55 protein-coding genes and 1 riboswitch are annotated in these 53980 nt (G+C 33.6%); of the genes, 48 read left to right on the forward strand and 7 right to left on the reverse strand.

Going from position 1 to position 53980, the window contains the following annotated elements:
• The first annotated feature begins 136 nt into the window (after positions 1–136).
• Positions 137–1054 carry a calcium/sodium antiporter gene (locus Q3907_RS02235; RefSeq protein ID WP_003865543.1) on the forward strand — a complete coding sequence of 306 codons (918 nt, stop codon included), beginning with the start codon at positions 137–139 and terminating at the stop codon, positions 1052–1054.
• A 7-nt stretch (positions 1055–1061) separates the two neighbouring features.
• On the opposite strand, the gene Q3907_RS02240 is transcribed toward Q3907_RS02235, so the two are convergent.
• Positions 1062–1670 (reverse strand): TetR/AcrR family transcriptional regulator, encoded by a 609-nt coding sequence (locus Q3907_RS02240; RefSeq protein WP_295643359.1) that lies wholly within the window; start codon positions 1668–1670, stop codon positions 1062–1064.
• A gap of 186 nt (positions 1671–1856) precedes the next feature.
• Here Q3907_RS02240 and Q3907_RS02245 point away from each other — a divergent pair, with 186 nt between their 5' ends.
• The 6 genes from Q3907_RS02245 (at position 1857) to Q3907_RS02270 (ending at position 11381) form a co-directional block, all read left to right on the forward strand.
• Positions 1857–3938, forward strand: coding sequence for an RND family transporter (locus Q3907_RS02245; protein WP_295643356.1), 2082 nt, complete (start codon positions 1857–1859; stop codon positions 3936–3938).
• Positions 3939–3940: 2 nt separating this feature from the next.
• Positions 3941–6334, forward strand: a complete 2394-nt coding sequence (locus Q3907_RS02250; RefSeq protein WP_301897036.1) for a hypothetical protein — start codon at positions 3941–3943, stop codon at positions 6332–6334.
• 93 nt (positions 6335–6427) lie between these two features.
• Positions 6428–6580, forward strand: coding sequence for a six-cysteine ranthipeptide SCIFF (gene scfA / locus Q3907_RS02255; protein ID WP_003865538.1), 153 nt, complete (start codon positions 6428–6430; stop codon positions 6578–6580).
• 80 nt (positions 6581–6660) lie between these two features.
• Complete coding sequence (gene scfB / locus Q3907_RS02260; RefSeq protein WP_295643350.1) at positions 6661–8055, forward strand: thioether cross-link-forming SCIFF peptide maturase; 1395 nt, start codon at positions 6661–6663, stop codon at positions 8053–8055.
• Positions 8036–9364, forward strand: coding sequence for an aminotransferase class V-fold PLP-dependent enzyme (locus tag Q3907_RS02265; RefSeq protein ID WP_301897037.1), 1329 nt, complete (start codon positions 8036–8038; stop codon positions 9362–9364). The genes scfB and Q3907_RS02265 overlap by 20 nt, the downstream gene beginning before the upstream one ends.
• Positions 9365–9449: 85 nt before the next feature.
• Positions 9450–11381 (forward strand): FAD-dependent oxidoreductase, encoded by a 1932-nt coding sequence (locus Q3907_RS02270; protein WP_301897038.1) that lies wholly within the window; start codon positions 9450–9452, stop codon positions 11379–11381.
• A 4-nt stretch (positions 11382–11385) separates the two neighbouring features.
• Here the strand turns inward: Q3907_RS02270 and Q3907_RS02275 are convergent, their stop codons facing one another.
• On the reverse strand, positions 11386–12123 hold the full coding sequence (locus tag Q3907_RS02275) for a nitroreductase family protein (protein ID WP_301897039.1): 738 nt from the start codon (positions 12121–12123) through the stop codon (positions 11386–11388).
• Positions 12124–12179: 56 nt separating this feature from the next.
• Here Q3907_RS02275 and Q3907_RS02280 point away from each other — a divergent pair, with 56 nt between their 5' ends.
• The 8 genes from Q3907_RS02280 to Q3907_RS02315 all read left to right on the forward strand — a co-directional run bounded on the left by Q3907_RS02280 (position 12180) and on the right by Q3907_RS02315 (position 19023).
• Positions 12180–13850, forward strand: a complete 1671-nt coding sequence (locus Q3907_RS02280; protein ID WP_301897041.1) for a DUF975 family protein — start codon at positions 12180–12182, stop codon at positions 13848–13850.
• Positions 13847–14557 carry a TraX family protein gene (locus tag Q3907_RS02285; protein ID WP_301897043.1) on the forward strand — a complete coding sequence of 237 codons (711 nt, stop codon included), beginning with the start codon at positions 13847–13849 and terminating at the stop codon, positions 14555–14557. The genes Q3907_RS02280 and Q3907_RS02285 overlap by 4 nt, the downstream gene beginning before the upstream one ends.
• Before the next feature lie 13 nt (positions 14558–14570).
• Positions 14571–15149 (forward strand): RQC-minor-1 family DNA-binding protein, encoded by a 579-nt coding sequence (locus Q3907_RS02290; protein WP_301897044.1) that lies wholly within the window; start codon positions 14571–14573, stop codon positions 15147–15149.
• Positions 15150–15158: 9 nt separating this feature from the next.
• Positions 15159–15695, forward strand: a complete 537-nt coding sequence (locus Q3907_RS02295) for a shikimate kinase (RefSeq protein ID WP_295643330.1) — start codon at positions 15159–15161, stop codon at positions 15693–15695.
• Positions 15696–15726: 31 nt separating this feature from the next.
• Positions 15727–15813, forward strand: a riboswitch (TPP riboswitch).
• Between the two features lie 43 nt (positions 15814–15856).
• Entirely contained in the window at positions 15857–16618 is a 762-nt protein-coding gene (locus Q3907_RS02300) for an ABC transporter permease (protein ID WP_295643327.1), read from the forward strand.
• On the forward strand, positions 16615–17613 hold the full coding sequence (locus tag Q3907_RS02305; RefSeq protein WP_295643324.1) for an ABC transporter substrate-binding protein: 999 nt from the start codon (positions 16615–16617) through the stop codon (positions 17611–17613). The genes Q3907_RS02300 and Q3907_RS02305 overlap by 4 nt, the downstream gene beginning before the upstream one ends.
• Positions 17613–18347: an ABC transporter ATP-binding protein gene (locus tag Q3907_RS02310; protein WP_295643321.1), complete on the forward strand. Its 735-nt coding sequence runs from the start codon at positions 17613–17615 to the stop codon at positions 18345–18347. Before Q3907_RS02305 ends, Q3907_RS02310 begins: the two co-directional genes overlap by 1 nt.
• Entirely contained in the window at positions 18340–19023 is a 684-nt protein-coding gene (locus Q3907_RS02315) for a TatD family hydrolase (RefSeq protein WP_301897045.1), read from the forward strand. The genes Q3907_RS02310 and Q3907_RS02315 overlap by 8 nt, the downstream gene beginning before the upstream one ends.
• Positions 19024–19037: 14 nt before the next feature.
• Here Q3907_RS02315 and Q3907_RS02320 read toward each other — a convergent pair whose 3' ends face one another.
• Positions 19038–20168: a GTP-binding protein gene (locus Q3907_RS02320; RefSeq protein ID WP_301897046.1), complete on the reverse strand. Its 1131-nt coding sequence runs from the start codon at positions 20166–20168 to the stop codon at positions 19038–19040.
• Between the two features lie 57 nt (positions 20169–20225).
• Here Q3907_RS02320 and Q3907_RS02325 point away from each other — a divergent pair, with 57 nt between their 5' ends.
• From Q3907_RS02325 to Q3907_RS02350, 6 genes are all read left to right on the forward strand, one after another.
• A complete protein-coding gene (locus Q3907_RS02325) occupies positions 20226–21242 on the forward strand; it encodes a nucleoid-associated protein (protein ID WP_301897047.1) in 1017 nt (338 codons plus the stop codon).
• A gap of 78 nt (positions 21243–21320) precedes the next feature.
• The gene (locus Q3907_RS02330; protein WP_301897048.1) at positions 21321–21647 is read left to right on the forward strand and encodes a hypothetical protein; all 327 of its coding nucleotides are present in this window, start codon (positions 21321–21323) and stop codon (positions 21645–21647) included.
• A gap of 35 nt (positions 21648–21682) precedes the next feature.
• Positions 21683–22369, forward strand: a complete 687-nt coding sequence (locus Q3907_RS02335) for an AzlC family ABC transporter permease (protein ID WP_301897050.1) — start codon at positions 21683–21685, stop codon at positions 22367–22369.
• Positions 22366–22671 carry an AzlD domain-containing protein gene (locus Q3907_RS02340; RefSeq protein ID WP_295562660.1) on the forward strand — a complete coding sequence of 102 codons (306 nt, stop codon included), beginning with the start codon at positions 22366–22368 and terminating at the stop codon, positions 22669–22671. The genes Q3907_RS02335 and Q3907_RS02340 overlap by 4 nt, the downstream gene beginning before the upstream one ends.
• A gap of 211 nt (positions 22672–22882) precedes the next feature.
• The gene (locus Q3907_RS02345) at positions 22883–23470 is read left to right on the forward strand and encodes an HD domain-containing protein (RefSeq protein WP_295562658.1); all 588 of its coding nucleotides are present in this window, start codon (positions 22883–22885) and stop codon (positions 23468–23470) included.
• A 76-nt stretch (positions 23471–23546) separates the two neighbouring features.
• Positions 23547–24293, forward strand: coding sequence for a DUF4097 family beta strand repeat-containing protein (locus Q3907_RS02350; protein WP_301897051.1), 747 nt, complete (start codon positions 23547–23549; stop codon positions 24291–24293).
• Positions 24294–24311: 18 nt separating this feature from the next.
• Here the strand turns inward: Q3907_RS02350 and Q3907_RS02355 are convergent, their stop codons facing one another.
• From Q3907_RS02355 to Q3907_RS02365, 3 genes are read right to left on the reverse strand one after another with little or no spacing between them, the layout of a single operon-like run.
• Positions 24312–25295: an aspartate-semialdehyde dehydrogenase gene (locus Q3907_RS02355; RefSeq protein ID WP_295643297.1), complete on the reverse strand. Its 984-nt coding sequence runs from the start codon at positions 25293–25295 to the stop codon at positions 24312–24314.
• A complete protein-coding gene (locus Q3907_RS02360) occupies positions 25292–26611 on the reverse strand; it encodes an aspartate kinase (protein WP_301897054.1) in 1320 nt (439 codons plus the stop codon). Before Q3907_RS02360 ends, Q3907_RS02355 begins: the two co-directional genes overlap by 4 nt.
• 5 nt (positions 26612–26616) lie before the next feature.
• Entirely contained in the window at positions 26617–27729 is a 1113-nt protein-coding gene (locus Q3907_RS02365) for a homoserine dehydrogenase (RefSeq protein ID WP_301897056.1), read from the reverse strand.
• A gap of 90 nt (positions 27730–27819) precedes the next feature.
• Here Q3907_RS02365 and thrC point away from each other — a divergent pair, with 90 nt between their 5' ends.
• The 20 genes from thrC to Q3907_RS02465 all read left to right on the forward strand — a co-directional run bounded on the left by thrC (position 27820) and on the right by Q3907_RS02465 (position 45618).
• Complete coding sequence (thrC, locus tag Q3907_RS02370) at positions 27820–29292, forward strand: threonine synthase (RefSeq protein WP_301897057.1); 1473 nt, start codon at positions 27820–27822, stop codon at positions 29290–29292.
• Positions 29285–30157: a homoserine kinase gene (gene thrB, locus Q3907_RS02375; RefSeq protein WP_301897058.1), complete on the forward strand. Its 873-nt coding sequence runs from the start codon at positions 29285–29287 to the stop codon at positions 30155–30157. Before thrC ends, thrB begins: the two co-directional genes overlap by 8 nt.
• Complete coding sequence (locus Q3907_RS02380) at positions 30150–30584, forward strand: ACT domain-containing protein (protein ID WP_003863833.1); 435 nt, start codon at positions 30150–30152, stop codon at positions 30582–30584. Before thrB ends, Q3907_RS02380 begins: the two co-directional genes overlap by 8 nt.
• Positions 30584–31273, forward strand: coding sequence for a TIGR01906 family membrane protein (locus Q3907_RS02385; RefSeq protein ID WP_301897060.1), 690 nt, complete (start codon positions 30584–30586; stop codon positions 31271–31273). Before Q3907_RS02380 ends, Q3907_RS02385 begins: the two co-directional genes overlap by 1 nt.
• Positions 31270–31818: a nucleoside triphosphate pyrophosphatase gene (locus tag Q3907_RS02390; protein ID WP_295643279.1), complete on the forward strand. Its 549-nt coding sequence runs from the start codon at positions 31270–31272 to the stop codon at positions 31816–31818. Before Q3907_RS02385 ends, Q3907_RS02390 begins: the two co-directional genes overlap by 4 nt.
• Before the next feature lie 51 nt (positions 31819–31869).
• Complete coding sequence (locus Q3907_RS02395; RefSeq protein ID WP_003863836.1) at positions 31870–32154, forward strand: HU family DNA-binding protein; 285 nt, start codon at positions 31870–31872, stop codon at positions 32152–32154.
• Between the two features lie 79 nt (positions 32155–32233).
• On the forward strand, positions 32234–33832 hold the full coding sequence (locus tag Q3907_RS02400; RefSeq protein ID WP_295643276.1) for a putative manganese-dependent inorganic diphosphatase: 1599 nt from the start codon (positions 32234–32236) through the stop codon (positions 33830–33832).
• A 14-nt stretch (positions 33833–33846) separates the two neighbouring features.
• Complete coding sequence (gene pepT / locus Q3907_RS02405; protein ID WP_301897063.1) at positions 33847–35043, forward strand: peptidase T; 1197 nt, start codon at positions 33847–33849, stop codon at positions 35041–35043.
• A gap of 9 nt (positions 35044–35052) precedes the next feature.
• Entirely contained in the window at positions 35053–36216 is a 1164-nt protein-coding gene (locus tag Q3907_RS02410) for an NADP-dependent malic enzyme (protein WP_301897064.1), read from the forward strand.
• On the forward strand, positions 36209–37054 hold the full coding sequence (locus Q3907_RS02415; RefSeq protein ID WP_295562938.1) for a patatin family protein: 846 nt from the start codon (positions 36209–36211) through the stop codon (positions 37052–37054). Before Q3907_RS02410 ends, Q3907_RS02415 begins: the two co-directional genes overlap by 8 nt.
• 214 nt (positions 37055–37268) lie before the next feature.
• A complete protein-coding gene (locus tag Q3907_RS02420) occupies positions 37269–38033 on the forward strand; it encodes a Cof-type HAD-IIB family hydrolase (protein ID WP_295643266.1) in 765 nt (254 codons plus the stop codon).
• Between the two features lie 16 nt (positions 38034–38049).
• Positions 38050–38901, forward strand: coding sequence for an aldose 1-epimerase family protein (locus Q3907_RS02425; RefSeq protein ID WP_301897065.1), 852 nt, complete (start codon positions 38050–38052; stop codon positions 38899–38901).
• Between the two features lie 139 nt (positions 38902–39040).
• A complete protein-coding gene (locus Q3907_RS02430) occupies positions 39041–40219 on the forward strand; it encodes an SIS domain-containing protein (protein ID WP_295643260.1) in 1179 nt (392 codons plus the stop codon).
• Positions 40220–40242: 23 nt separating this feature from the next.
• Positions 40243–40674, forward strand: coding sequence for a PTS galactosamine/N-acetylgalactosamine transporter subunit IIA (gene agaF / locus Q3907_RS02435; RefSeq protein ID WP_003863844.1), 432 nt, complete (start codon positions 40243–40245; stop codon positions 40672–40674).
• Positions 40675–40771: 97 nt separating this feature from the next.
• Entirely contained in the window at positions 40772–41938 is a 1167-nt protein-coding gene (locus Q3907_RS02440; protein WP_301897066.1) for a M20 family metallopeptidase, read from the forward strand.
• Between the two features lie 239 nt (positions 41939–42177).
• Positions 42178–42654 carry a PTS galactosamine transporter subunit IIB gene (gene agaB / locus Q3907_RS02445; RefSeq protein WP_295647365.1) on the forward strand — a complete coding sequence of 159 codons (477 nt, stop codon included), beginning with the start codon at positions 42178–42180 and terminating at the stop codon, positions 42652–42654.
• Positions 42655–42677: 23 nt separating this feature from the next.
• Positions 42678–43469, forward strand: a complete 792-nt coding sequence (locus Q3907_RS02450; protein WP_117570702.1) for a PTS sugar transporter subunit IIC — start codon at positions 42678–42680, stop codon at positions 43467–43469.
• Positions 43459–44337 (forward strand): PTS system mannose/fructose/sorbose family transporter subunit IID, encoded by an 879-nt coding sequence (locus tag Q3907_RS02455; RefSeq protein WP_301897067.1) that lies wholly within the window; start codon positions 43459–43461, stop codon positions 44335–44337. Before Q3907_RS02450 ends, Q3907_RS02455 begins: the two co-directional genes overlap by 11 nt.
• A 140-nt stretch (positions 44338–44477) precedes the next feature.
• Positions 44478–45059, forward strand: coding sequence for a hypothetical protein (locus Q3907_RS02460; protein WP_301897068.1), 582 nt, complete (start codon positions 44478–44480; stop codon positions 45057–45059).
• A gap of 10 nt (positions 45060–45069) precedes the next feature.
• Entirely contained in the window at positions 45070–45618 is a 549-nt protein-coding gene (locus Q3907_RS02465; RefSeq protein WP_301897069.1) for a hypothetical protein, read from the forward strand.
• 66 nt (positions 45619–45684) lie between these two features.
• On the opposite strand, the gene Q3907_RS02470 is transcribed toward Q3907_RS02465, so the two are convergent.
• Entirely contained in the window at positions 45685–47010 is a 1326-nt protein-coding gene (locus Q3907_RS02470) for a class II D-tagatose-bisphosphate aldolase, non-catalytic subunit (RefSeq protein WP_301897070.1), read from the reverse strand.
• A gap of 189 nt (positions 47011–47199) precedes the next feature.
• Between Q3907_RS02470 and nagB the strand changes: the two genes are divergently transcribed.
• The 7 genes from nagB to Q3907_RS02505 all read left to right on the forward strand — a co-directional run bounded on the left by nagB (position 47200) and on the right by Q3907_RS02505 (position 53779).
• Positions 47200–47919, forward strand: a complete 720-nt coding sequence (gene nagB / locus Q3907_RS02475) for a glucosamine-6-phosphate deaminase (protein ID WP_118011704.1) — start codon at positions 47200–47202, stop codon at positions 47917–47919.
• Positions 47920–47988: 69 nt separating this feature from the next.
• The gene (gene srtB / locus Q3907_RS02480; protein ID WP_301897074.1) at positions 47989–48738 is read left to right on the forward strand and encodes a class B sortase; all 750 of its coding nucleotides are present in this window, start codon (positions 47989–47991) and stop codon (positions 48736–48738) included.
• A 29-nt stretch (positions 48739–48767) separates the two neighbouring features.
• Positions 48768–49850: an undecaprenyldiphospho-muramoylpentapeptide beta-N-acetylglucosaminyltransferase gene (gene murG / locus Q3907_RS02485; protein ID WP_301897075.1), complete on the forward strand. Its 1083-nt coding sequence runs from the start codon at positions 48768–48770 to the stop codon at positions 49848–49850.
• A gap of 1 nt (position 49851) precedes the next feature.
• On the forward strand, positions 49852–50751 hold the full coding sequence (gene murB / locus Q3907_RS02490; RefSeq protein WP_301897076.1) for a UDP-N-acetylmuramate dehydrogenase: 900 nt from the start codon (positions 49852–49854) through the stop codon (positions 50749–50751).
• A complete protein-coding gene (locus Q3907_RS02495) occupies positions 50745–51728 on the forward strand; it encodes an OCRE domain-containing protein (protein WP_367881490.1) in 984 nt (327 codons plus the stop codon). Before murB ends, Q3907_RS02495 begins: the two co-directional genes overlap by 7 nt.
• A 55-nt stretch (positions 51729–51783) precedes the next feature.
• The gene (locus Q3907_RS02500; RefSeq protein ID WP_003863857.1) at positions 51784–52143 is read left to right on the forward strand and encodes an Asp23/Gls24 family envelope stress response protein; all 360 of its coding nucleotides are present in this window, start codon (positions 51784–51786) and stop codon (positions 52141–52143) included.
• Between the two features lie 10 nt (positions 52144–52153).
• Positions 52154–53779, forward strand: a complete 1626-nt coding sequence (locus Q3907_RS02505; protein ID WP_295759795.1) for a DAK2 domain-containing protein — start codon at positions 52154–52156, stop codon at positions 53777–53779.
• Positions 53780–53980: the final 201 nt, after the last annotated feature.

Genomic DNA, 53980 nt, shown 5'->3' on the forward strand with positions numbered 1-53980 from the left:
TGAAAAGAGATGGCTTCGAAAAAGAAGATACGTTCTTTTGTTCAATGTTTGTGACGATTGATAGGAGGAGATGAAAAATCTCTTCTTTTCTTTTTCGTCTGTGATATAATAAGGTGACTTTGAAAGGATTGAGAAAATGGTATTTCTTTTATTAGTATTAGGTATGGTCCTTTTAATGAAGGGTGCAGACTTGTTTGTGGATGGCAGTGCAAGTGTGGCTCGTAAATTAAAAGTACCTTCAGTTATTATTGGTTTGACAATTGTTGCACTTGGAACGAGTTTGCCAGAAGCAAGTGTAAGTATTACGGCTGGTTTAATGGGCAGTAATGAAATTGCAATTTCAAATATTGTAGGTTCTAATATTTTCAATACTTTGGTTGTGGTTGGAACAAGTGCAGTGATTACTCCATTTTTAATGGATCAGGATATTTTAAATCGTGATTTAAAAATCAATATTTTGGTGAGCATTTTACTTTCGATTTTTGTATTAAATGGAATGCTGAATCGCTTTGAAGGTATTATCTTCTTAGTCGGTTTAGTATTGTTTATTTTAAATTTGATTCGTAGTGCTAAAAAGAATCGTGTTGAGGATGAGAAAGTTGAAACTTTATCGGGAATCAAATGCTTGATTTATATCGTGATTGGTGTTGCGTGTATTATTTGGGGTGGAGACATCACTGTAGATAGTGCAAAGCAGATTGCAGCTATGCTAGGTATGAGTGATACTTTGATTGGTTTAACTGTTGTTTCAATTGGAACTTCTTTACCTGAGCTAGTAACAAGTGTTGTTGCGGCAAGAAAAGGTGAGAGTGGTTTATCTTTAGGAAATGCGATTGGAAGTAACATAATGAATATCTTATTTATTTTAGGTGCTTCAAGTACAATTCATCCAATTGCGGCTACTTCACAAAATATTATTGATACTTTTGTCTTGATTGGTGTATCTCTTTTGATTTATGGTATTGCCAAAAAGGGAGATACAATGACAAGAAAAAAGGGGATCTTTATGATCCTCGTATATGTCATTTATATGATTTATATTATTGTACGCTAGGCGAGTCCTAGCTTTTTTTCTTTCCTTGAGAAAGGATAGCCCGAATGGAATTGAAAAGAATGGGTTTATATTCTTCAATAGGAAGGGGTTGACTATGAAGAATACTGTTGTAGCAAGTACTTCCTGTTAGCTCTACAATTAAGTAGAGTATAACTTCTGAATTTTCAAATTCGTATCCATTTGCGGTTGCGATTTCGTTAAACTCTTTAATAAGGTTGAAACTATCATTATCAATAGCTGTGTTTAACTGGGCATGGAATACTCCCCAAGATAAGTTTCTTTCAACGAACTTTAAAATTAATGGATTGTTTTCTAATCGGATCAATACTTGATTGATCAAAAAAATCACAGAGTCTTCAAAATTACGAATATCGTTCTTTTCTAATTGCTTGTGGGCTTCTTCAAAAAGTCGATGTGCTTCTTTTTGAATTAGAATATCGCGTATTTGGTATTTATCTTTGAAATAAAGATAGAATGTTCCTTTTGCGACGCCTGCACTCTTTACAATATCGTTTACAGAGACATTCGTAATGTCTTCTTTTGTGAATAGATTAAAGGCAGCCTGTAAGAGGTTGTTTTCTTTTATTTTCTTGTTTTCAAGTATCTTACTTTTCATGCGTATCACCATCCTTATTATAAACAATAATTTAGAAAATACAAATAAAAATGACCGATTGAACATATTAAAACAATTGTATATTGGGAATTATAAAAAATTTAAACAAAAATATTGACTAGTGGTCAGTTTGGTACTATACTCTTCACGTAGTAAAGGAAAGGATAGAAAAAAAGGTGATTCGATATGGATAAGATGTCAAAATGGATAGTTAAATATCGTAATATGATTTTGGCTGTGGCCATTGTTCTTTTGATTCCAAGTGCAATTGGTTATTTCAACACAAATATTAATTACGATTTATTATCTTATTTACCTTCGACTTCAGAATCTATGAAAACACAAAAGATTCTTGGAGATGATTTTAACTTATCGAGTGTAGACTTCTTGGTTGTCAACAACAAGTCTGATCAAGAGGCCGCTAAAATTAAGGAAGAGATCAATAAAATTGATGGAGTTGAAAAATGTATTTGGAGAGATGATGTATTAGATATCTCCGTTCCAAAACAGGCAATTCCAGAAAGCATTCAAGATATGCTTTATTCTGGCGACAGTACAATGATGATTGTTACATTTAAAGAGCCAACATCGTCAATGCGTACTATGAATGCGATCAGTAAAATTAAAAAATATACAAAAGATGATTGTTACTTAGGTGGTATGTCAGCCATCAGTGAAGATACTAAAGATCAAACAGAACATGATACACCAATTTATGCAGGTATTGCCGTTGTATTATGTATGATCGTTTTGTTCTTAGGATTAGAGAGTACAATTGCTCCAATTGTATTTATGTTAGGAATGATTTTCCCCATCGTTTATAACTTTGGTACAAACGTATTCTTAGGAGAAATTAGTTATATCACAAAGGCTTTGGCCGTTGTATTACAGTTAGCTGTAACATTGGATTATTCCATCTTCTTATTACATAGATATCAAGAAGAAAAACAAAAACTTCCAAATGAAGAAGCTATGGCTAAGGCTATCAGAGCTACATTTACTTCAATTACTTCAAGTTCAATTACAACAATCGCAGGTTTTGTTGCCTTGTGTGTAATGCAGTTAACACTAGGTAGAGATATCGGTATTGTTATGGCTAAAGGTGTTGTTCTTGGTGTATTATCAACCATCTTTATTTTGCCAAGCTTGTTGATGTTCTTTGATAAGACAATCGAAAAATATAAACATAAAACAATTTTGAATGAATTGCACAAAGTACCTCGTTTTGTGATTCATCATTATAAAAAAATTCTTGTTGCCTTTGTGTTGATTTTCATTCCATTTGGATATGGTCAGGCACATACAAATATCTATTATGATTTGATTTCTGGTATGCCAGGTGATTTTGCGAGTATCATTGGTACAAATCAGTTAAAAGATAAATTTGATATGACAACAACGCATTTCGTTTTAGTGGATGATACATTAACAACGAATGAAATTCAGAATATGTGTTCTGAAATCAAAGATTTAAAAGGTATTCATAATGTATTAGCGTATGAAGAATTTGTGGGCCCAGGACTTGCATCCAACTTTACTCCTACAGTAGTAAAGGATATTTTCCAAAATGGTGGAAAGAAATTAATTGTTGTGAACAGTGATTATAAAGCTGCAACCAATGAATTAAATACACAGTTAGATAAAATGGATACCATCATTCATAAATATGATAAGAAGGGTATGATTGGTGGAGAAGGAAGTATGACACGTGATTTGATCACAACAACAAATACAGACTTTGCGATGGTTAATGTATTATCTGTCATCATGATCTTTATCATTGTTGCCTTAACATTTAAATCATTTGCACTTCCAGTCATTTTAGTACTAACAATTGAATTTGCGATTACGATCAATATGGGTATTCCATTCTTTACAGGAACTACACTTCCATTTATCGCAAGTATGGTTATCGGAACCATTCAATTGGGAGCTACCGTTGACTACGCTATTCTAATGACAACGCGTTTTAAAGAAGAGTTATCGCATGGTAAGAAGGTTAAGGAAGCGGCTTTAATTGCGATGGAAAAATCAAGTGTGTCAATTATGACAAGTGGATTCTCATTCTTTGCCGCATGCATCGGTGTAAGCTTTGTAGCTAAAATGGATTTAATTAAATCCTTAGTCATTTTATTAGCGCGTGGTGCATTAATTTCAGTCGTAAGTATTTTATTAGTATTACCTTCATTGTTGATTTTCTGCCATAAGTTCATTGAAAAAACGACAAAGAATTGGCCAGAATCAAATATGGAAGCGAAAGGAGAATAAATATGAATTTAAGTCATACAGTAAAAGTAGTTGGTAGTGTAGTGTTGAGTGCAGTTATGGCAGGAAGTATGATGCCTGTGACTGTATTTGCACAAAGTAATGATGAAAATCCTACAGAAAAAACAGAAACTGTTTATTCTGTATTAAACTCAGATGGTTCCATCAGTGATACAATCGTATCTAGCTGGTTACATGATGAGGATGGAATTAATAATATTAAAGAAACATTAAATCTAAAAGACGTTAAGAATATTAAATCAAATGAAAAACCTTCAAAAGACGGAAATACATATACATGGAATGCGAAAGGAAATGATGTGTATTATGAAGGAACAGCCACCAAACAACTTCCAGTGTCTGTTAAGCTTCGTTATGAATTAGATGGTCAGGAAATGTCCGCAAAAGATATGGAAGGTAAGTCTGGTCATTTAAAATTAACAATTTCTTTCACAAATAACTATTCAGAAGTTAAAAATATCAATGGCAAATCCATTGTGATTCACCCTAGTTATTTAGCTGGTGGTATGTTGAATATGAGTACTGGTAACTTTACAAATGTGAAGTGTGAATCTGGTAAGATCGTAAATGATGGAACAAATGAAATGTTGGCATTTGCGAATATTCCAGGCTTGAATGAAACATTAAGATCTGCTGGTTTAGACAAAGTAAATAATCAATTAGGAATTAGTGATGATGTAACCGTAGAAGCCGATGTCAATAATTTTGATTTAGGTTCTATCATGGTTGGTATGACAAATGAAATTGATTTGGCAAGTGAATTAGGTGAAATTGGTTCTGTATCTGAATTAACAGATGGAATTGATCAATTAATGGAAGCCGATGATCAATTGATTGATGGATCAAAACAATTGTATGATGGAACAACTCAATTAAAAGAAGGTATTGCTCCATTATCAAGTGCTTATCCTCAAATTGAAACATTAACAAATGCATTTGATCAATTACATGATGGAACAACAAAGTTAAGTACTGGTTTAAATCAATATACGGCTGGTGTAGATCAATTAGCTATAGTTTCACAGAATTTATATTCTATTCAAACTGGATTAAATGATGTTGATAGCAACTTGAATAATAAAAAAACGACAACAAAGTTAGGTGCATTAGTAGCTGGTGTTACAAAGGTTAATGAAGCTATAAATTTAATGAATGATCAGTTGAATGGAAAAGAATCTAAATTAACAAAAGAAAACATCCAAATATTGAAAGATGCGATTAGTGAATCAAATAAAGAAATTGGTAATTTAGAGAAAGCTTTAAATGAGACAAATAATGATTTAGTAAAATTAGGCGGAAAATCAAAAGATTGTACAGGTGGAGAAATCAAAGCTGCTAAAGATGCGTTAAATGAATTAGGTTCTTTAAAGACTAATTTAACAAATGTAATGACTGGTATAGGTGCAGATATTAAAGGGGCTTCAGTTGAAATTCAAACACAGAAACAAACTGAAATTGCATCTGTTCAAAATTCAATTAATGCTTTGCAACAAGCTTTGAATAGTCTATCTGATACAGAAGAAAATGCATCTGCAAGAAGTGAATTGCAAACTCAAATTGACAATCTAACAAGTTATAAAAATTCTTTGTCTACATCTACTACATTAAATCAATACGCTACTGATTTAGGTATACAGGCACAAAAATTACAAAACATTATGGATAGATCAAGTACTGTATTAGGAAAGGTTGAAACATCTTATAGTAATTCTGTATCTGCAGTAAGTGATTTAGAGACGCAATTAAAGAATACTAAAGATTCATTAGACAAATTGGCTAAACAAATGGATAAAGTAGAGAGCGTTGGTTTAACATCAGCAGATTTTGATCAATTAAATACATTGAAGTCAACAGTTGCAGCTCTTGCTGATGAAGAGAAAGGTACTCCATCACTAGTAGCAGGTGTTAATACATTACAAGGACTATTAGGAAAATTATCTGGTGGAGTTAGTGATTTAAATTCTGGTATTAATCAATTGGCTCCAGGTATTGCACAAGGTACAAGTAATTTATCAAAAAACAGTGATTCTTTAAGAAATGGTGCAAAGGCATTAAATGATGGAACCGCACAATTAAGCGCATCTAAATCAAAGATGAGCGAATTAACAAGTGGATTAACTAAATTAAGTGATGCTGCTGATCAATTGAATGATGGTGCTAAACAATTATACGAAGGTAATGAACAATTCAAGTCTGAAGGATTGGATCAATTAAAAGAAAAGGTTGATTTAGGTGTTGGAGAACTTGAAACATTACAAAGTGTAATGAATGAAATCAAAGCTATGAATAAAGAATATGCTTCTTACTCTGGTGCTCCAGAAGGTGCTACAGTAACTAGTCGTTATGTATTCCGTACTAAGGAAGAAAGTTCTAAATAGTTTATAAAGGTATTCTTCGGAATGCCTTTTTAATTTGATATTCTTTGGTTGGCGTGTTAAAATGAAAGGGAATTTATATGGGGGTATATAATCATGAAACATATTAATACAGTAGATACTCGTAACTTGTGTGAAAGCGCAAAAAATGGTGGATGTGGAGAATGCCAAACTTCTTGCCAATCAGCTTGTAAAACTAGCTGTGGAATTGCGAACCAAGCTTGCGAAAATAATAAAGAAAGTAAGTAATTAAGAAATGCCGAAGTGATTCGGCATTTTTAATGCCGCCTTTAAGGCAGCATTTTTTAAATTTTGAGGAGGAAATATAGATGATTCATCAGTATAAGATGTTTAATCAGAATATTGTATTGGATATTTGTTCAGGAAGCATTCATGTGGTAGATGAAATTGCTTATGATATGATTGCTGAATTTTTAGATAAAGATAAAAATACCTTGGTTTTAGAAATGAAGGAGAAATATCCTAGTGTTGAAACATCTGAATTAGAAGAATGTTACGACCAGATTTTAGAATTAAAAGAACAAGGTCGTTTATTTAGTGAAGATACATATGAGCCAATGGCAGGCCAGTTAAAGGCTAAGACAAGTGGTGTTATTAAAGCTTTATGTCTTCATATTGCCCATACTTGTAACTTGAATTGCTCGTATTGTTTTGCCAGCCAAGGAAAATACCATGGGGACCGTGCATTAATGAGTTTTGAAACAGGTAAACGCGCTCTTGATTTCTTGGTGGAAAATTCAGGAACACGCAGAAACTTAGAAGTGGATTTCTTTGGTGGAGAGCCACTAATGAACTTTGATGTGGTTAAACAATTGGTGGAGTATGCTCGTAGTATTGAAAAAGAAGCTGGAAAGAATTTCCGCTTTACATTAACGACAAATGGTATGTTGATTGATGATGACGTAATTGAATTTGCGAACAAAGAAATGAGCAACGTTGTTTTAAGTTTAGATGGACGTAAAGAAGTGCATGACCGTTATCGTGTGGATTATTCTGGTAAGGGAAGTTTTGATACAATCGTTCCTAAATTCCAAAAGTTAGTAAAGGCTCGCGAAGGTAAAAATTACTATATGCGTGGTACTTTTACTCATGCCAATCCAGACTTCTTAAAAGATGTGCAACAAATGTTAGACTTAGGTTTTAGAGAATTAAGTATGGAACCAGTTGTAGCTAAATCGGATGATCCTGCTGCATTAACAGAAGCAGATCGTGAAGTTGTGAAAAAACAATATGAAGATTTAGCGAAGTTGATGTTGGAATATGATGAGAAGAAAGATCCATTTACTTTCTATCACTATATGATTGATTTAAAAGGTGGACCATGTATTTATAAACGTATTTCAGGATGTGGTTCAGGAACTGAATATATGGCCGTAACACCATGGGGAGATTTATATCCTTGTCACCAATTTGTAGGAGAAGAAGCCTTTAAATTAGGAGACATTTATACGGGTGTCACAAACAAAAAGATTCAGGATGAATTTGCATCATGTAACGTATATGCACGTAAAGAATGTGCAGATTGCTGGGCAAGACTTTATTGTTCTGGAGGATGTGCAGCCAATGCATATCATGCGACAGGATCTGTCAAAGGTGTATATAAAGAGGGTTGTGAATTATTCTGTAAACGATTAGAATGCGCACTTGCTGTAGCCATTATTCGTGATATGAAAGAAAATAGTCATGAAGACGCCGATTGTTAGTTTTCTAAAATCGTATCAAGAAAAATCACCTGTAAGAATGCATATGCCAGGCCATAAAGGTGCTGGCATTCTTGGTTTTGAAAGAATGGATCTTACAGAAATTTATGGAGCCGATGAGTTGTTTGCGGCAGATGGAATTATTAAGGAAAGCGAACAAAATGCTTCCTCTTTATTTGGCTGTCCAACCTATTATTCAACGCAAGGCTCTACTTTATGCATTCAAACTATGTGCACGATATTATGCCAAGATGCTAAAAGTAAAGGCAAGAAACCTAAGATTCTTGCGGGAAGAAATGCGCATCGAAGCTTTATCCATGCTGCTGCACTTTTAGATTTTGACATTGAATGGTTATATGGAAATAGTGACTACTTATCTTGTAAGATCAATGCGAAAGATTTAGAAAAGAAAATTGTTGAAAATAATCCAACGGCTGTATATCTGACAAATCCCGATTATTTAGGAAATCTTTTGGATATTAAATCTTTAGCTTTGATATGTAAAAAGCATGATGTATTACTTGCCATTGACAATGCTCATGGTGCATATCTACGCTTTCTAAAAGATTCTTTACACCCTATTGATTTGGGAGCTGATCTATGTTGTGATTCGGCTCATAAAACACTACCTGTACTTACCGGGGGAGCTTATCTTCACTTAAGTGATTCTTTGAATCAAGTATGGAAAAATGACGTTAAACATTTTATGGAATATTTTTCTTCTACAAGTCCATCCTATTTAATTATGGCCTCTTTAGATGCGGCAAATGATGTGTTGGATACTACGTTTAAAAAATCCTTGTCTGAATGTATTCAAAGAGTTGATGGATTAAAGAATGCTTTGATTCAACATGGATATACGATTTTATCTGGTGAACCCATGAAGATTACGATTTCAACGAAAGAGTTTGGCTATACTGGAAATGAAATCGCAAATCTTTTAATGGAATGTGATATCTATCCTGAATTCTATGATTCAGACTATATTGTATTAATGCCATCTCCATATAATACGAAGGATGACTTAAAACGATTAGAGACATGTTTATGTGGAATTGAAAGAAAACCTATTTTAATAAATAAACCACCAAAATTAGAACAATCTAAGAAAGCTATGAATGTGCGTCAAGCTTTATTTGCGCCAAGTAAAATGATAGAAGTTTCTAAATCATTAGGACAAGTATGTTCAAGTGTTACTGTATCTTGTCCTCCAGCGATTCTTCCAGTGATTCCAGGAGAAGTGATTAGTGAGTCTTCTATTGAAGTCATGAAATATTATGGTATTGAAACTGTACGAGTTGTCAAAGAATGACAGCTCTTTTCTTTTGTGTGTGAAACCGCTAACAATTGAAGTATAATGAAATAAGAAGTAAACATACGAAAAGGAGGAGAATCATATGTTTGACAAGTTGTTTGAACCCATGCAAATACGTGGTATGGAATTAAGAAATCGTGTTGTCATGTCTGCGATGGGAACGCATGAAAGTGCGGAAAGTGAAGATGGAAAGAGTGTTACAGATAAGTTGATTGCGTATCATGTGGCTCGTGCAAAAGGTGGAAATGGATTAAATACAGTTGAAGTTACAAGTGTAGATGCCCCGAGTGCACCTTTTGGATTTTTGTCGATTTCCGACGATAAGTACATTTGTGGATTTAAAAAATTAAATGATGCCGTTCATAAAGCTGGAGGAAAAACTTGCATTCAATTATGGCAAGGAGGATTAGCAGTAGCTTCAGATCAAACGGCTCAGATCTTAGTGCCAAATGATTTACCATTAAGTCCACAATATACCGTGCCAGCTATTACAAATGAAAGATTGCTCGATATAATAGATAAGTTTGGACAAGCTGCAAAACGTGCAGTAGAAGCTGGATTTGATTGCTTAGAATTCCATTGTGCGCATAACTATTTACCACACTCAATGCTTTCAGGTGGAATCAATCATCGAAGTGATGAGTGGGGTGGATCTTTTGAAAATCGTAAAAAATTCCCATTGGAATGTATTAAATCGATTCGTGCCAATATGCCAGAAGATATGCCACTATTCATGCGTGTAGATTGTCATGATGACATGTTAGAAGGTGGATTGACAGTGGAAGAAGTGATTGAATTTTGTAAAGATGCCAAAGAATTAGGTGTGGATGTATTAAATATTAGTCGTGGAAACATCTTGACGGCAGCTACATTATATGAGGTGGCTCCAGTTGATATTGAAAACGGATTTAACGTAGAAGATGCTGCGCGCATTCGTAAAGAAACAGGTATGTTGACAATGCCATGTGGACGCATCAATACGCCTGAATTTGCTGAAAAGATTTTAGAAGATGACAAGGCAGATTTAGTTGTCATGGCACGTGCACAGCTTGCCGATGCCAACTTCTGTAATAAGGCTAGAGCTGGTAAAGTCAATCAAATTCGCTATTGTATTGGATGTAACCAAGGTTGTTATGACTCATTCTGTGCATCCTTATATAATCCAGCCATTAAACACATTACTTGTATGCGAAATCCTGGCTTATTAGAAGAGGAAACATTAGGCTTAAAACCTGGATTTGTTTCTAAAAAAGTTGTCATCTTAGGTGGTGGAATTGCGGGTATGGAAGCGGCTCTAGATTTAAAAGAAACAGGCAATACACCAATTTTATTTGAAAAGAGTGAAAGTCTTGGTGGACAATTCTTATTGGCCGGGGCTATTTCAGCTAAAAAAGACTTTAAGAATGCGGTAGATAAAATGATTTTGAATGTTCAAGAATCTGGAATTGAAGTGCACTTAAATACCGTTTGTACTAAAGAAAGGATTGAAGAAATTAAGCCGGATGCACTCATTGTAGCGATTGGATCAAGTCCATTTGTACTTCCAATTGAAGGTAGTGAAAGAGCAATTGTTGCACATGATGTATTAAGTGAAAAAGTAGAAGTACCAGGTGAAAACGTCGTCATTATTGGTGGTGGTCTTGTTGGCTTTGAAACCGCTGAATTCTTGGCTGCAAGACAAAAGAAAGTCACTGTTTTAGAAATGAAAGAAAAAGCTTTACAGGATCTAGGACCATTGCGTCAAATTACAGCGCAGTTTGCGATGGCACAAATGCCAATCACAATTGAAACAAGTGCCACTGTAGAACGAATTGATGATCATGCAGTTGTTGCCAGTGGCAAAGAATATCCATATGATAGTGTCATTATGGCTGTAGGATCAAAGGCAAACGATACAAGTATGTATACAGATTTAGGTATTCCTACATACATCGTTGGTGATTGTAAAAAAGCAGGTGTTGCTTTAGATGCATTTAAAGATGCTTATCATGCAGTATTAGAAATTAATAAGTGAAGTCTTAATCGGCTTCACTTTTAAATTGGTCAATATATTTTTGTATGGATTTAGTCATTTCTTTAGAAAAATCCGAATTGTATTTCCTGCTACAAAAAGCTGTTGCCCATTCATTTAATGTTTTGTTTACAGCTTTGTGTTCAAACATATTTTCTAGTTCTTGTTTGTCTTTTCTATGATATTGATTGACACAAACAATATCCTCTAATTTACAACGCTCGGGTTTTTGTCTTTTAAAATGATCCTCTGCAGGATATCCAAGTACTAACATGCATACAGGGACTACATATTCACTTAGATTTAATAATTCTTTATGTAGATCATGCTGCTCTAAAATATCACCTATGTAACAAGATCCAATCCCTAAACTTTCGGCAGCTACAACCGCATTTTGTGCGGCAATGGTCGCATCCGTTGTTGCGAGTAATAAATCGCCTACGCCTGGTTTTCTAGGATTGCAATTTTCATAATTAAACAAATCATACCATTTCTGAAAATCAGCACAGAAAATTAAAACCATTTTAGCTTGATTGATAAAAGATTGATTATCACAAGTCTTAGATAGTGTTTCTTGCAGTTTCTTATCTTGTACATCAATAATTGTATACATTTGTTGGTTTCCTGCACTAGGGGCTTGCATAGCCGCTTGAAGTATCAATGTTTTGTCTTCTTGTGATATTTCTTTATCTTCAAAAATTCGACAAGACTTGCGATCAAATAAACTTTGAATAATTGGATTCATAAACATTCCTTCTTTCTTTTGAAAATATTCTACACTAGATATGGTATCATTTATGTATGAAACTCAAAGAAATCAAGAAAAATGCACATAAAAATGTAAAAGCACATTATGCGACCTATTTAGTGTTATGTCTTGCGGCAGTACTTATGGGAAGTGAATTTAGTTCGACTTTATCCCTTTTAAAACAAGATAATGCCAAGAGTGTTTCAGGTTTATTGATGCACTCATCTTTTGTGAAGTCGATGACATTTTTACTTCCTGAAGACGTCTTTGGTACGACCAATGGTGTATTTGCACATGTGGTGAATGGAATTACTTCAGGATCCTTTGTGAAGACACTGTTTTTAGGTTTATCTACCATTGTTCATTCTAAAGATATTGCGAGTATTTGTTTTGTCGTAATAGGTTTATGCATATCTGTGTTCTATAGAATATATATTGTGAATGTATTGCCAGTTGTTAATCGCAGACTCTTTTTGGAAGGAAGAGTCTACGCAAAACTTCCATTAGACCGTTTGGTGTATTTAATGCGTATTCGCAAACAGATGCATGTTGCGTTTGTGAAGTTAGTGAAATCTATTATTTTGACAGTTATGAATTTTACAGTTGTTGGAGGAATATATTTTTACTACACATATTATTTAGTGGATTATATCTTAGCCGAAAATCCGACGATATCTTTAAAAGATGCACTTTCTTTATCTCGTAATATGATGAAGGGGCATAAATTTGAATGTTTTAAATGGCAATTATCTATGGCTGGATGGTACATTTTGGATATATGTACATTTGGAATCAGTGCAATATTTTATTCGAATATGTATCGTATGTCAGTAATGTGTGAATTTTATACATTAAGAAGAAAAGAATTTCAGAGTGCTATCTTAAATGATACGTATTTATTTGAAAAACCAAGTCGTGCTTTGATGCGTAATACGTATTCCGATGTGATTGCGGCATTAAATGCGAAAAATCCAATGGAGAATGCGTATACGGGTATTAAAAAGTTCTTGTGTGATAATTTTGGGATTATTTTTCATTTGAGCACTAAAGAAAAACAATATGAAAGATATACCTATAATAAAATGGAAGCTGAAACTATGATTACCGAAGTGTATTTATTATGTTATCCAGTAAGGTTATCTCCAATCGAAGAGGAGTATAAGAAGTCAAATCTTCGTGTATTACATCCAAATCGAAATTATACAATCACATCCATTCTTATGTGTTTCTTCTTTATGTGTTTTGTCGGATGGATCTGGGAAGTCAGTCTTTCAATGATTAGCTATGGAAGATTTGTGAATCGTGGTGTTTTACATGGTCCATGGATTCCTATTTATGGTTTTGGCTGTGTTTTGATTCTGCTTTTATTAAAACGATTTAGAATGCGCCCCAAAGTTGAATTTAGTATGGCCGTACTTCTTTGCGGATGTATTGAATACTTTACTGGACTCGTTTTAGAGCTTACGCATAATGGTCAAAAATGGTGGGATTATACGGGTTACTTCTTGAATCTTCATGGAAGAATTTGTGCGGAAGGTTTATTGGTGTTTGGCGTTGGTGGTATGGCTTTTGTCTATGTGATTGCACCACTAATTGATAACTGGGTTAAAGAACATTTAAATAAAAGATTATCTGCTGCCTGTTTAGTTTTACTTCTTTTATTTGGTGCAGATGTTGTTTATTCGCACTTTGAACCTAATGTAGGAGAAGGTGTTACAGGATGATAAAAAAGTTAAATGGAAATCAAATCAAGATGATTGCGATCATTGCGATGTTTATGGATCATTTCGCAACTACATTTTATCCGAATTATGAAAAATTCTGGTGGCTTTTATTGATACATTTAATTGGACGAGTGGCAGCACCTATTATGTGGTTTATGGTGGTTGAAGGTTATACGCATACGCATAGTTTAAAGAAATATTTAGAAAGATTATTGATTTTTTCAATTATCGCTCACTTTGCGTATAACTTCTGTTTTGGCATATCTTTGATTCCATTTAAAGAATCCTTCTTAAATCAAACAAGTATTATTTGGCCACTATTCTTATCGGTGATTGGTTTATGGGTAGAAGATCAAGATTGGAAAGATGTAAAGAAAATAGGTTGTATTCTAATTCTTTGTTTGTTGGCATTTCCAAGTGATTGGTCATGCTTTCCAGTTCTTTGTACAAACCATATTTACAAAAATCAAGGTAATTTAAAAAAACAAGTATTAGGTATGGCCTTATATATTTCCATGTATGTAATAGTCTATTGTTTATGTATTGATGTAGTTTATGGTTTGTTGCAGTTTGGAATTGTTTTAGTATATCCAATTATGTCTTTATATGATGGAACAAGAGGAAAGAGTACATTTATGAAATGGTTCTTCTATTGGTTCTATGTGGGACATTTAATTTTGTGTGGATTGATTCGTGTAATGATGTAGAGGAAAAACATGTATGAGTAAAAAAGTACGTAGAGTGCCAGTTATTCTGGATGCAGGAGAAATTAAAGATTTACCACAAGAGGATATACAAATGATTTTAAGAGGGGCAGATGAATTGATTTCGACTGGTGGAAGAAGTATGCTGGCGAAAATATTAAAGGGTTCAAAGGATAAAAAGATATTTGAACATAAACTAAATGAATGTCCTGCTTATGGATATTATCAAGATATGAAGTTGGATGATATCACAAAATGCATTGATTGGATGATCAAGAAAGATTATCTCAGAATTGAGTACGATTATCGTCTACCTTTATTGGTGTTTTCAGATAAAGGATGGCAAATCGAAAAAGAAACCTTTGCCCAAGAACTTTATCAGAAAATCTGTTTAGATGTAGAAGAAAAAAAGGCTCGTGTTCTATTTGAGATGAAAGAAGTAAATAGACAGGTTGTCATGCGTGTGCTTGATAAAATAGAGAAAGATGGAACAGAGGAATTTCTACCTTACTTAGAAGCATGGAAGATGTTGGAAGTAAAGAAGGTTGCAGCAAGAATTGCAGAAGTAGAAAATAAGATAAGTAGGCGTATATAGAGGTGCAAAATGAAAATATTAATTTTTGGGATGGGTAACATTGGAAAGAGTACTGTTGGTGAGTTGTTGGCAAAGAAAATAGGTTACGATTTTATCGATATGGATACGAAAATCAAAGAAAAGTATGGAACAATGCTTGGTTTTCAAGATGAATATAATGATCAATATGAACGGGATGAATTGCGTGCAGAAATGATTTCTTCTTGGATTCAAGAAAATGAAAATGTAGTGATTGCCTTAAGTCCTATTGCGTATTTAGATGCATATGAAGATTTCTTTGAAGATTCAGATATTATTTGTTTCGACTTAACGGATCGAACAGAAAATATTTTTAAACGCTTGGTATTCACGGATGATAATGATAATCTTTTGCACATCCCACAATCGTATCTAAATAAGCATAAGGCATATTATATGCGAGAAATACAGGCGGATTTTGATTATTTCCATACTTTATATGCATCAAAAATGGATTCGATTTCAATGGATGGTAAAAGTTTAGATGAAATTGTAGAGGATATATGCCAGAAATATAAATTAGTCTAAGATTGTGATATAATCGATGGGCAAGTAAAAACACACATGACAGGGGTGCAATTGCTGAGAAAAACCCTTATTACCTGATCTGGTTAATTCTAGCGTAGGGAGTCATATCGATTGATAGTGGCACTCTAGGGTGCCTTTTTTATTTTGGAAAGGAGGCAATAATGAAGAAAAATCGTAGAATTGTCATGCCGTTGCTTGTGTTTATTCTAGTGATTGGTAGCTGGGAATTATATGTTCGTGCATTTGATATTTCACTTTATATTTTGCCTAGCCCATCAAAAATCATCAGTACTCTTATTGAGAATATGGATATTTTGATGCAACATTCACTTGTTACATTGGAAGAATCTGTTTTAGGACTGTTGATAAGTACTTTCTTTGCGATAGTGATTTCCATTGGTATGGATCTATCCAAAACATTTAAGACAAGTATTTATCCATATTTAATTGTGACACAAACCGTTCCCATTATGGTTTTAGGACCTTTATTTTCAATTTGGTTTGGATTTGATTTGTTGCCTAAAATCTTGATTGTTATATTTATGTGCTTTTTTCCTATTGCGATATCCTTTACGGATGCTTTGTCGCAAGTGAGTGAAAAAGAAATCAATTTATTAAAAAGTTTTGGTGCCAATCTATTTCAAATCTATAAAATTGTTAAGATTCCTTCTGGTGCCATTGGCTTATTTTCAGGATTAAAAGTAGCGGCTACTTATTGTGTTGGCGGAGCTATTGTAGGTGAATGGCTTTCAAGTAGAGCAGGACTTGGCTATTATATGCTTCGTGTGAAAAATGGGTATATGTTAGATAAAGTTTTTGCGTGTGTATTGATGATTATATTTTGGAGCATCTTATTGAATTTAGGGGTGTCTTTATTGGAAAAAATATTGTTTCCACATTTACGAAAAGGAGAAAGAAAATGAAAATTTTAAAAGCAATGTGTGCAGCTGCAGTTGCGTTAAGCTTAGTTGGCTGTGCTCAAACATCAAATTCAGATGACAAATTGACTAAGGTTACATTGATGTTGGATTATACGCCAAACACAAACCACACTGGTTTTTATGTGGCAAAAAACAAGGGGTATTATAAAGAAGCTGGTTTAGATGTAGATATTATTGAACCAGGTGATAATGCGACAACTTCTATGGTTGCAGCCGGAAAAGCTGATTTTGGCGTTTCTTACCAGGAAGATGTTACATATGCCTTAACTAGTGAAGATCCACTTCCAATTAAAACGATTGCGACAATTATTCAACATAATACTTCTGGATTTGTTTCTTTGAAGAGCGCAAACATCAATTCTGTAAAGGATTTTGAAGGAAAGACATATGCAGGATGGGGAGCACCAAGTGAAGAAGCCGTTATTAAAGCGGTTATGAATGAAGCGGGTGCTGATTTTAGTAAATTAAACATTGTAGGATCAGACGGATCTGGTATTGCAGGACTTAGTGATGAAGTAGGAAAGAATAAAGTGAATCTTGGATGGGAATTCTATGGTTGGGCTATTATTAAAGCGTTACAAGATGGATATGATTTAAACTATATGCCTCTAGCTGATTTAGATAGCCGTTTGGATTACTATACTCCAGTAATTATCACAAACAATAAAATGATCAAGAAGAATTCAGATACAATCAAGAAGTTTATGGAAGCTACTAAAAAAGGATATGAATATGCGATTGATCATCCAAGTAAAGCAGCTGAAATTTTACATGATGATGCTTTGACAGATACAGATTTGAAATTCCTTAAGGAAAGCCAAAAATACTTAAGTAGCCAATATGCAAAAGATGCAGATACATGGGGTGTTATGAAAGATTCTGTATGGGATAATTATACAGATTTTATGTATGAAACAGGATTGATTGATCACAAGATCGATGCGAAAGACCAATATACAAATGAGTTTGTAAAATAATGAAGCTACATGTTGAAAAACTAAATCTTGAATTTTCTGGAAAAGAAATATTGCATGATATTTCTTTTTCTATTCAAGAAGGAGAATTTGTTTCTATTCTAGGTCCGAGTGGTTGTGGAAAATCTACTATTCTAAATGTATTAGCTGGATTGATTGAAGATTATTCAGGACAGCTTTTTGTAGATGATGAACGTATTAAAGGTGTCAGCTCTCATTTTGCGTATATGCCGCAAAATGATTTGTTGCTTGAATGGAGAACCATTTTAGATAATGTATGTTTATATGGTGAAATCAATCATGATAAATCTATGAAACAAAGAGCTTTGAAAGAATTTGAGACATTTGGCCTTTCTGGATATGAAAATGCATATCCTTCTAGTCTTTCAGGAGGTATGCGTCAAAGAGCTGCCTTTTTAAGAACTTCCTTGTGTAAGGCAGATATTCTTTTGTTGGATGAACCATTTGGAGCTTTAGATGTCATTACTCGTAATGATATGCAAGATTGGTTGTTACAATTAAGAAAAAACTACAATCGCACGACTTTATTAGTTACACATGATATTGATGAAGCTTTATATTTATCCGATCGTATTTTGATTTTATCGAATAAACCGAGTCATATCTTGCAGGAAATTGATTTATCCAAAGAGAAGAAATCAAGAGATTGGTTATTTTCTCAAAGTGTTTTAAAAAAACAAATCTATGAATTGTTGAAGGGTGAAAATCATGCATGATGCACATTATCATTATTCAAAAGAAATAAATGCGCTACAGAATGAATTTGATATTTCTGGTATTTGTAACGTCGCAAATGAAAAAGAGTTTGAATTGGTTCAACAAAAACATTTATTCTATTCTTGTGGAGTACATCCTTGGAATGCAAGTTTAGATACCTTTGAATTTATGCTTCCTTTGTTAAAAAAGGCACCCATTATAGGGGAAATTGGCATGGATAGTGTATGGTGTGATGTAGATTTAAAAATTCAAAAAGAAGTATTTGAAAAACAACTTCAGCTTGCACAAGCATTAAATAAACCCGTTATTCTTCATACAAAGGGTCAGGAAAAAACGATACTTGAATTGATTCGTAAATACCCAAATACATATGTTGTACATTGGTATGGATGTATGGATTATGTCAAAGAATATGATGAAGTGGTATCTTATTTTACGATTGGTCCTTCCATTGGAAAAGAAGAGGAAGTAACTCATTTGGTAAAACAAATATCTATGGATAAATTACTTATGGAATCCGATGGTATTGAAGCTGTGAAATGGGCTATTGATAATGATGATTATATAGTTGCTTTAAAAAATGAAATTACTCAGGTTGCTTCGTTAAAAGATAAATCGTATTCTGAAGTCGAAAGGATTTTGGATTATAACTTTTCAAAGTTAACAAAAAAATAGGAGAATTGCTTCTCCTATGCTAGGCAGTCATTGAATTGTCTTTTTATTTGTTCTTCATCCATATTCTTTCCGATAAAGACTAATTGGTTGATTCTATCTCCATATTCTTCATCCCAGTTTTGAGCAAGTTGTGGATTGGCCTTTAATAAATCTATTTGATCTTGTTTTGGTGCTGACGCAATCCATAATGAGTCTTCTTGAAGGGATGTCAATTTACCAGCTTGTTCAAATAAGTAGGCCGAGTCAGGTTGATTATCAAACCATACATAGCCTTTAGTACGAATGACATTGGGATAGTTGTTTAATAGATTTGTGAATTTCTTTAAATCCAATGGCTTTCTTGTTTGCCATACAAAAGTAGAAATACCATATTCTAAAGCTTCGCCAACATGTTCATGATCATGATGATGTTCATGTTCTTCGATTTCATGAAGCCAGCCAATATTGTTTTGGGCTTTTTCATAATCAAAGTTATGTGTATTTAAAAGTTCTTCCAAATTGACCTGACCAAAGCTTGCCTCAATAATTCCTGCATCTTTGCATAGTTTATGAATGACAGCCTTGATTTCATTTTTCTCATCTTCATTTACGGTTTCTGCTTTGTTTAAAATTACAGTGTTACAGAATTCAAGTTGTTGCATCAATAAAGAGTCTAATGAATCTTCATCTTCACAAGGTTCTAATAAGTGTTTTCCACAATTGAATTCATTCGATAATCTTGCTGCATCGGCTACACAGATGATGTTGTCTAAATGGAATAGTTCTGGTAATCCTCTAGAATATAGTGTTTCATTGGCGGCTGTGATGGTTTGTGCGATAGGAATAGGTTCACAAATACCACTGGCTTCAATAATAATATAATCAAATTTGTTGGATGAAGCTAGTGCAGAAAGTTGCTGCAAAAGATCTAGTTTTAGTGTGCAACAAATACATCCGTTGGTAAGACCTACAACGTCTGTATCTTCTTTTTGAATTTGTGCATTCTTATCAATGAGTTTTTGATCAACGTTGATTTCACCAATATCATTAACGATAATCGCAACTTTATATCCTTCTTGATTTTTTAGAATGTGATTTAATAAAGTAGTTTTACCTGCTCCTAAATAGCCGGTTAATAATAAAATAGGTATCGATTTTCTTTTCATTTTCAAAACCTCCTTTACTTATTGTATAATATTTGCGATAAAAAGGAGTAAATTTTTATGAAAATTTTATATACATCCTTCCATATATTGGATTTAGATAATGATACGGTACAAAGAAAAGAGATGCCAGAAGAGTTTCAGACTTTTGTGAAAGAATATATTGAATACGCTAGTTCAAATGAAAAAAATAGAATGTATACCATTCATGATGAGCAGACACAAGTGGTTTCGTGTATTCGACAAATGGCTTTGAATCAAAATAAGTGTGAAGTACTTACAGATAGTATTGCGGATAAGCTTTTGACAAGTGAGCGTCTAGCACAGGCAAAAATCTATCATATGGGTTCGAGTGTGAAAAAGGGAAGTTTGATTCAGGCTTTAGTACAAAATAGTGACGATGAACTTTTATTTGTGGTTGCTAAAGTGGAACATTCCAAATGGTATGATGGTAATGATTTATCAAAAAAATATGGATTTTCAGGGGATAAGAAGTCTTTATGGAAATCAGCTGTATTTTCAATGTATGAAATCAATTCGCATATTGTGTTCAAAGATATTAAAGTATATTCCGATACTATGGCCAAATATTGGACAGTTTCATTCCTAGAATTGGATGAGGCTAGGGATGATGCAAAGAATACATATTCAGCTTTTAAGGCTGTGGATAATGAATTGAAAAATGCAATAGAACCAGTATCAAAAAAAGACTATGTGAAGTTATCAAGTGAATTGCAGAATGTGATGAATACGCCACAACAACTAAATTATAATCAATGCATTGATCAATTGATTGATTCGTATTCTTTTAGTGAAGAAGACATTGAAAAGGATGTTATTAAAGATTGTTTATTGGCACTTCCAGAACGAAAAAATTTTGATACGGAATTTAAGGTGGTTCCCGAAAGTTTAAACAATAAGCGTACAAAGAAATTTCAGTTATCGCAAGGAATCGAATTAACGATTCGTTCAGATGCTTTAGAGTATCCAGATAAGATTGTATCGACTGTAGTGGATGGAAAGCGCGTTATTCAAATTGTATGTGAAGATGATGATACGTATGAAGCGTTTGCTTAAAATAGTCTTAAAGAATTCAATTTGTATAAATGCGTAAATAGTGGTTTAATAAAGACATTATTCAAGGGGGTGTCATAAATGAAAAATAAGAAATCATTAACAATTCTATTATATGTGTTTGCCGTAATATCATTAGTGTATACATGTTATGCAGCAATTCAGGCATATAATACATTTACTTCATATTACAGTACAAATTTAAATGTATTGAATTTAGTAATGTATGTAATCACAACATGTTATCAATCATTATGCTTTAGTGTGCTTTTTTATGCGTTAGGAGTATTTAGCGAAGGTCTTAAAAATTCAGAAGAAGCTAAAGTTATTGAAGAAAAACAGATGGCTGAAGAAAAAACAGAAGTTACTGAAGAAAAAGAAGAAAATAAGAAGGACGAAGAGAAATAGTTTTTGATACTGTTTCTTTTTTTTAGGGAATGATTATGAAGAAAGATTTTATTGAGGGTGCCAAAGCAGCAACACCTATTATTTTAGGCTATATACCCGTTGGTATAGCGTATGGTATGATGGCAAAAGCTACTGGACTTACATTTTTTAAGGCATTGAGCTTTTCTTTGTTTGTGTATACAGGGGCTGGTCAAATGGCAGCAGTTACAATGTTAGCTCAGAATGCTGCTTATGTAACAATTGTGTTTACTGTTTTTATATTGAATTCACGTCATATAATTATGAGTACATGTATCATGAAAAAGATGGAAAAAACAAGCTTGCCGATTCGTTTACTTTTATCATTTGGCATTACAGATGAAGTGTTTGCGTTGTCAATGACAGATAAAAAAATCAATAAACTAACTCCATCCTTCTTTGCAGGATTAGCCTTATTTAGTTATCTATTTTGGAATGTAGGATCGGCTTTAGGTATATTGTTTTCAAGTGTATTACCAAGTATTGTATCTAAAAGTTTAGGTGTGTCTTTATATGCGATGTTTATAGGCTTATTAGTACCAAATATGAAGAAGTCTATTCGCTTATTATATGTAGTGATTTTGACAATGCTAGTAAATTGGATGTTGAATCAATTCTTATCGAGTTCATTATCTATTTTAATATCTACGCTTGGTTGTGCACTGATAGGAATGTGTTTTATTTCCAAAGAGGATTTACAATGAAATTTGTGAGATTGATATTTTTTCTTTGTTTATCAACATATATACCAAGGATGTTACCAGCCTTGTTCATGGATAAGATTCAAGTATCTGGAAAGGTTAGTATATTCTTACAATTGATACCTTATACGGCGATGGCCTCATTGATATTTCCAGCTATATTATATGTAGATGAGAATATATGGATCGGCATTATAGCAAGTCTTGTAGCAGTAATCGCATCACTAAAAAAGTTACCTATAATTGGTGTGGTTTTATCGAGTGTAATCGCTTGTGTAATATTATATATGTTTGTGTTTTCATAGCGATGTAAAAATTTTACAATCATATTGTAAATGATTGTAAATAGTGATATAATTTCTTTGGCTTCGAAAGGAAGTTTTAAGAAGGTTTGCGTCAATAGAAATCGATTTTGCTCCTTCCTCAAGTTCACTGATGATTTCAAAGTTGACGTAATAGATTAGGCCTGAGTGAATCCGGGCCTTTTTTCATGCTACAATAGTTTTGGTGATAAATATGGAACGAATAAAAAAACAGATGCAGTTTATATTAGAGATTGATAAAGAGAAACAGATTCAAAGAAAAACTTTACAAAGTAATGGTAAAGACTTCGAAGATGATGCGCAACACGCTTGGCATATGGCCATTATGACATTACTTTTGAGTGAATATGCAAATGAAGAAATCGATGTATTAAAGACAATTTCAATGTTGTTGATCCATGATCTTGTAGAAATTGATGCGGGTGATACATATGCATATGATGTGCAGGGCTTAAAAACACAAAGTAAAAGAGAAAAGCTTGCCGCAAATCGGATTTTTAATTTATTGCCAGAAGATCAAGCAAAGAAAATGCTTGATTTATGGAATGAATTTGAGGAAAGAAAAACAGCAGAAGCTAAGTTTGCCAAAGTAATGGATAATTTTCAGCCGGTTATGTTGAATGCAGCCACCGATGGAAGAATGTGGGTTGAAAATGGTGTGCATTTAGAACAGATCTTAAAAAGAAACGAAAAGACTCATGAGGGTAGTGAAATGTTGTGGAAGTATATGTATGAGCATTTTATTTTGCCAAATGTAAAGAAAGGAAGAATCAAAAAATGATTCTTCTAATTTTTTGAGCACGCTACTATACAAAACACAGTAGTGGTGATAAACTAGTAGTGAAAGAGGTGGTTTGATGAAAAAAATTGGTATTATAATAATTATTTGTATCCTTGTATGTATTGCGGGAGGTAGTTTTCTTGCGATTCATTTGATTACGAATACGAATATTGACATTGACAAAGTATCTGAAGAAATATCTATTGCGAAAGAACCTTTGAACCATGAACAAATTGAAGATTTTACTTCGGTTAATTTAGATTTGGTAAGTATGGATGTTAAAATTGAAAAATCAAGTGAAAACGCGATTTCTTATCGTTTGCAGGATGCGAAGAAACAAAAGCTAGAATATTCTGTTGATAATGGCGTTTTAACTGTAAAAGAAACAATTTCAGACAAACATTTTGTTGGTCATGATGATAATGAAGTGGTTATTTATACGACAAATGATTCTTTGGTTGTAAATGGTAATCTTGTTGCTGGGGATGTTGAAATTGAAAACGTGACATTAAAAGATTCTAGAGTAACAAGTGTATCGGGTGATATTTCAATTGAGAATGGAATTTTAAATAATTGTAGTTTCATCACTACAAGTGGAGATGTTGAATTTGATGGGCAATTGACAGGGGATAATTCATTAGAAACCACTTCTGGAGATGTAAGTGTAGAAAATATCAGTAATGTTTCAGTAACAGCTAGTACAACGAGTGGAGATATTGAGATTGGTGAAGAAGAATTTACGGGTTCTGCAACTCGAGTATTAGGATTAAATAATGCGACTCTAACTTTAAATACGACTAGTGGAGATATTGAAATTAACTAAAAAAAGAGGCAAGCGAAATTAATCGTTTGCCTTTAATAGTTCTTCTAGAATTTGAACTGCATTCGTTGCTGCACCTTTACGAATTTGGTCGCCACAACAGAATAAGGATAATGTATGGTTTGTTTCATCAGTGATATCTTTACGAATTCTACCCACATAGACTAAGTCTTGATTTGTTGTATCTTTTGGCATTGGATAGATTTGATTTTTTGGATCATCCTTAAGTAATACGCCCTTGGCATGCGTTAATAATTCTCTTGCCTCATTGACGTCGACTTCATTTTCACATTCGATTGTGATACTTTCAGAATGAGAACGCCAAATTGGAACACGAACACAAGTACAGTTTACTTTTAATGCATCATCATGCCACATTTTTCTTGCTTCATTTTGCATCTTCCATTCTTCTTTAGAAATACCTAAATCATCAAAATCACCAATTTGAGGAATAAGATTGAATGCGATTTGATAAGGGAAGGCTTTTGATGGAATATTTTCATCTTCAATTTGATTCTTTAAATCTTCAATTCCTTGAACACCAGCTCCCGAAACAGCTTGAAATGTAGTCACAATCATGCGCTTGATGTGGTATTTCTTGTGTAAAGCATGTAAGGCTACAAGGGCAATGATAGTGGCACAATTTGGATTGGCAATTAAACCATGATGTTTTTTAATGTCTTCTTTGTTTACTTCTGGAATAACTAAAGGTACATCATTTTCTAAACGGAATGCACTTGAATTATCGACAACAATGCATCCTGCTTCTTTTGCCCATGGCATCCACATTTTTGTGATGTCATTTCCAGTTGCTCCTAAAACATAGTCAACACCTTGAAAACTTTCTTTTGTGAGTTCTTCAACAATGTGTCCATCGATCTCTTTTCCTTTTGATCTTGCACTAGCTAATAATTTAAGATTGGCTTTAATATTTCTTTCTTTTAAGCATTCTAACATTTGTTGTCCTACAGCACCTGTAGCACCGGCAATTGCGATTGTTGTCATTCTTCGTTTCCTCCTACAAAAGTATCATATATAACTTGGACTGTTTTTGTGAAGTCTTTTTTCTTAACTCCGACAGTAATATTGATTTCATCACTACCTTGGGCAATCATGACGATGTTGATGTTATTTTTACCTAAGGCACCAAATAATTTTCCACTTGTACCTGGCTTATCTGACATGTTTTTACCCACAGTAGAAATTAAAGCTAAATCATCTTGGACAGTTAGTTTATCTGGTTTTAATTCTTCTTTAAAATGAGCTAAAATTTCATATAGACTTTCTTCAATTTCTTTCTTTTCTACGACAATGTTAAATGAGTCGATTCCACTTGGAATATGTTCAATACTAATATGGTATTTTTCTAAAATAGATAGAGCTTTACGAATGAAGCCAACTTCATTGGACATGTGTTTTTTATAGATGTAGATCGACATGAAATCTTTTTTACCAGCAATACCCGTAATTGGATAGCCACTCTTTATTTTAGAATGCTCCTGGATGATGGTTCCTGCATCTTGAGGGCGATTGGTATTTAAAATGTGGATTGGAATGTTGGCTTCTTTTACAGGGAAAATAGCTTCTTCATGTAAAACACTCGCACCCATGTAAGATAGTTCTCTTAATTCAGAGTATGTGATATGCGTAATTCCTTTTGGATTTTTAACAATGGTTGGATCTGCCATCAAGAATCCTGAAACATCAGTCCAGTTTTCATAGATATCTGCATGAAGACATTTCGCAAGTATGGCCCCAGTGATATCTCCTCCACCGCGAGGGAAAACTTGAATGTGTCCATTGGCACTTGTTCCATAGAACCCTGGGAAAACGAAGTGGTCATATTGGGCATATTTAGCTTGTAGTTTTGCACTTGTTGCTTCCCAATCAATGGATTTATCTAATTTAAAACGAATTATATCTTTGGCATCCACAAAGGCATAACCTAGATATTCAGCCATTAATTTAGCACAGAAATATTCGCCGCGACTTACGATAACAGCTTGAGACATTTGATTTAAATTGGTGTAAAAAGCATCAAGCTCTTTTTCGATAGGCTGCTTTAAACCAAGTTCATTTTTGATTTCGATGAAACGATTTTTGATGAGTTTAAATACACTTGATGCATCCACATGGTATTTTCTGTGTGCATCTAATAAGTATAATAGGTCGGTGATTTTGTTGTCGGTTGAAAAGCGTTTTCCAGGAGCCGATACAACAATGTATCGGCGTGTTGGATCTTGTTGAATGATGTTTTTGATTTTTTTGAATTGTTCTGCATTTGCGACGCTAGAACCACCAAATTTAGTGATTTTTAACATGTGAGTTACCTCCATAATGCGATAAAGCTATTTTTATCTAATTCCTTTACTTTCTTAATAATTGACATATCTTGATTTTCAATCCAGTAATAATTGGCTTCCTTCTTTTGGATTGGATAATAATTTTCTAAAGCGATATCACTTCGAATCAACCAAGTTTCTTTTAATAGAGATGTATCGAATTCTTTTGGGGCTGCATAAACAATTTTTCTTTCTTTATCTTCAAGTGTATCTAAAGCATTTTGTACCATAGCCTGCGCTGTAGGTAATTGTCCAGCTCCCTGGCCATAATAGCCTAGTGTATCAAAGCTATGTGAAAGAATTTTTTGGGCATTGTAATTGCTTGGGACGTTGGCTAAAAAATCACTTTCATCCATGCAGCAAGGAGCGATAATGGAAATAATCTTATCCCCAATTTGTCTTGAAATGGATAGATGGCGTAATACTTTGTTGTTCATTTTGATGAATTTGATGTCTAGCATCTTGATTGTACGAATTCCTGCATAATAAGGAATGTCAACAATTGGTGTATTGAAGGCTAAACTGTTTGAAATCTTTGTCTTATAGTAAACATCAACGCCATCAATATCGTTAGATGGATCTTTTTCGGCATATCCCTTTTCTTGAGCTTCTTTTAAAACGTCTTCAAAATCCAAGTTGTTTTTTTGCATAGAATCTAAGATGTAGTTGCTCGTGCCATTAAAAATACCTTCATAGCCTTGTAGTGGTTCAAGTCTTTTTAATTTTAATAAGGCATCAATGAAGGGGATGCCACCGGCAACACAAGCTTCAACTTGAATGGATCCACCATACTCTCTTTCAAGCTCTAAATACGTATCTAAGTATGTAGCAACAACCGCTTTGTTTGAACTAATGACATGTTTGCCTTTTTTTAAAGCTTTTTGAATCAATGTGTTGGCTGGTTCTAATCCGTTTAAACATTCAAAAACGATATCAATATCATCTTGAATTACCATGTCTTCATTGTTTGAAAAATAAGGTAAGTTTTCCTTTTCTTTACGTACATATACGTATTTGATATTGATATCTTCGAGTGAATTCGCAAGGATTTCAATCCCTTTTCCGACAACTCCATAACCTAAGATAACTGCGTTCATATCGTTCCTCCTGTATCTTTTTAGAAAACACTTGTTTTTAAAGTGTGAACATTGTATCATATGACATATAGATTTTCAAGGAGGATTCTCATGAACGATTATATTTCTACAAGAGACGCACACCAAAGCGTTTCAAGCAAGCAAGCTATACTAAATGGAATGAGCCCAGATGGAGGCTTATATGTACTTCCAACTTTAGACCAAATTCATTTGGATCTATCTTTAATTTGTACAATGTCCTATAAAGAAAATGCGGTTTATATTCTTTCACATCTTCTTACTGATTATACAAAGGAAGAATTAGAGGCATGTGTTGAAAATGCATATGCGAATTCTTTTTCTAAACAAGAAATTACACCAGTTAAAAAAGTAGATGACGTTTATGTTTTAGAACTTTTCCACGGTCCTACATGTGCTTTTAAAGATGTTGCCCTAACCCTTTTACCTCAATTGATGTCCTGTGCATTAAAAAGCACAAACCGAAAAGCTTTGATTTTAACTGCTACAAGTGGAGATACAGGTAAGGCTGCTTTATCTGGATTTTGTGATGTAGAGAATATTGGTATCAATGTTTTCTATCCATATAAAAAGGTAAGTGCGATTCAATATCGTCAGATGGTTACGCAAAAAGGTAAAAATGTGAATGTGTTTGGCATTCAAGGAAATTTTGATGATGCGCAAAGCCAAGTAAAACGCTTGTTTTTGGATTCAGAATTGAATGAATATTGCGCAAAACAAAACATTTTATTGACAAGTGCTAATTCCATTAATGTGGGTCGTTTGGTTCCTCAAATTGTGTATTATTTTGATAGTTATAAACAATTGGTTCTACAAGGTGATATTCAATTGGGGGATAAAGTATCTTTCAGTGTTCCAACGGGAAACTTTGGAGATGTTTTAGCTGGATATTATGCGTATTTAATGGGACTTCCAGTTGAAAAGTTCTATGTTGCCAGCAACGCCAATCGTGTATTAACGGATTTTTTAACGACAGGTGTTTATGATCGTAATCGTGAATTTATCCAGACAATTTCACCAAGTATGGATATTTTGATTAGTTCAAATTTAGAAAGATTATTATATTATGCTTCAAATAAAAATACACAAAAAGTATCGAAATGGATGCAGGAATTAAATGAAAAAGGTCGTTACCAGATTGATGATAATACATTTAATACTATTAAAAATTTATTTGCGTGTGGAAGCGTAGATGATAACAATACAAGTTTAGAGATTAAATCAGTTTATGATAAAACCAAATATGTATTGGATCCACATTCAGCTATTGCGTATAAGGTTGCAAAGGAATGTAAAAATCGTCCTATTGTATCTTTGGCAACGGCTTCTCCATATAAATTTAGTCAAGATGTTTTAAAGGCATTGGGATATAAGGAAGAAAATGAATGGAAGGCAATGCAAGATTTGTCAAAATATTGTCAGGATGAAATCCCTGCTCAATTAAAGGAACTTCAAGATTTAGAAATTTTACATAATAAAGTGATTGATGTAGCATCTATGAAAGATGTCGTATGTCAAAGTACTAAAGAGGTATTCCATGATTAGTGTACATGTCCCGGCAACAAGTGCAAATTGTTGTGTGGGATTTGATTGTTTAGGAATGGCTGTGGATTGGTGGGCACATTTTACTTTTGAAGAAAGTGATGAATTGATTGTAGAAGGTTGTCCAGATGATTTTAAGGGAAGTAATAATTTAGTTGTTCAAGCTTTTTATACGACATGTGATTATTTACATCTAGAGTATCCTACTTTTAAACTCACAATTGATACAGATATTCCATTTGCGAGGGGGTTGGGTTCAAGTTCAACTTGTGTTGTTGCTGGAATCTTAGCTTGTGATGCTTGGTTTAAAAAGAACATGGACAAGATGGAAATTTTAAAGATTGCAACAAGTATTGAGGGGCATCCTGATAATGTAGCTCCGGCTATTTTTGGTCAGGCAACAGCTTGTTTTATGGAAAAAGAAGATGTGAGAATGAGTCTAGTATATTGTGCTGACTATTATTGTATGGCCATTGTTCCTGGGTATGAAGTAAAAACGTCTCAGGCAAGAAAGGTTTTGCCAACTGGTATGGCATTTAAAGATTGTGTGAATCAAGTTTCGCATGCACTTGTATTTGTACAGGCTTTACAGCAAGGAAATGAAAAACTTTTGGCAAGCTCTTGTAAGGATTCATTGCACGAACCATATCGCAGGCAATTTATAAAGGAATATGATACGATAAAGGAGTATTGTACGCAAAAACAACTTCCAATGTGGATTTCAGGAAGTGGTTCAACAATGATGGTTGTTTCTTTAGAAAAGAATCGTTTGATTGAATTATCTAAGTTTTTAGATAAAAATTTGAATGAATTAGATCATAGATGTTTAACGATAGCCAAAAAGGGGGCGTTTATTAAGTATGAGTAAATATTATGTTGTGAGTGGTGATATTTTACCGGATGTATTAGAACAAGTCATGCAGGCGCGTATTTTATTGCAGTCAGGTAAGGCAAAAAGAATTAGTGAAGCCGTTAAAATGGTTGGTATCTCACGTGGTACATATTATAAATATAAGGATGCAGTATTTTCATTTAATGCTGAGCAATCCAATCGAAAAGCGATTATTTCAATGATTTTAAGAAATGAAAAGGGAACACTTTCAAAGGTGTTGTCTTTAGTATCTGTAAAACAAGTCAATGTTTTGGCAATTAACCAAACAATTCCAATTAATGGTATTGCCAATGTGGCATTAACATTAGATATTAGTGATTTGGAAATTAGCATTCAATCTTTGGTGAGTTTGATTGAAGCTATGCCTATGGTGGAAAAGGCAGATTTGGTAGCTGTAGAATAATGAGACGTGTTTTAAGTTTTATATTTGGTTGGTGCTTTATTATTGTATGTGTTGTTTTTAGTATCAAGAGTACAGCATTAAACCCTAATTTTTACATTCAAAAATATGAAGAAATGGAATTGGCTAGTGATATTGGTGTTTCTAAGAAAGATTTAAATCAAAGTATACGTTTATTACTGGATTATTTGGATGATAAGCGTGATGATATAAAGGGACACATCACATGGTATGGTGTATCACAGGAAACGTTTAATGAAAAAGAAACAAGTCATATGGTGGATGTGAAGGCTTTATATCAGAATGCTCTAAAAGTAGCTAAAATGGCATTTATTATTTTAGTATTGATTGTTTTATATTTTTTCTTAAATGATAAAACATTGATGTTTGCGTATTTAAGTAAAGGATTTTTGATGGCCATGTTTACATTCATATTGATGCTTGTGTTTTTTGGATTCTGGATCTTGACAGATTTTACGAGTTTTTGGACATGGTTTCATACAATATTCTTTTCAAATCAATTGTGGCTATTAGATCCAAATACGGATTTTATGATCTGTATGCTTCCAGAAACAATTTTTTATAAGCTAGTACTTGCTTGTGTAGTCAAAGCAATTAGTTTCATGGCTTTAGCCAGTGTTTTGGCAATATATTATATGGTGAAAAAGGCACCAATAGGTTTTGAAAGATGATTGTATTGGCATCAAAGTCTCCTAGAAGAAAAGAGATATTAAAAGCATTGGGATATGATTTTATAGTTTGTCCAGCTTTAAAGGATGAAGTGTTTGATTTAAACTTAGGTTTAGATGAGGCATTAAAAAAAGTAGCTGAATCAAAGGCAAAAGAAGTAAGAGAATCTTACTTAGATTCAATTATTATATCGGCAGATACAATAGTATGTTTGGATGATAAGATATTGGGGAAACCTAAATCAAAGAAGGATGCGATACATACGTTGAAATCTTTATCGAATCGTAAACATCAAGTGAAAACAGGGGTTTGTATAATTTCTAAAAATCAGACATTTTTGCATGTCGAAACAACAAATGTTTATTTTAAGAAGTTGGCGGATGAAGACATTTTATCCTATGTAAATAGTGGAAAATGTATGGATAAAGCAGGCTCTTATGGGATTCAGGAATGTGATTTTGTAGATCATATTGAGGGGGATTATACCAATGTGGTAGGTTTACCTAAATATGTCGTTGAAACGATGTTGAAAGACGTTGCACTCTAGTAAGAGAAATGATAAAATAGCGTGGTAATAATTTAGAGGAGGAACATATAAATGTCTAATGTTATTAATAAAAAAGATTTAGCTGAAAAGTTGGCTGAAGAATTTGGTTGTTCAAAAAAAGACGCAACAGCTTATGTTCAATTCGTATTCGATACAGTAGCTGATACTTTAAAAGATAATGGTACTGTAGATGTATTCGGATTTGGTAAATTCTCAATTAGCGAAAGAGCAGCTCGTACAGGTATCAATCCAGCTACTAAAGAAAAGATTGAAATTGCTGCAAGCAAGTCTGTTAAATTTAAAGCTAGCAAAGCTTTGAAAGATGCTGTTAAGTAAGAAGATTCGATAATGAATCTTCTTTTTTTTCATGCTATAATATTAAATACAAAATTAAGATAATTGAGAGGAGATTTTAATGAGCTTACCAATATATGTGATCGGACACAAAAATCCAGATACAGATTCGATATGTGCAGCTTTGGCTCTTGCTGAATTAAAAAGACAGACAGGAATTAACGCAATGGCTGCCCGTTTGGGCACATTGAATCCAGAAACAAAATTTATATTAGACAAATTAAATGTGAATATGCCAGTCTTATTAACAACAGCACGTTCAACATTAGAGGAAATTGAAATCGATGATGCAGTGACGATTGAAGAAGGACAAACGATTCGTCATGCATGGGATCTATGTTTAGAAAATCATGTTAAGACTTTATATGTTGTAGATGATAAAAATGAATATAAAGGTATGGTTACTTTGGGAGATGTTTCCAAGGTTCAAATGCAGGATTTAAATATTACAAGTGAATTGTTAAAAGAAACACCTTTAGATAATTTAGTAGCGAGTGTAAAGGGATCCTTTATTTTAAAGGGAAATCTTGAACGAAGTGGTTTTGTTCGTATTGCAGATAAGCGTTTAATGGAAAGAGATTTAAAGGGCGCTATCATGGTATTGAATGATCATGAAGATAGCATGATCAAGAGCATGGCAAAGGGTTGTGCGGTTATTGTGGTTGCGGAAAACTTTGTTCCAAATAGCTATATTATTGAAATGGCAAAACAGATGGGAGTTACTTTAATTAGTACGCCTTATAATATTATGAAGATCATTCAAATGATTTATCGTTCCATTCCTGTCGAATTGATCATGACTCCAGCTAATAAAGTGATTCGCTTTAGTAAGAGTGAGTATGTGGAAGATGTAGAACGTGAAATGTTGAAGACGCGTCACTCTTCTTATCCGGTTGTTTTCCAAAATAAAATCTTGGGTTCTGTTGCTCGCTATAACTTATTGAAGGCGGAAAAGAAACGTTTTATTCTTGTAGATCATAATGAAAAGAAACAAAGCATTAGTGATATTGAAACGGCAGATATTGTAGAAATTGTGGACCACCACCGAATTGGTGATATTGAAACGGATCGTCCAATTGTATTTAGAAATATGATTGTAGGTAGTTCATGCACGATTGTAGGATTAATGTATGCAGAATATGGTGTAAAAATGCCTGAAACGATCGCAAAATTAATTGCGTATGGTATGATTAGTGATACAATGAATTTCAATTCACCAACATGTACTCCAATAGACCATAATTTAGCTAAGCGTTTATCAAGTGAATATGATCTTGATTTTGATGCGATGGCAAAAGAATTGTTTGAAAATACAGCTACGATTCGTGGAAAAGAATTTAAAAATATTCTTTATAATGATGTCAAAGAGTATATGTTAAGTGGATACCATATTGCGGTTAGTCAGGTTTTTACCTTTGATTTAAGTATTGTGGATGAAATCAAAGAGGATTTCTTGAAATATATGGAGGAACAAAATAAAGTTCATGAATATGACTTAATGTTGATGGTTATCACAAATGTGGAAGGTCGTGGATCACGCTTCTTATATGTAGGAAAATTATCTTATTTTGTTCGTGATGTTGTGGAAGAATTTAAAGATCAAGGATTTGTTTCTCGTAAAAAACAAATTGTGCCTCGTTTAGCACAAGAACTGGCATAAAAGGGGGATTTGAAATGGCAGTAGAAAAAAGATTAATGCATTATGCATCATTTGATACACAATCAAGTGAAGAAAGTACAAGTGCACCTAGTACTGAAAAACAATTGGTGTTAGCTCGTGAATTAAAAAAAGAATGTGAATCATTAGGTTTTGATTCTGTTGAATTAACGGATACAGGAATCGTATATGCTTACTTAAATGCGAATACAGATAAAAAGATGGATCGTATTGGTTTTATTGCGCATATGGATACGGCTAGTGAAATTACGGGTGCGGATGTAAAGTGTAGAGTGATTTCAAAGTATGACGGAAATACAATTCAATTAAATGAAGAGTATTCAATGTGTAAAGAAGAATTTCCAGCTTTGGCAAACTGTATTGGTGATGATTTGATTGTGACAGATGGGACGACTTTACTTGGTGCAGATGATAAAGCAGGGATTGCGATCATTTTAGAGGCTATGGAACAATTGATTCAATCTAAAAAGGAGCATGGATTTATTGCGATAGCCTTTACTCCAGATGAAGAGGTGGGTCGTGGTGTTGAAAACTTTGAATTAGATAAATTTCCAGTAGATTATGCATTCACAATTGATGGAGATCGTATTGATTCGGTTGATTATGAAACATTTAATGCTGCACAGGCTGTTGTGACATTTGATGGAACGAGTATCCATCCAGGAGATGCGAAAGATCGTATGGTTAATGCAAGCTTATTAGCTATGGAATACGCTTCAAGCCTTCCAAAGAAACAAACACCTTCACATACACAAGGACGTCAAGGTTTCTATCATTTAGTGGGTATGGAAGGGATTTGTGAGGACGCAAAATTAACTTATATTTTGCGTAATCATAGTAAACAAAGTTTTATTGCACAAAAACAAAAAATGGAAGCTATTGCGAATAAGATGAATGAAAAGTATGGAAATCGTGTTCATGTTTCTATTCGTGATCAATATGAAAATATGCGCCAATATATGCATGGAGATATGCAAAGTGTAAATAAGGCAAAATATGCATTGCGTCAATGCGATGTCACACCTATTAGTACACCTATTCGTGGTGGAACAGATGGAGCTATGTTGACAGCTAGAGGACTTATTTGTCCAAATTTAGGTACAGGTTCTTTTAATCATCATGGTCGTTTTGAGTTCGCGAGTGTTCAAAAGATGGAAAAGATGGTTGAAATCGTATTAAAGATTGTTGAATAGGAGATTATCATGGATTACGCAAAGGAAGCTTTAAGATTACATGCGAAGTGGAACGGTAAATTAGAAACAGTTCCAAAAATGAAGATTGAAAATAAAGATGATTTATCGATTGCTTATACACCAGGTGTTGCAGCACCTTGTTTAGAGATTGAAAAAGATAAAAAGAATAGTTATGTCTATACAGGAAGATCTCATACAGTAGCTGTCATTAGTGATGGTAGTGCTGTTTTGGGACTAGGAAATATTGGTCCTGAAGCAGGTATGCCTGTTATGGAAGGTAAATGTGTATTGTTTAAGGCATTAGGAAATGTAGATGCAGTTCCATTATGCTTAAATACGCAGGATACAGATGAATTGGTTCAAATTATTTCAAGTTTAGAACCTAGCTTTGGTGGTATCAATTTAGAAGATATTGCGGCTCCTCGTTGTTTTGAAGTTGAAAAAAGATTACAGGAAAAAATGAATATTCCAGTTTTTCATGATGATCAGCATGGTACAGCTATTGTAGTTTGTGCGGCTTTAGTCAATGCTTTAAAATTGGCTGAAAAACAAAATCCAACAATCGTTATCAATGGTGCTGGTAGTGCTGGTGTTGCGATTGCGACTTTAATTTTAAAAATTGGTTTGGGAAACGTAATTTTAGTGGATAAACAAGGAATCTTAACAGCAAATATGGATTTAACAAGTGGTCAAAGAGGATTGATCGATAAGTTAAACAAAGAAGGAAAAATAGGTTCTTTAAAGGATGCATTAGTAGGTGCTGATGTATTTATTGGTGTTAGTGCAGGTCATATTGTATCTAAAGATATGATTGCTTCTATGAATGAAAAGGCAATAGTATTCCCTATGGCAAACCCTGTTCCTGAAATTGAACCGGATGATGCGAAGGAAGCTGGAGCTTATATCGTGGGTACAGGTCGTAGTGATCATCCTAACCAAATCAATAATGTTTTGGCTTTCCCTGGTATTTTTAAAGGAGCATTAAAAGCTGGTGCTACATGTATCAATGATGCGATGAAAGAAGCAGCTGTTTATGCGATCAGTTCAATGGTTACAGAAGATATGTTAGATAGTGAACATATTATTGTTTCTGCTCTAGATCCTAGAGTTGCAGATGTTGTAGCACAAGCAGTGGCAGATGCGGCAAAAGAAAGTGGCGTAGTGCGTGAGTAGAGTAGGTATTGTTGCAGAAGGTGGAGGAACTAAGGCTGCTTATTCTGCAGGAGTATTGAAGTGTTTACTTGAGCATGATGTTGTACTTCCTTATTGTGTAGGGATAAGTGCTGGTACAGAAATTTTGTTGAGTTATGTGTCTAAACAAGTGGATCGTCTAGAGGTGACTGGAATTGATGCGCCTTGTCAAAAAGGTGTAGTTGGTTTAAGACCGTTTTTAAAAGAAGGTTCTATATTTGGTATTGAAGCAACTTATGATTTTATTGAGTCTAGAGTTCCGTTAGATTTAGAGGCTTTTCAAAATAGTGAAACACAGATGGAAGTAGGTCTATATAATTTAAAGACGCATAAAGTTGAATATTTTGATAAGAGTCATATTGATAAAGATGAAACATTGATCAAGGCGAGTTGTGCATTATTACTTCTAGCTAAGCCTTATGAATTCAATGGTGAAATGTGGATGGATGCAGGTCTTGTGGATATGATTAGTATTGAACAAAGTCTTCGTGCTGGAAATGATAAGCATATTGTGATTTCTACAAAGGAAGAAGGCTATGTTCGTAATCCAGCTCCTAAATGGCAATTGTGGTTATCTAATTTGGTATATAAAGATAAACAAATTACGGATGATTTAAGAAATCGTCATATTCGTTATAAGGAACAGTGGGATAAGATTGCAGAATTAGAAAAACAAGGAAAAGCTTTAGTTTTGCGTCCGCATAAAGATTTGGGTGTCACTCGTTATACGACAGATCCAGAAAAATTGGGTCCTTGGTTTCAATTAGGATATGATGAAACTTTAGAGCGTATGGATCAAATTAAGGAATTTATTAAATAAAAAACCTGGATTTCCAGGTTTTTCTTTTGCCACAACAATCATTTAAGGAGGTTTGTTGTGGTAATAGTGATTACATTATGCGTAAGTGCTGTATGTTTTAAACTACTAGAAAAGAGATTGTAATCACATTAATAAGTATAGAGAGTCAATGTGAATTTATTATTAAAAATCGAAAATTCTTTTAAAAAAATTAGAAAGAGGATATTATTAAGTTATGAACGGTTATTTTTTTGATATGGATGGAACACTTTATAATAACAAGTTCCATGAAGTGAGTGAAAAAACATTTAAGATGTTAAATGAACTACAAAGACAAGGGCACTTTGTAGCTTTATGTACAAGTCGTTGTCAATCGGAATTACAAAATCTTCCTTCTTGTATGCGAAATTTTCAATTTGATTGTATGATCAGTGATGGTGGTGCTTTGATTTTGGATAGACATAAAGAAGTTCTTGAAATGAATTGTATTTCTAAAGCCACAATGAAAACTATAGATTCTTTTTGTAAGGAACATAATCTAGTGTATCGTTATAGTACAAGGAATGGAAATTATTTTGGTACGCCGTATTCGAAGTATGCACATGATATCTATTTTCATTTGTATTTAAATAGTCCAATATTTAAACTATATGAGAATGATGATGTATTAAATCTTCTTGTCTTTTGCGAAGGAAAAGATAAAGAAAAATTTAGGCCTTTGATCAAAGATTTGGGTATTGTAGAATTTTTTGATTGTTTTGAGATTCGTGCTAATCAAATTGATAAGGCAACGGCTGTTAAAAAAATTATGGATTATCATAAGTTTGATACAACATATTGTTTTGGGGATGGAACAAATGATGTGGATATGTTGAAAATGGCGGATGTTGGTGTTGCGATGGGTAATGCGTGTGATGCATTAAAAGAAGTTAGTGATGTTGTGATTGGAAAAGTGGATGAGGATGGCATCTACAATTACTTAATGGAAAATAAAAGCTGAATAGGAGGAGAATAAGATGGCTTATATTTTAGAGAATGATGTATTGAAGTTGGAGTGTACTCAAAAGGGTGGTGAAATGTTACACCTAGTAAAGAAGAGTATACAAAGAGAAACATTATATCAAGGAGATCAGGGGTGGTCTGGAAGAAATCCTTCTCTATTTCCAATGGTAGGAAATACGTATACAAAGGATTATGAAATTGATGGAAAAAAATATGCAATGAAAAATCATGGCTTGATTCGTTATGCGACTTTAGATGGTGAAAGTAAAGAAGATAAACTTGTATTTAGCTTGGATGCAAACGAGGAAACGTTAGCTCAATATCCTTTTAATTTCCATTTTGAGATTGGATATAAATTGGATGGAAACAAAGTATTGATCAATTATCATATTAAGAACAATGATGAAAAGGATATGCCTTTTGGGTTTGGCTTGCATCCTGGATTTAAATTGGATGATGAATTTTCAACATATACTTTAGAATTTGAAAAAGAAGAAAACGTAAAACAATTGTTGTTTGATCCTAGCTACGAAAAGAATGTGGAGTATCAGGATGTTGCGTTTAAAGAATGGAAATTGTCTAGAAATGATGTGAAGAAGTATGCGACGATTATTTATAAAGATTTAAAATCAATTTTTGTGACTTTAAAACATGGAGATGATGAAGTTGTTCGTGTATCGATTGAGGGATATCCATATTTAGCTTTATGGACACATGATAGTGAATCGGATTTCTTATGCATTGAACCATGGTATTCGCATGGTGATTTTGAAAAGGAAACACCGGATTTTTATCATAGAGAAGGAACTGTGATTTTAAAGCCAAATGAAGAGTGGTCTTGTTCATATTGGATTGAGGTGCTTTAAGAAGGAGAAATCCTTCTTTTTTAGTGTAAATTTGTATTTTTAAAGAACAAATTTACACTTTTTAGTTTACTTTCATCCAAAATCTTTTATTTTAGTTAAAAATAGTTATAATGAAATTAGTTCAAAAGGAGAAAGAAAAATGTTCGGAAAAGAAAAATCAACTTGGGAAGAATTAAGTGGTATTTTTACTGCACAGGAAATTTACCAACAACCTGCTACTTGGGCTAAAACAATTGCTCAAATTAAAAATGAAAAGGAAGCTCTTAAAAAATTCATGGAACCTGTATTAAGTGATCCAGATTGTGATATCGTATTTACAGGTGCTGGAACTAGTGAATATGTAGGTAATGCTTTATATTCATACGTTAACCGTTATACTGGTTACCATGCAAAATCATATGCTTCTACAGATTTAGTAGAAACTCCAGAAAACTATTTATCAAGAAATAAAAAGACTTTATTAGTGAACTTTGGTCGTTCAGGAAACTCTCCTGAAAGTGTTGGTTCAGTACAAGTTGCTGATGAAGTATGTAAAGAAAATGTTTATCATTTATTCATTACATGTAACAAGGATGGAGCTTTAGCAAAAGCAGCTGCTACTCGTGACAATGCTTATGATATTAACTTGACACCTGAAACTCATGACCAATCATTTGCGATGACTTCAAGTTTCTCTAACATGATGCTAGCTGCATTATTATGTTTCCGTCTAGATGATATCGATGAAGCTGCAAAAGAAATGGAAAGTGTTATTGCACAAGGTCAAAAATTTGTTGATGAAGGATACAAAGTATGCGAAGATTTAGTAGCTGACTTTGCAGAATTTAACCGTATTGTTTATTTAGGTGCAAACACATTGAAGGGTATTGCTCAAGAAAGTCAATTAAAAATTTGTGAATTGACTGCGGGTACTGTTACAACTACATTTGATAGTCCAATGGGATTCCGTCACGGACCTAAATCAGTTATCAATGATGAATGTTTAACAGTTGTTTATTTATCAGATGATGAATATCAAAGACAATATGAATATGACATTATTAAAGAAATGAGTGGACAACGTAAAAAGAATCGTTTAGTTGCTGTTTCTAGTCATGCAGATGCTGAAATCGAAGGATTAGTAGATACATTCATCAACTTTGATTTAGATGCACCAAAAGATAATATTTTCTTAGGATTTGACTATATTTTAGTTGCTCAAGTTATCGCATTATTTAAATCATTGAGCTACAAGATTACACCAGACAATCCATGTCCAACAGGTGAAGTAAATCGTGTTGTTAAGGGTGTAACTATTTACCCATATACTGCAAAGTAAAAATTTAGAGGAGAAAAAAGAAGATGATAGGATTAATTGTTACTGGTCATGGTCACTTTGCATCTGGCTTAACTACAAGTTTAAACTTGATTGCTGGAGATGCAAAAGATTATGTTGCTGTAGATTTTGAGGCTACAGATTCAACGGATGATTTAGCAAAAAAATTAACAGACGCTATGGATTCATTAAAAGACTGCGAAGGAATCATTGTATTAAGTGATTTAGCTGGTGGTTCTCCATTCAAGACGGCTGTTGAAATTGGTTTCCCAAGAGGAAATGTAGAAGTTGTTGCAGGTACAAACTTAGGTATGTTAGTAGAAATCAACTTAACTCGTACTTTCTCAGAAGATGTACATGCTTTAGCTGAATCTGCATGCAATGTTGGAAAAGACCAAGTTATGCGTTATGTATTCCAACACATTCAACAAAACGACGATTTATCAGATGGTATCTAATAATTAAGCTAGGCTTTTGCCTGGCTTTTTCTTTTGTAAAAACTTTTCAAATGTTTGAAAATGCGGTATGATATTTTCACAAATGGAGGTATTTAGAATGGATTATAAAGGAAAAATTGAAGCATCTATTCAAGAACATTTAGATGCATATATGGAAATTGTAAAAACATTATATGATAATCCGGAGACTGGTTTTCAGGAATATGAAACACAGAAGGTATTGGTGAAATATTTAAAAGATGCAGGCTTTGATGTAAAGTCTAGCGTAGTGGTTGATACAGATTTTGTGGCTGAATATAAATCTGGTAAAGAAGGACCAACTATTGCCTATATGTGTGAGTATGATGCACTACCAGAAGTTGGACATGGATGTGGTCATAACTTAATTGCAGGGATTGGTATTGCGGCTGGTGAAGCTTTAAAGAGTGTTATAGATGAAATTGGTGGAACCGTTCGTGTTGTGGGTACGCCTGGTGAAGAAAACTTTGGTGGAAAAGTAAAAATGAGTGAAGCTGGTGTATTTGATGATGTAGATGCCGCTTTAATGGTACATCCAAGTACTGAAAATGGAGTTGGATCAAGATCATTGGCTATTTTACCTATCAAATATGAATTCTTTGGTAAGAATGCGCATGGATGTCGTCCTCAAGAGGGTCACAGTGCATTAGATGCAGCGATTAGTACATATACACAGATTTCAATGTTACGTCAATTTGTGACTCCAGGATCATATATTCATGGAATTATTCGAGATGGTGGTTTAGCTGCCAATGTAATTCCTGCTTATGCAAGTATGGAGTATTATTTTAGGGCACCTACAATGGCTTATTGTAAAGAAATTGCGGCTCGTGCTGAAGATTGTGTAAAGGGTTCTTGTATTGCAAGTCAAACAACTTATAAAACAAGTATGTATGAATGTCCTTATGAAGATACAAAAATCAACTATACTTTAGCTGATATGTTGACAGAAAAATATAAAGAACTAGGTGTAGAACAGATTAATCCAGTGGATGAAATTCCATGTGGTTCTACAGATGTTGGAAGTGTAAGCTATGTTTGTCCGACAATTCAGGGAACGATTAAGATTGCCGATTGTACGGTGGCTGGTCATTCTAAAGAAATGGCGGCTGCAACAATTAGTGAAGATGGAAAAACTGGATTAGTAACAGCGGCTACAGCGATTGCGTTAATTGGTTTAGATTTGATTACTGAACCTGAAAAGTTAGAAAAAGCAAAAAAAGAGTTTGAAAAAGGGACATGCTAATTAGCATGTTCTTTTATTTTGTGAAAAGGTTTTCAAAATGGATTTTTAAACCGATTTTGTGATAATTATGTTATTTTTTTTGCCAATTTTTATAATTGTTAGTGATAAAAAATAAAAAAATACTAAAAAGTGCAAACAATTTCTTAAAATGTGTAAAGAAATTATGAATAGAAAATGTATAATATAGTCAAGATAGTTATTCTTTAAAGAAGAAAGCGCTATCAGGAAGGAGAGAGAATATGCCAAATATCTTATTAACAAGAATCGACAATCGTTTGATTCACGGTCAAGTTGCAACTCAATGGAGTGGGGTTCTAGGAGCTAACTTATTATTAGTTGCAAATGACGCTGTTGCAAATGATGAATTCCGTCAAGGTTTGATGAACATGGCTGCTCCAGCTTATGCTCAGACTCGTTACTTCTCAATTCAGAAGACAATCGACATTATTGGAAAAGCAAGCCCTGCTCAAAAGATCTTCATCATTTGTGAAACCCCTCAAGATGTATTACGTCTAGTTGAGGGTGGTGTTCCAATTAAAAAATGTAACATTGGAAACATGCACATGTCTGAAGGTAAACGTCAAGTTGCTACTACAGTAGCTGTAAATGACGAAGATGTTGCTGCATTCAAGAAATTGCAAGAATTAGGTGTTGAATTAGAAATTCAACGTGTGCCTGACATCGCACCTGAAGATATTAATAAACTTTGGAGCTAATCCAAAAAAGGAGAAAATGAAAAATGAATATTGTAGAAATTGTGTTATTGGCAATTGTAACATTCTTCTTTGCCATCGACCAATTCTCATTAACTGAAATCGTTTATCGTCCTATCATTGCTTGTCCAATTATTGGTGCAATCTTAGGTGATGTAAACACTGGCTTAGTTGTTGGTGGTACATATGAGTTAATGATGGTTGGTAACATGCCAGTTGGTGGAGCACAGCCTCCTAACGCTGTATTAGGATCAGTTGTTGCTATGATTTTCGCTGTTAAAGCAAAAATGGACATTAATGCTGCTTTAGGAGCTTGTATGATTTTCGCTACATTCGGACAATACGTTGTAACATTAACATTTACAATCATGTCTGGTTTAATGGCTAAAGCTGATAAAGCTGCTAATGAAGCTAACCCTAAAGGAATTACAGCTGTATGTAATACTTCTATGGCTATCTTAGGTACTTTATTTGCTGTAATCGCTATTTTAGCATATGTTGGTGGAACTGCTGCTTCTGGTGCTTTACAAAGCTTAAGTGAAAACGCAAGCTGGTTCATGGGTGGTTTAAGTGCTGCCGGTGGAATGATGCGTTTCGTAGGTTTCGCTGTATTGTTAAAGATTATGCTTTCTAACGACTTGTGGGGATGGTTACTAGGTGGTTTTGCAACTGCATTACTATTTGGTAACGTTGAAGCTACAGCTTCTGCTTGCTTGATCTTAGTTGCATTCATCGGTGTTGCAATCGCATTATTAGACTTCAAGATTACTTCTATTGAAACAAAAGCTGCGCAGGGAGGTGTAAGTGATGGAATCTAATGCAATGACTTCTTACAAGGATACTACTCCTGCTGCAAGATTAGATAATCAAACTTTAAATAAAATGGTATGGCGTTCTTGCCAATTACAAGCTGCGTTCAACTACGAACGTATGCAATCTGCTGGTTGGTTATGGGCTATTTTACCAGGTTTGGAAAAAATCCACACAAATAAAGATGACTTAGCTGCATCTATGACTCACAACATGGATTTCCTTAATACTCACCCATTCTTCGTAACATTCGTTATGGGTATCGTATTATCAATGGAACAACAAAAAACAGATATTCAGACAATTCGTTCTGTACGTATCTCAACTGCTGCTCCATTAGGTGGTATTGGTGATGCATTGTTCTGGTATACATTAATTCCTATCACTGCTGGTTTAACTGCAACCATGGCTATTGATGGAAGTATCATGGGACCAATCTTATACTTCGTTATCGCATTCGGTGTTGAAATGGTATTACGTTATGCTTTAATGTACTGGTCATACAACTTAGGTTTAACTGCTGTTAAGATGATGACTGCTAACGCTAAAGCATTCACTCACGCTGCTAGTGTATTAGGTGTATTCGTTGTTGGTGCTTTAATTTCTAACTATGGTGGTGGAACTAAATTAGGTATCTCAATCGCTAATGGTGAAGGTGATCCAATTGTTATCCAAAACTACTTAAATATGATTTTACCTTGCTTAATCGCATTCGCATTCACTATGATGTGCTATACATTGATTAAAAAGAAAAACTGGACTCCAGTAAAATGTATCGCATTATTCTTAGTAATCGGTATCGTTGGTGCTGCATTCGGTATCTGGGCAGGTTCATATCAACCTCTAGTACCAGTTCCATGGTCAGTAGTTGCGTAGGCTAATCTAACGAAGTTAGAATATTTTCTCTCAAATATAAGGTTGTAACGGATTATATCCTTACAACCTTTAATTTTATTTTTAGCTCATTAAATATTATAATTTAATGGTTTAAAAATGAAATTAAGGAGGTACAAATTATGGCTGATAAAAAATATCCAGTTCTTTATGCAACAAGTGTTAAAGGAACAATTTTTAGACATTGTGGAATTTATAATACAATTTATTTTAATATATATAATAATAAGGAATTAGAGGATAAACCTTATTATTTAGAATATATGGAAGAGACAAGAGAAGAAGTTTATAAGGCAATCCAGAATAAATTTACAATGTCTCAACCATTAAAAGTGACAAATGATCATAAGGTTTTCATTATTTTTAGAAGCAATGTTGATATGCGTGATGTGAAAACTTTCTGTAAAATGATGCTACAAGAATTGGAATATTTTACGGAAGGTGTGCACAAAGCGGATTATGCAGAATTAGAAACGATGTTTATGGAGATTGGGCGTGCTCCTACTTTTATGAAAGCTTCAAAAGTTGGAGAGAAGTTGACACAAACAGATATTCTTGACAAAATAATGGTACGCATGGATGGTCATGATCAACCTCAGGATAATGGTTGCTTGACACCATATACGGATTATGTTGATTTTAAAGAGGAAGAAAAACGACAAAATCTTAAAAAAGAAGAACTCGAAGAAGTAGTTGAGTGGTAAGGAGATATTTATGGCACAAGGTAGAAAAACAAGACAAAAACAACAAGCAGATTTAAAAGGAAGTGTATCTGGTTGGCACGTTTATAAAGATGATCGTGGAAGAGCTGTTTATTATGATGTATTCTCAAAAACAGGATATATCTTGGCAAACAATGAAGAAAGATATAAACAATTTAGTATGCGCTTTGTGATGGGACTTATTGGATTTATCTTGATATTGATGTTTAACATGCCAATCTGGTTATGTGCTTTAGCAGGTGTTGGTGTATACGCTTTCTTAGAATTTAGATTTAGAAAGTTTTTAGCAACTTTACCTCGTATTGAAAACTTTAAGTGTAATGATAAAATGAAGAGTGAAGCTTCAATTAAAACATTAGAAACAAATAAAGTGATTTTAAAGATGGTTTTATTAATAGCTTTATCTGTATTGATTGTACTAAATGCACTAAATGAACGCTATACAGGTTGGATGTTATATTTGAATTATGTGATTAGTGCATTAACATTAATCTTTGCGTTATACCATGCAAAAGAATTAATCTCTAGAAAGAGTAAGTAAAAGGTTCGGTTGAACCTTTTTTTGTTGCATAAAAAAATGCGCATCTTTAAGATGCGCACATTGACATTAACGAACTAATTCTTCTTGGTGACTAGCGTAAGTGTATTCTTCAATCGTATACATAACGCGAGCTTTAATTAAATCTTCAGGTGTATTGTTCAATTTACCTTCACGTACCAATGTATATTGGAAAGGCATATATTGACTTAGCAATGGTAATGGTACTGGGTGTTCTTTTAAGTTTGCCAATAATTTAGCTAAAGCATTTTTAACATTTTCCTGTGGTAAATAATAACGGCAACGATCAGAGAATGAATATTTACGTTTGAATGCAATTTCATTTTCTGTTCCATGATAATATGGAGCCCATTTACCTGGGTTTGCTAACATGGCTTTGTCTAATTCTTCACGGAAGTGACTCGTTTCAAATCCGTAAACAGCAGCCAATTCTTCTTCAATCATGCATAATGCGAAGATTCCTTCACGAGCGGCATAAGTAAGTCCTGGACCTACTTTTAAGATTCCAACACCATCTTCTACTAATTCACGTAATTTGTATTTAGTTTGATAATCAGTTGAGTGTCCTTCAAATACTAATTTGTCAAAATCTTTAATGCTTGCCATTAAATCTTTAGCACGTTCACGATCGTATTCTTCACATCCAGCATCTTTTTCTTCAACACCAGGTTGAACTACAGCTGCAATTACGTGGTTCCAAGCATCTGCGATTCCCATATCATCAAATGCTTTTTCAAATGTAGCTACAGTACTCTTGAAGTCTTCAGGTTTTGTAACTTGCATACCAGCATTTTCTTCTTGTGCTCCACCAGGAATTGGTACTTCACTACCTACAATATATACAGGGTGAATAGCTTCTGGATTTTCTTGCAGTAATTCTTGATAAGCTTCTTCACATACTTTAGCTAAAGTAGCACCACGACGAGCGATAGTTTCATCACTTAAACGAGTGTTTGGATCATCATCGGCAACCTTCATACTTGTATCAATATGAATTTTAGTAAATCCAGCACGTACATAGTCATGAACTAATGTTTTTGCGTATTCCATCGCTTCAGCTTCTGATTTGTTTGAAACTGTTAATGGTCCTAAGTGATCACCACCTAAGAAAATACGATCACTAGATAATCCAGCTTCTTTTGCTTTTTCATGGCAGAAGTTGAAGAAATCTTGAGGTGTCATTCCAGAGTAACCACCATTTTGGTCTACTTGGTTTGCTGTTGATTCAATTAAAACACATGAATCTTGCTTTTTTGCGGTTTCCATCGCGGCTTCAATTACGAATGCATTACTTGAACAGCATGAATAGATAGCTACGGCTTTACCTTCTTTTTGTTTTTTTACAATGTTTAATAATGGATTTTGTTTAGGCATTATATGTCCTCCTTAACTAATTTTATTATACAGTATATTTAACTTTTTTTCTCCTTTTTGACATAAAGTCAATTAAAAAGTGCAAATATTACTAATTTGTTAAAAATGACAAAAGCATTACTAAAATGTTTATTTTATTTTGAAAGCGCTATGCTATAATAATAGAAGAGATATATGGAGGAGATACAAATGAAAGTTATTGTATGTGAAAATTATGATGAAATGTCAGCTAAGGCATTTGGTGTCATGAAAGAATTGTTGGATGCAAAAAAAGATGCTGTATTAGGATTGGCTACAGGATCTAGTCCGGTTGGATTATATAAAGAAATGATCCAATACCACAAAGATGGATATAGCTATAAAGATATTAAATCTTATAACTTAGATGAATATGTTGGAATCGATCGTAAAGATCCTCAATCTTACTATACATTTATGTATGAAAACTTATTCAAAGATATCGATATCGATTTGAATAACACACACGTTCCTTATGGAAATACAGAAGCAGATTGTAAAGCTTATGAAGATGCTTTAAGTGAAGTATCTATTGATTTACAGGTATTAGGAATTGGACAAAATGGTCACATTGGATTCAATGAACCTGGTACTCCATTTGAAGAATTAACACACATTGTTGATTTGACAGAAAATACTCGTGAAGCAAATGCTCGTTTCTTTGATAATGATATCAACAAAGTTCCAACACAAGCTATTACAATGGGAATTGGAACAATTATGAAATCTAAAAAAGTATTATTAGTGGCAAATGGCGAAAATAAAGCAGATGCAGTGAAAGCTATGATTGAAGGACCAATCGATACAGCATGTGCTGCAAGTGCATTACAAAACCACGCAGATGTAGTTGTTGTATTAGACAAAGCGGCTGCTAGCAAATTAAGCAAATAATTATATTTGTCTTTGTAGGGTAGGGAATTCATTTCTCTATCCTTTTTATTTGTGTTAAAATGAACATGTATGAAAAAATGGATATATAGAATTCTTTTAGTTGTTTGTCTTTGTGTTTTTGGATATAGTGCATATAATTTATGGGATATTTATTCACAAAAACAACAAGTAGAAAATGAAACTAAACAATTAGAAAAAAATGCAATCAAAAAAAAGGACAATGAAGAAAAGCAAGTGTTAGATCCGGATTGGAGTAAACTTAAAGCGGAAAATGAGGATATTGTAGCATGGATCTATGTTCCTGATTGTGATATTTCTTTTCCTGTGATGCAAACAAAAGATAATCAATTTTATTTGAATCATACTGTGAGTAAAGAATATAATGATAGAGGTTCGATTTTTTTGGATGCAAATGCGAATGCACAATTTCAAGATGATAATTCAATTATATATGGACATTCTGTAGAGGGTGGAGGTATGTTTACCTTATTAAAAAAGTATTGTGATGAAGATTTTTTTAAGTCGCATCCAGTATTTTATTTATTAACACCAGATGCGAATTATAAGTGTCATGTTTTTACATTTGCGAAAACGACAGAAGATAGTGTATTCTATACAACGTCATTTGGTGATTATAGACAAGAGACGTTGAATTCTATGCAACAAATGTCGACTTATTTTAATGAATTAGATGATATAGATGCGAATTATGTGTCTTTGTCTACTTGTGATTTAGAATATGGATTCAATTCGAATCATCGTTTTGTCTTAACTGGCCTTATGGAAAAGACAAGTGACGATATTGTTTTAAAAGATTGATATATGATATACTTGGTGAGGTTTTTAATATGAAAATTTGTTTTGTGACAGGAGGAACAGGTGGACATATTTATCCGGCTTTAGCTTTGGCGGATAAAATGAAAGAACTTGATTCTTCAACGGAAATATTATTTATTGGAAATGATGATCGCATGGAAAAGGATTTGATTCCTCAAAATGGATATGCGTTTAAGGCTTTACACACTTCTGGATTGGTAGGAAATGCATTAAAAAAATGTATGGCTGTTTGTCAGATGTTTAAAGCAGAAGGTAAGGCAAAAAAATATTTGAAAGAATTTAAACCAGATGTAGTTATTGGTTTTGGAGGCTATGTGAGTGCACCTGTTATTATGGCAGCTCATTCTTTAGGTATCCATACTGTAATTCATGAACAAAATTCTATTGTTGGTAAGGCTAACCAGCTTGTTATGAAAAAAGTGGATGCGATTATAACTTGTTATGAGAAGTGCAATGAGGTTTTTCCTAAGGACAAGATTCACATGCTTGGAAATCCAAGAGCTACAATTGCTAAAGAAGCAAAATTTGATGAAGACTATTTTAAATCACTAGGCTTAGATATAGATAAAAAGACCATTCTTATTGTGATGGGCTCTTTAGGTTCTAGTTCAGTAAATGAATTGATGAAGAGTGCTCTAAAGGATGTTGATGATGATCTACAATTTTTGTATGTCTGCGGAAAAGATAATTCGCAAGATTTGAATTTGTTTGAAAACCAAAAAAATATTCATGTTGTACCATATGTAGATACTTTACGTATATATGGACATGTAGATGGAATGGTTTGTCGTGCAGGAGCTACTACGCTTGCAGAAGTAACAGCTTTAGGTATCCCATCTATTGTGATACCAAGTCCTTATGTGGCAAACAACCATCAATTTTATAATGCGAGCATGCTACTAAAAAAACAGGCTTGTCGTATTATTGAAGAAAAAGATTTAAATGCAGAAACGTTGCAGGGACAAATTGTTTCTTTATACGCAAATCCTGTGGTATATAAAGAAACACATGAACATGCTTTGCAGATGGGAAAACCAAATGCGGCATATGATATTATAGATTTATTAAAAAATATATGTAAAAAGGGGAAGTAATATGAGCATTAAGGATCGGTTAATGACGTATGCAGAAGTTTTAGAACATGAATCTATGAAGAAACATACAACTTTTAAGATTGGTGGCTTTGTAGATTATTATATTTATCCAAAAAATTGTACAGCTTTGATGTGTGTACTCGATATACTTGCAGAAGAAAATATTCCATATTATGTACTTGGACGTGGATCAAATGTTTTATGTTCAGATACGGATTTTCATGGTGCAATTATAAATTTAGATCGCACATTGAATGATTTTTATTTTGAACCAGATGGAATTTTAGTGGCACAAGCAGGATGTTCAATTATAAATATGGCGGTAGAAGCCATGAAAAGATCGTTGACAGGATTAGAATGGGCAAGTGGTATTCCAGGTTCTATTGGGGGATGTCTGTATATGAATGCAGGTGCCTATAAAGATAATATGGCAAATCATTTAGTGGATGTATGTGTTTTAAAAGATAATACAATTTGTTGGATGAAGAAGGATGAATTGGATTATGCATATCGCCATTCTATTTTTCAATCACATAAAGATTGGACTATTTTAGTGGGGCGTTTCCAATTAGAAAAAGGAAATCAAAATGATATTCGTGATTTAATGGATGCTAGACGTGAAAGAAGAATGAGCGCACAACCATTGGATAAGCCATGTGCAGGAAGTGTTTTTAGAAATCCAGAAGAAATTCCTGCTTGGAAATTGATTGAAGATTTAGGTTTACGTGGCCATAAAGTTGGTGGGGCTAAGGTGAGTGAAAAGCATTGTAATTTTATTGTGAATGATGATTTAACAGCTACAGCTCAAAATGTTCGTGATTTAATTCATGAAATCAAAGTCAAGGCTAAAAAAGAATATGATATTGACATGGTAACGGAAGTTGAGCAGTTATATTGGTAAGAAGAAAAGCCAAGCTAACCATTAAGCAATCAATTGTTTGGAGTATTGTTTTTATGATGGTTGCGAGTGTTTTTGTGTATTACTTTTCTGCAGATTCCCATGTCAAAGTTTTATCGTGTAAAAATAATTATTATTTATCAGATAGTGAAGTCTACGATTTAGCAAATGTAAGTACAAAAACACGGCTTTATTTAATGCCTTCTATTTTATTTGAAAAAAGAGTAGAGAAGATGCCTTTTGTCGAATCATGCAAGATTTCTAAAAAAAATCGTAAACTAACTTTTGATGTGCAAGAAAAACTTATTGTCGGCTATTATGTTAACGATAATAAGAATTTTGCGCTGTGTCAGGATGGAACTTCTATTGAAATTGAAGAACAATATTTAAATATGATTGTCCATTTTCCATTGTTGTCAAATTTTAATGCCAGACAACGTAAAAAATTATGTGAACAATTTCAGAAACATAGTAAAATTTTAACTCGAGATTTAATTGAAAAGTTTGCTGAGATTGTGCCTTATAAAACGAGTTATGATAATAATATGTTTAAAATCACAATGCAAGATGGAAATATTATCTATACAAATTTAAAGAGTATAAAAATGCTTTCAAAATATCAAAGTGTATTGACTAAGTTAAAAGGACAGTCTGTTTGTCTAGTTTTAGATTCTACTCATTCTACGATTGAAAAAGTAAATTGTGATGATTTTACTTCAAAGAAAAAGGATGAGAAACAAAAAGAAAACTCAGAAGAGGAAAAAGAAGAAACACCTCAGGAGGCAGAAACTAGTGAAGATCAATCATCTGAAGCGGAATCAGAAAATGAGGCTGAGTGGGTTTATGATGAGAATACGGGAGTATATTATCATGAAGCTATCGGTATGTATTATGATCCAAATACAGGTGAATATTATGATGAAAATGGGACATATTATTATTGGGATGAGGATTCACAAAGCTTTGTAGAAGCGTATTAGGATTTGTGTTTATATTTTAAGTAGAGTATAATTAATAAAAACAGGAGGTTTTATTATGCCTATTAATAAATCAACAGAATACGGAAATATCGAAATTTCATTAGATGCGATTGCCAATTTAGCAGGTGGTGCAATTACTGAATGTTACGGTATTGTAGGTATGGCAAGCCAGAAAACATTGAAGGATGGCTGGGCAGAATTATTGAAAAAGGAAAATTACGCTCGTGGTGTTGTTGTGACACAAGATGAAACGGGTTTGGTTTTAAATCTTTATATTATCGCATTGCAAGGAATTAAATTAAGCGAAGTTGTGTATGAAGCACAAAAGCGCGTTAAATATGTATTGGAAAAGACTTTGGAAGTTAAATGTAACGCTGTAAACATTTATGTTCAAGGTGTACGTGCAGTTAAGTAGGGGTTAAAAAATGGAAAAAATCAATGGTGTATTATTTAAACAGATGCTAGAATCCGGCATGAACAATTTATCAAATCATTCAGCCGAAATTGATGCATTGAATGTTTTTCCTGTACCAGATGGTGATACTGGAACAAATATGCATTTAACTGTATCAAATGGTGTAAAAGAAGCTCTTAAAACAAATTCAGATTCTGTAAAAGATATTGCGAAAACGTTATCTCGTGGATTATTAATGGGAGCACGTGGAAACTCAGGTGTTATTACTTCACAGATTTTTAGAGGAATCTATCAAGCTGTTGAAGACTTAGATGATATGGATGCATCACAATTGGCTCATGCTTTAGTGAATGGTAGTCGTGTTGCTTATCGTGCTGTTATGCGTCCGGTAGAAGGAACGATTTTAACAGTAGTTCGCGAAGCTGCAGATTATACGTATGCATATACTACTACAGAAGAAGTAACAGACTGCATGGACGTGATGAAAAAGATGGTGGATGAAGCCAATGCTTCTTTGCAAAGAACACCTGAATTATTACCAGTACTTGCAGAAGTAGGTGTAGTTGATAGTGGTGGAAAAGGACTTTGCGTAATCTTAGAAGGTTTCCTTGCAGCTATGGAAGGTCATCCAGTTCAACTTGAAGGTTCAAAAGCAGCTGGTGAGAGTGCTCAAACAAAAGTTGAAGGTGGAGAAGAAGAATATGGATTCTGTACAGAATTTATTTTGAAGTTATCTGAAAATGGTATTCGTCATTTCTCTGAAACTAGCTTTAAAGATGAATTAGCTACAATTGGTAATTCAATTGTTTGTGTGCAAGATGAGGATTTAGTAAAAGTCCATGTTCATACATTAGAACCATTTACAGCTATTAAAATGGGACGTCGTCAGGGTCGTTTTATTAAATTAAAAGTTGAAAATATGCAAGAACAGCATGACAACATTATCGAAAAAGAAGAAGAGGAAAAAATGGCAGAACACAAAAAATATGCCATTATTACCGTAGCTCCTGGTGATGGAATCAAGAAGATGTTTACAGAACTTAGAGCTGATATTGTTGTTGGTGGTGGACAAACAATGAATCCTAGTACAGAAGATTTTGTTTCAGCTGTTGAAAAGTTGAATGCAGATCATATCTTCATTTTACCGAACAACTCAAATATTGTTTTAGCTGCAAATCAAGCTGCACAAGTATGTTCGGATCAAGATATTCATGTACTTCCAAGTAAAACAATTCCACAAGGATTAAGTGCTTGTGTTATGTTTAATCCAGATGTTGAATTAGAAGATAACTTAGCTGAAATGAATGAGGCTATTGAAAATGTTAAATCTGGGGAAGTCACTTATGCGATCAAAGACACAACATATGATGGTCTTGAAATAAAAAAAGATGAATATATGGGTATTTTTGGAAAAGATATTTGTGTATCTTGTCCAGATTGCATGGAAGCAACAAAAAAATTGTTGGATAAAATGTTAGATGATGATAGTGAACTTGTTACTTTGATTTATGGTGATACAGCTACAGAAGAACAGGCTGAAGAAATCGCTGCTTATATCGAAGATAACAGTGATGCAGAAGTTGAAATCCATGAAGGAAATCAACCAGTTTACTCATTTATTATTGGTGTTGAATAGTAAAAAAATAAGGTAATCCGCAATTAGATAGGGTCGACTAAAAGTTGGCTTCAAAAATTGTAGGGTTGAAAACCCTATGAGTGTTTAAAGGATTATTAATTAGGGAGCAGAGATGTTTGAAATCTCTGCTCCCTTTATAATGGGTGATTTGAATCTGCACGATTGAAATCAATGTATTCTGTTAACTTGTCATATAATTCT

It is taken from the genome of uncultured Holdemanella sp. (assembly GCF_958348295.1).
Lineage (GTDB): Bacteria > Bacillota_I > Bacilli_A > Erysipelotrichales > Erysipelotrichaceae > Holdemanella.

What these genes read in the sequence shown, in the direction of transcription:
- Q3907_RS02235 (WP_003865543.1), top strand. Translation starts at nt 137, where the DNA reads ATGGTATTTCTTTTATTAGTATTAGGTATGGTCCTTTTAATGAAGGGT.
- Q3907_RS02240 (WP_295643359.1), bottom strand. Translation starts at nt 1,670, where the DNA reads ATGAAAAGTAAGATACTTGAAAACAAGAAAATAAAAGAAAACAACCTC.
- Q3907_RS02245 (WP_295643356.1), top strand. Translation starts at nt 1,857, where the DNA reads ATGGATAAGATGTCAAAATGGATAGTTAAATATCGTAATATGATTTTG.
- Q3907_RS02250 (WP_301897036.1), top strand. Translation starts at nt 3,941, where the DNA reads ATGAATTTAAGTCATACAGTAAAAGTAGTTGGTAGTGTAGTGTTGAGT.
- scfA (WP_003865538.1), top strand. Translation starts at nt 6,428, where the DNA reads ATGAAACATATTAATACAGTAGATACTCGTAACTTGTGTGAAAGCGCA.
- scfB (WP_295643350.1), top strand. Translation starts at nt 6,661, where the DNA reads ATGATTCATCAGTATAAGATGTTTAATCAGAATATTGTATTGGATATT.
- Q3907_RS02265 (WP_301897037.1), top strand. Translation starts at nt 8,036, where the DNA reads ATGAAGACGCCGATTGTTAGTTTTCTAAAATCGTATCAAGAAAAATCA.
- Q3907_RS02270 (WP_301897038.1), top strand. Translation starts at nt 9,450, where the DNA reads ATGTTTGACAAGTTGTTTGAACCCATGCAAATACGTGGTATGGAATTA.
- Q3907_RS02275 (WP_301897039.1), bottom strand. Translation starts at nt 12,123, where the DNA reads ATGAATCCAATTATTCAAAGTTTATTTGATCGCAAGTCTTGTCGAATT.
- Q3907_RS02280 (WP_301897041.1), top strand. Translation starts at nt 12,180, where the DNA reads ATGAAACTCAAAGAAATCAAGAAAAATGCACATAAAAATGTAAAAGCA.
- Q3907_RS02285 (WP_301897043.1), top strand. Translation starts at nt 13,847, where the DNA reads ATGATAAAAAAGTTAAATGGAAATCAAATCAAGATGATTGCGATCATT.
- Q3907_RS02290 (WP_301897044.1), top strand. Translation starts at nt 14,571, where the DNA reads ATGAGTAAAAAAGTACGTAGAGTGCCAGTTATTCTGGATGCAGGAGAA.
- Q3907_RS02295 (WP_295643330.1), top strand. Translation starts at nt 15,159, where the DNA reads ATGAAAATATTAATTTTTGGGATGGGTAACATTGGAAAGAGTACTGTT.
- Q3907_RS02300 (WP_295643327.1), top strand. Translation starts at nt 15,857, where the DNA reads ATGAAGAAAAATCGTAGAATTGTCATGCCGTTGCTTGTGTTTATTCTA.
- Q3907_RS02305 (WP_295643324.1), top strand. Translation starts at nt 16,615, where the DNA reads ATGAAAATTTTAAAAGCAATGTGTGCAGCTGCAGTTGCGTTAAGCTTA.
- Q3907_RS02310 (WP_295643321.1), top strand. Translation starts at nt 17,613, where the DNA reads ATGAAGCTACATGTTGAAAAACTAAATCTTGAATTTTCTGGAAAAGAA.
- Q3907_RS02315 (WP_301897045.1), top strand. Translation starts at nt 18,340, where the DNA reads ATGCATGATGCACATTATCATTATTCAAAAGAAATAAATGCGCTACAG.
- Q3907_RS02320 (WP_301897046.1), bottom strand. Translation starts at nt 20,168, where the DNA reads ATGAAAAGAAAATCGATACCTATTTTATTATTAACCGGCTATTTAGGA.
- Q3907_RS02325 (WP_301897047.1), top strand. Translation starts at nt 20,226, where the DNA reads ATGAAAATTTTATATACATCCTTCCATATATTGGATTTAGATAATGAT.
- Q3907_RS02330 (WP_301897048.1), top strand. Translation starts at nt 21,321, where the DNA reads ATGAAAAATAAGAAATCATTAACAATTCTATTATATGTGTTTGCCGTA.
- Q3907_RS02335 (WP_301897050.1), top strand. Translation starts at nt 21,683, where the DNA reads ATGAAGAAAGATTTTATTGAGGGTGCCAAAGCAGCAACACCTATTATT.
- Q3907_RS02340 (WP_295562660.1), top strand. Translation starts at nt 22,366, where the DNA reads ATGAAATTTGTGAGATTGATATTTTTTCTTTGTTTATCAACATATATA.
- Q3907_RS02345 (WP_295562658.1), top strand. Translation starts at nt 22,883, where the DNA reads ATGGAACGAATAAAAAAACAGATGCAGTTTATATTAGAGATTGATAAA.
- Q3907_RS02350 (WP_301897051.1), top strand. Translation starts at nt 23,547, where the DNA reads ATGAAAAAAATTGGTATTATAATAATTATTTGTATCCTTGTATGTATT.
- Q3907_RS02355 (WP_295643297.1), bottom strand. Translation starts at nt 25,295, where the DNA reads ATGACAACAATCGCAATTGCCGGTGCTACAGGTGCTGTAGGACAACAA.
- Q3907_RS02360 (WP_301897054.1), bottom strand. Translation starts at nt 26,611, where the DNA reads ATGTTAAAAATCACTAAATTTGGTGGTTCTAGCGTCGCAAATGCAGAA.
- Q3907_RS02365 (WP_301897056.1), bottom strand. Translation starts at nt 27,729, where the DNA reads ATGAACGCAGTTATCTTAGGTTATGGAGTTGTCGGAAAAGGGATTGAA.
- thrC (WP_301897057.1), top strand. Translation starts at nt 27,820, where the DNA reads ATGAACGATTATATTTCTACAAGAGACGCACACCAAAGCGTTTCAAGC.
- thrB (WP_301897058.1), top strand. Translation starts at nt 29,285, where the DNA reads ATGATTAGTGTACATGTCCCGGCAACAAGTGCAAATTGTTGTGTGGGA.
- Q3907_RS02380 (WP_003863833.1), top strand. Translation starts at nt 30,150, where the DNA reads ATGAGTAAATATTATGTTGTGAGTGGTGATATTTTACCGGATGTATTA.
- Q3907_RS02385 (WP_301897060.1), top strand. Translation starts at nt 30,584, where the DNA reads ATGAGACGTGTTTTAAGTTTTATATTTGGTTGGTGCTTTATTATTGTA.
- Q3907_RS02390 (WP_295643279.1), top strand. Translation starts at nt 31,270, where the DNA reads ATGATTGTATTGGCATCAAAGTCTCCTAGAAGAAAAGAGATATTAAAA.
- Q3907_RS02395 (WP_003863836.1), top strand. Translation starts at nt 31,870, where the DNA reads ATGTCTAATGTTATTAATAAAAAAGATTTAGCTGAAAAGTTGGCTGAA.
- Q3907_RS02400 (WP_295643276.1), top strand. Translation starts at nt 32,234, where the DNA reads ATGAGCTTACCAATATATGTGATCGGACACAAAAATCCAGATACAGAT.
- pepT (WP_301897063.1), top strand. Translation starts at nt 33,847, where the DNA reads ATGGCAGTAGAAAAAAGATTAATGCATTATGCATCATTTGATACACAA.
- Q3907_RS02410 (WP_301897064.1), top strand. Translation starts at nt 35,053, where the DNA reads ATGGATTACGCAAAGGAAGCTTTAAGATTACATGCGAAGTGGAACGGT.
- Q3907_RS02420 (WP_295643266.1), top strand. Translation starts at nt 37,269, where the DNA reads ATGAACGGTTATTTTTTTGATATGGATGGAACACTTTATAATAACAAG.
- Q3907_RS02425 (WP_301897065.1), top strand. Translation starts at nt 38,050, where the DNA reads ATGGCTTATATTTTAGAGAATGATGTATTGAAGTTGGAGTGTACTCAA.
- Q3907_RS02430 (WP_295643260.1), top strand. Translation starts at nt 39,041, where the DNA reads ATGTTCGGAAAAGAAAAATCAACTTGGGAAGAATTAAGTGGTATTTTT.
- agaF (WP_003863844.1), top strand. Translation starts at nt 40,243, where the DNA reads ATGATAGGATTAATTGTTACTGGTCATGGTCACTTTGCATCTGGCTTA.
- Q3907_RS02440 (WP_301897066.1), top strand. Translation starts at nt 40,772, where the DNA reads ATGGATTATAAAGGAAAAATTGAAGCATCTATTCAAGAACATTTAGAT.
- agaB (WP_295647365.1), top strand. Translation starts at nt 42,178, where the DNA reads ATGCCAAATATCTTATTAACAAGAATCGACAATCGTTTGATTCACGGT.
- Q3907_RS02450 (WP_117570702.1), top strand. Translation starts at nt 42,678, where the DNA reads ATGAATATTGTAGAAATTGTGTTATTGGCAATTGTAACATTCTTCTTT.
- Q3907_RS02455 (WP_301897067.1), top strand. Translation starts at nt 43,459, where the DNA reads ATGGAATCTAATGCAATGACTTCTTACAAGGATACTACTCCTGCTGCA.
- Q3907_RS02460 (WP_301897068.1), top strand. Translation starts at nt 44,478, where the DNA reads ATGGCTGATAAAAAATATCCAGTTCTTTATGCAACAAGTGTTAAAGGA.
- Q3907_RS02465 (WP_301897069.1), top strand. Translation starts at nt 45,070, where the DNA reads ATGGCACAAGGTAGAAAAACAAGACAAAAACAACAAGCAGATTTAAAA.
- Q3907_RS02470 (WP_301897070.1), bottom strand. Translation starts at nt 47,010, where the DNA reads ATGCCTAAACAAAATCCATTATTAAACATTGTAAAAAAACAAAAAGAA.
- nagB (WP_118011704.1), top strand. Translation starts at nt 47,200, where the DNA reads ATGAAAGTTATTGTATGTGAAAATTATGATGAAATGTCAGCTAAGGCA.
- srtB (WP_301897074.1), top strand. Translation starts at nt 47,989, where the DNA reads ATGAAAAAATGGATATATAGAATTCTTTTAGTTGTTTGTCTTTGTGTT.
- murG (WP_301897075.1), top strand. Translation starts at nt 48,768, where the DNA reads ATGAAAATTTGTTTTGTGACAGGAGGAACAGGTGGACATATTTATCCG.
- murB (WP_301897076.1), top strand. Translation starts at nt 49,852, where the DNA reads ATGAGCATTAAGGATCGGTTAATGACGTATGCAGAAGTTTTAGAACAT.
- Q3907_RS02500 (WP_003863857.1), top strand. Translation starts at nt 51,784, where the DNA reads ATGCCTATTAATAAATCAACAGAATACGGAAATATCGAAATTTCATTA.
- Q3907_RS02505 (WP_295759795.1), top strand. Translation starts at nt 52,154, where the DNA reads ATGGAAAAAATCAATGGTGTATTATTTAAACAGATGCTAGAATCCGGC.